At 65.4% G+C, this 55,052-nt stretch carries 61 protein-coding genes, 3 tRNA genes and 2 pseudogenes (1 of these 66 running past the window's edge); 28 read left to right on the top strand and 38 right to left on the bottom strand.

Annotation, left to right across the window (positions count from 1 at the left end; genetic code table 11):
• Positions 1-864: the 3' portion of an ammonium transporter gene (locus OXU50_07685; protein ID MDD9869750.1), read on the top strand. Its footprint begins 417 nt before the window's first position; only the last 864 of its 1,281 coding nucleotides appear in the window; its start codon lies beyond the left edge, outside the window; it ends in the stop codon at positions 862-864.
• A 121-nt stretch (positions 865-985) separates the two neighbouring features.
• The gene (locus OXU50_07680; GenBank protein MDD9869749.1) at positions 986-3,178 is read left to right on the top strand and encodes a multicopper oxidase domain-containing protein; all 2,193 of its coding nucleotides are present in this window, start codon (positions 986-988) and stop codon (positions 3,176-3,178) included.
• A 24-nt stretch (positions 3,179-3,202) separates the two neighbouring features.
• Here OXU50_07680 and OXU50_07675 read toward each other — a convergent pair whose 3' ends face one another.
• Positions 3,203-3,544 (bottom strand): hypothetical protein, encoded by a 342-nt coding sequence (locus OXU50_07675; protein ID MDD9869748.1) that lies wholly within the window; start codon positions 3,542-3,544, stop codon positions 3,203-3,205.
• Between the two features lie 49 nt (positions 3,545-3,593).
• Positions 3,594-3,686 (bottom strand) — tRNA-Ser (locus OXU50_07670).
• A gap of 133 nt (positions 3,687-3,819) precedes the next feature.
• Here OXU50_07670 and rplM point away from each other — a divergent pair.
• Positions 3,820-4,254, top strand: coding sequence for a 50S ribosomal protein L13 (gene rplM / locus OXU50_07665; protein MDD9869747.1), 435 nt, complete (start codon positions 3,820-3,822; stop codon positions 4,252-4,254).
• Complete coding sequence (rpsI, locus tag OXU50_07660) at positions 4,254-4,652, top strand: 30S ribosomal protein S9 (protein ID MDD9869746.1); 399 nt, start codon at positions 4,254-4,256, stop codon at positions 4,650-4,652. Before rplM ends, rpsI begins: the two co-directional genes overlap by 1 nt.
• A 26-nt stretch (positions 4,653-4,678) precedes the next feature.
• Here the strand turns inward: rpsI and OXU50_07655 are convergent.
• Positions 4,679-4,885, bottom strand: a pseudogene (locus OXU50_07655) (FMN-binding glutamate synthase family protein).
• Between the two features lie 137 nt (positions 4,886-5,022).
• Here OXU50_07655 and OXU50_07650 point away from each other — a divergent pair.
• Complete coding sequence (locus OXU50_07650; GenBank protein ID MDD9869745.1) at positions 5,023-5,892, top strand: outer membrane beta-barrel protein; 870 nt, start codon at positions 5,023-5,025, stop codon at positions 5,890-5,892.
• Positions 5,893-5,917: 25 nt separating this feature from the next.
• On the opposite strand, the gene OXU50_07645 is transcribed toward OXU50_07650, so the two are convergent.
• The 15 genes from OXU50_07645 to OXU50_07575 form a co-directional block, all read right to left on the bottom strand.
• Complete coding sequence (locus OXU50_07645; protein MDD9869744.1) at positions 5,918-7,135, bottom strand: YeeE/YedE family protein; 1,218 nt, start codon at positions 7,133-7,135, stop codon at positions 5,918-5,920.
• Between the two features lie 52 nt (positions 7,136-7,187).
• Positions 7,188-7,889, bottom strand: a complete 702-nt coding sequence (gene queC / locus OXU50_07640; protein MDD9869743.1) for a 7-cyano-7-deazaguanine synthase QueC — start codon at positions 7,887-7,889, stop codon at positions 7,188-7,190.
• Positions 7,886-8,512 carry a 7-carboxy-7-deazaguanine synthase QueE gene (queE, locus tag OXU50_07635; protein MDD9869742.1) on the bottom strand — a complete coding sequence of 209 codons (627 nt, stop codon included), beginning with the start codon at positions 8,510-8,512 and terminating at the stop codon, positions 7,886-7,888. Before queE ends, queC begins: the two co-directional genes overlap by 4 nt.
• A gap of 167 nt (positions 8,513-8,679) precedes the next feature.
• Entirely contained in the window at positions 8,680-9,570 is an 891-nt protein-coding gene (locus tag OXU50_07630; protein ID MDD9869741.1) for a tetratricopeptide repeat protein, read from the bottom strand.
• A 1-nt stretch (position 9,571) separates the two neighbouring features.
• On the bottom strand, positions 9,572-10,855 hold the full coding sequence (gene tolB / locus OXU50_07625) for a Tol-Pal system beta propeller repeat protein TolB (GenBank protein MDD9869740.1): 1,284 nt from the start codon (positions 10,853-10,855) through the stop codon (positions 9,572-9,574).
• Positions 10,856-10,868: 13 nt separating this feature from the next.
• The gene (locus tag OXU50_07620; protein MDD9869739.1) at positions 10,869-11,750 is read right to left on the bottom strand and encodes a cell envelope integrity protein TolA; all 882 of its coding nucleotides are present in this window, start codon (positions 11,748-11,750) and stop codon (positions 10,869-10,871) included.
• An 8-nt stretch (positions 11,751-11,758) separates the two neighbouring features.
• A complete protein-coding gene (tolR, locus tag OXU50_07615; protein MDD9869738.1) occupies positions 11,759-12,193 on the bottom strand; it encodes a protein TolR in 435 nt (144 codons plus the stop codon).
• Positions 12,186-12,890, bottom strand: coding sequence for a protein TolQ (tolQ, locus tag OXU50_07610; protein MDD9869737.1), 705 nt, complete (start codon positions 12,888-12,890; stop codon positions 12,186-12,188). The genes tolR and tolQ overlap by 8 nt, the downstream gene beginning before the upstream one ends.
• 131 nt (positions 12,891-13,021) lie before the next feature.
• On the bottom strand, positions 13,022-14,062 hold the full coding sequence (gene ruvB, locus OXU50_07605) for a Holliday junction branch migration DNA helicase RuvB (protein ID MDD9869736.1): 1,041 nt from the start codon (positions 14,060-14,062) through the stop codon (positions 13,022-13,024).
• 92 nt (positions 14,063-14,154) lie between these two features.
• Positions 14,155-14,715: a hypothetical protein gene (locus tag OXU50_07600; GenBank protein ID MDD9869735.1), complete on the bottom strand. Its 561-nt coding sequence runs from the start codon at positions 14,713-14,715 to the stop codon at positions 14,155-14,157.
• A 294-nt stretch (positions 14,716-15,009) separates the two neighbouring features.
• A complete protein-coding gene (gene ruvA, locus OXU50_07595) occupies positions 15,010-15,591 on the bottom strand; it encodes a Holliday junction branch migration protein RuvA (GenBank protein MDD9869734.1) in 582 nt (193 codons plus the stop codon).
• Positions 15,588-16,133 carry a crossover junction endodeoxyribonuclease RuvC gene (gene ruvC, locus OXU50_07590; protein MDD9869733.1) on the bottom strand — a complete coding sequence of 182 codons (546 nt, stop codon included), beginning with the start codon at positions 16,131-16,133 and terminating at the stop codon, positions 15,588-15,590. The genes ruvA and ruvC overlap by 4 nt, the downstream gene beginning before the upstream one ends.
• 45 nt (positions 16,134-16,178) lie before the next feature.
• A complete protein-coding gene (locus OXU50_07585) occupies positions 16,179-16,910 on the bottom strand; it encodes a YebC/PmpR family DNA-binding transcriptional regulator (GenBank protein MDD9869732.1) in 732 nt (243 codons plus the stop codon).
• Positions 16,897-17,358, bottom strand: coding sequence for a dihydroneopterin triphosphate diphosphatase (gene nudB / locus OXU50_07580; GenBank protein MDD9869731.1), 462 nt, complete (start codon positions 17,356-17,358; stop codon positions 16,897-16,899). The genes OXU50_07585 and nudB overlap by 14 nt, the downstream gene beginning before the upstream one ends.
• Positions 17,359-17,463: 105 nt before the next feature.
• A tRNA-Ser gene (locus OXU50_07575) sits at positions 17,464-17,549 on the bottom strand.
• Positions 17,550-17,632: 83 nt separating this feature from the next.
• On the opposite strand from OXU50_07575, the gene OXU50_07570 reads away from it, so the two are divergent.
• Positions 17,633-18,487 carry a glycosyltransferase family A protein gene (locus OXU50_07570; protein MDD9869730.1) on the top strand — a complete coding sequence of 285 codons (855 nt, stop codon included), beginning with the start codon at positions 17,633-17,635 and terminating at the stop codon, positions 18,485-18,487.
• Here the strand turns inward: OXU50_07570 and OXU50_07565 are convergent.
• From OXU50_07565 to OXU50_07555, 3 genes are read right to left on the bottom strand one after another with little or no spacing between them, the layout of a single operon-like run.
• Positions 18,475-19,605, bottom strand: a complete 1,131-nt coding sequence (locus tag OXU50_07565; GenBank protein MDD9869729.1) for a glycosyltransferase — start codon at positions 19,603-19,605, stop codon at positions 18,475-18,477. The genes OXU50_07570 and OXU50_07565 overlap by 13 nt on opposite strands.
• A gap of 2 nt (positions 19,606-19,607) precedes the next feature.
• Positions 19,608-21,377, bottom strand: a complete 1,770-nt coding sequence (aspS, locus tag OXU50_07560) for an aspartate--tRNA ligase (protein MDD9869728.1) — start codon at positions 21,375-21,377, stop codon at positions 19,608-19,610.
• Positions 21,378-21,399: 22 nt separating this feature from the next.
• A complete protein-coding gene (locus tag OXU50_07555; protein ID MDD9869727.1) occupies positions 21,400-21,786 on the bottom strand; it encodes a zinc ribbon domain-containing protein in 387 nt (128 codons plus the stop codon).
• 79 nt (positions 21,787-21,865) lie between these two features.
• On the opposite strand from OXU50_07555, the gene wrbA reads away from it, so the two are divergent.
• Positions 21,866-22,477, top strand: a complete 612-nt coding sequence (wrbA, locus tag OXU50_07550; protein ID MDD9869726.1) for an NAD(P)H:quinone oxidoreductase — start codon at positions 21,866-21,868, stop codon at positions 22,475-22,477.
• Between the two features lie 11 nt (positions 22,478-22,488).
• On the opposite strand, the gene hda is transcribed toward wrbA, so the two are convergent.
• On the bottom strand, positions 22,489-23,190 hold the full coding sequence (gene hda / locus OXU50_07545; GenBank protein MDD9869725.1) for a DnaA regulatory inactivator Hda: 702 nt from the start codon (positions 23,188-23,190) through the stop codon (positions 22,489-22,491).
• Positions 23,190-23,747: a CDP-alcohol phosphatidyltransferase family protein gene (locus tag OXU50_07540; GenBank protein MDD9869724.1), complete on the bottom strand. Its 558-nt coding sequence runs from the start codon at positions 23,745-23,747 to the stop codon at positions 23,190-23,192. The genes hda and OXU50_07540 overlap by 1 nt, the downstream gene beginning before the upstream one ends.
• Before the next feature lie 86 nt (positions 23,748-23,833).
• Between OXU50_07540 and purM the strand changes: the two genes are divergently transcribed.
• Positions 23,834-24,892 (top strand): phosphoribosylformylglycinamidine cyclo-ligase, encoded by a 1,059-nt coding sequence (gene purM, locus OXU50_07535; protein MDD9869723.1) that lies wholly within the window; start codon positions 23,834-23,836, stop codon positions 24,890-24,892.
• Positions 24,885-25,538, top strand: a complete 654-nt coding sequence (gene purN, locus OXU50_07530) for a phosphoribosylglycinamide formyltransferase (GenBank protein MDD9869722.1) — start codon at positions 24,885-24,887, stop codon at positions 25,536-25,538. The genes purM and purN overlap by 8 nt, the downstream gene beginning before the upstream one ends.
• A 111-nt stretch (positions 25,539-25,649) precedes the next feature.
• On the opposite strand, the gene OXU50_07525 is transcribed toward purN, so the two are convergent.
• Together OXU50_07525 and OXU50_07520 are read right to left on the bottom strand one after the other, a co-directional pair.
• Positions 25,650-26,177, bottom strand: a complete 528-nt coding sequence (locus tag OXU50_07525) for a class IIb bacteriocin, lactobin A/cerein 7B family (protein ID MDD9869721.1) — start codon at positions 26,175-26,177, stop codon at positions 25,650-25,652.
• 240 nt (positions 26,178-26,417) lie between these two features.
• Positions 26,418-27,704: an MFS transporter gene (locus OXU50_07520; protein ID MDD9869720.1), complete on the bottom strand. Its 1,287-nt coding sequence runs from the start codon at positions 27,702-27,704 to the stop codon at positions 26,418-26,420.
• Here OXU50_07520 and OXU50_07515 point away from each other — a divergent pair.
• Both OXU50_07515 and OXU50_07510 read left to right on the top strand, forming a co-directional pair.
• The gene (locus OXU50_07515) at positions 27,703-28,869 is read left to right on the top strand and encodes an HRDC domain-containing protein (protein ID MDD9869719.1); all 1,167 of its coding nucleotides are present in this window, start codon (positions 27,703-27,705) and stop codon (positions 28,867-28,869) included. The genes OXU50_07520 and OXU50_07515 overlap by 2 nt on opposite strands.
• A gap of 60 nt (positions 28,870-28,929) precedes the next feature.
• Complete coding sequence (locus OXU50_07510) at positions 28,930-29,427, top strand: DUF6231 family protein (protein MDD9869718.1); 498 nt, start codon at positions 28,930-28,932, stop codon at positions 29,425-29,427.
• Between the two features lie 100 nt (positions 29,428-29,527).
• On the opposite strand, the gene OXU50_07505 is transcribed toward OXU50_07510, so the two are convergent.
• The 4 genes from OXU50_07505 to apbC all read right to left on the bottom strand — a co-directional run bounded on the left by OXU50_07505 (position 29,528) and on the right by apbC (position 32,290).
• Complete coding sequence (locus OXU50_07505) at positions 29,528-30,103, bottom strand: hypothetical protein (GenBank protein ID MDD9869717.1); 576 nt, start codon at positions 30,101-30,103, stop codon at positions 29,528-29,530.
• Positions 30,104-30,276: 173 nt separating this feature from the next.
• Positions 30,277-30,615: a P-II family nitrogen regulator gene (locus tag OXU50_07500; GenBank protein ID MDD9869716.1), complete on the bottom strand. Its 339-nt coding sequence runs from the start codon at positions 30,613-30,615 to the stop codon at positions 30,277-30,279.
• 11 nt (positions 30,616-30,626) lie between these two features.
• Positions 30,627-31,193, bottom strand: coding sequence for a dCTP deaminase (dcd, locus tag OXU50_07495; protein MDD9869715.1), 567 nt, complete (start codon positions 31,191-31,193; stop codon positions 30,627-30,629).
• Positions 31,194-31,198: 5 nt separating this feature from the next.
• The gene (apbC, locus tag OXU50_07490) at positions 31,199-32,290 is read right to left on the bottom strand and encodes an iron-sulfur cluster carrier protein ApbC (GenBank protein MDD9869714.1); all 1,092 of its coding nucleotides are present in this window, start codon (positions 32,288-32,290) and stop codon (positions 31,199-31,201) included.
• Between the two features lie 163 nt (positions 32,291-32,453).
• On the opposite strand from apbC, the gene metG reads away from it, so the two are divergent.
• The 4 genes from metG (at position 32,454) to OXU50_07470 (ending at position 37,133) form a co-directional block, all read left to right on the top strand.
• Positions 32,454-34,613, top strand: coding sequence for a methionine--tRNA ligase (gene metG / locus OXU50_07485; protein MDD9869713.1), 2,160 nt, complete (start codon positions 32,454-32,456; stop codon positions 34,611-34,613).
• Entirely contained in the window at positions 34,610-35,047 is a 438-nt protein-coding gene (locus OXU50_07480) for an RnfABCDGE type electron transport complex subunit B (protein ID MDD9869712.1), read from the top strand. Before metG ends, OXU50_07480 begins: the two co-directional genes overlap by 4 nt.
• A 4-nt stretch (positions 35,048-35,051) precedes the next feature.
• On the top strand, positions 35,052-35,711 hold the full coding sequence (gene nth, locus OXU50_07475) for an endonuclease III (GenBank protein MDD9869711.1): 660 nt from the start codon (positions 35,052-35,054) through the stop codon (positions 35,709-35,711).
• A gap of 63 nt (positions 35,712-35,774) precedes the next feature.
• Entirely contained in the window at positions 35,775-37,133 is a 1,359-nt protein-coding gene (locus tag OXU50_07470) for a sodium:alanine symporter family protein (protein MDD9869710.1), read from the top strand.
• Here the strand turns inward: OXU50_07470 and lipA are convergent.
• Positions 37,099-38,100 carry a lipoyl synthase gene (lipA, locus tag OXU50_07465; GenBank protein ID MDD9869709.1) on the bottom strand — a complete coding sequence of 334 codons (1,002 nt, stop codon included), beginning with the start codon at positions 38,098-38,100 and terminating at the stop codon, positions 37,099-37,101. The two genes, OXU50_07470 and lipA, sit on opposite strands and share 35 nt — an antisense overlap.
• Before the next feature lie 103 nt (positions 38,101-38,203).
• Positions 38,204-38,905, bottom strand: coding sequence for a lipoyl(octanoyl) transferase LipB (gene lipB, locus OXU50_07460; GenBank protein ID MDD9869708.1), 702 nt, complete (start codon positions 38,903-38,905; stop codon positions 38,204-38,206).
• Positions 38,906-38,931: 26 nt separating this feature from the next.
• Between lipB and pip the strand changes: the two genes are divergently transcribed.
• The 7 genes from pip (at position 38,932) to OXU50_07425 (ending at position 43,828) form a co-directional block, all read left to right on the top strand.
• Positions 38,932-39,888 (top strand): prolyl aminopeptidase, encoded by a 957-nt coding sequence (gene pip, locus OXU50_07455; GenBank protein ID MDD9869707.1) that lies wholly within the window; start codon positions 38,932-38,934, stop codon positions 39,886-39,888.
• Between the two features lie 100 nt (positions 39,889-39,988).
• Positions 39,989-40,582 carry an imidazoleglycerol-phosphate dehydratase HisB gene (gene hisB / locus OXU50_07450; GenBank protein MDD9869706.1) on the top strand — a complete coding sequence of 198 codons (594 nt, stop codon included), beginning with the start codon at positions 39,989-39,991 and terminating at the stop codon, positions 40,580-40,582.
• Positions 40,583-40,623: 41 nt separating this feature from the next.
• A complete protein-coding gene (gene hisH, locus OXU50_07445) occupies positions 40,624-41,265 on the top strand; it encodes an imidazole glycerol phosphate synthase subunit HisH (GenBank protein MDD9869705.1) in 642 nt (213 codons plus the stop codon).
• Positions 41,266-41,316: 51 nt separating this feature from the next.
• Positions 41,317-42,069, top strand: a complete 753-nt coding sequence (hisA, locus tag OXU50_07440) for a 1-(5-phosphoribosyl)-5-[(5-phosphoribosylamino)methylideneamino]imidazole-4-carboxamide isomerase (GenBank protein ID MDD9869704.1) — start codon at positions 41,317-41,319, stop codon at positions 42,067-42,069.
• Between the two features lie 81 nt (positions 42,070-42,150).
• Complete coding sequence (hisF, locus tag OXU50_07435) at positions 42,151-42,909, top strand: imidazole glycerol phosphate synthase subunit HisF (GenBank protein MDD9869703.1); 759 nt, start codon at positions 42,151-42,153, stop codon at positions 42,907-42,909.
• Between the two features lie 81 nt (positions 42,910-42,990).
• Positions 42,991-43,365, top strand: a complete 375-nt coding sequence (locus OXU50_07430) for a phosphoribosyl-ATP diphosphatase (GenBank protein MDD9869702.1) — start codon at positions 42,991-42,993, stop codon at positions 43,363-43,365.
• On the top strand, positions 43,355-43,828 hold the full coding sequence (locus OXU50_07425; GenBank protein MDD9869701.1) for a hypothetical protein: 474 nt from the start codon (positions 43,355-43,357) through the stop codon (positions 43,826-43,828). Before OXU50_07430 ends, OXU50_07425 begins: the two co-directional genes overlap by 11 nt.
• A gap of 74 nt (positions 43,829-43,902) precedes the next feature.
• Here the strand turns inward: OXU50_07425 and OXU50_07420 are convergent, their stop codons facing one another.
• Positions 43,903-45,390: a DUF2779 domain-containing protein gene (locus OXU50_07420; protein ID MDD9869700.1), complete on the bottom strand. Its 1,488-nt coding sequence runs from the start codon at positions 45,388-45,390 to the stop codon at positions 43,903-43,905.
• 209 nt (positions 45,391-45,599) lie between these two features.
• Here OXU50_07420 and OXU50_07415 point away from each other — a divergent pair, with 209 nt between their 5' ends.
• The 5 genes and pseudogenes from OXU50_07415 (at position 45,600) to gpmI (ending at position 49,376) form a co-directional block, all read left to right on the top strand.
• On the top strand, positions 45,600-45,803 hold the full coding sequence (locus tag OXU50_07415; protein ID MDD9869699.1) for a hypothetical protein: 204 nt from the start codon (positions 45,600-45,602) through the stop codon (positions 45,801-45,803).
• Between the two features lie 335 nt (positions 45,804-46,138).
• Positions 46,139-46,339, top strand: a complete 201-nt coding sequence (gene tatA, locus OXU50_07410; protein MDD9869698.1) for a twin-arginine translocase TatA/TatE family subunit — start codon at positions 46,139-46,141, stop codon at positions 46,337-46,339.
• Positions 46,340-46,348: 9 nt separating this feature from the next.
• A complete protein-coding gene (tatB, locus tag OXU50_07405) occupies positions 46,349-46,930 on the top strand; it encodes a Sec-independent protein translocase protein TatB (GenBank protein MDD9869697.1) in 582 nt (193 codons plus the stop codon).
• Positions 46,884-47,654 (top strand): annotated as a pseudogene (tatC, locus tag OXU50_07400) (twin-arginine translocase subunit TatC). The gene tatB and the pseudogene tatC overlap by 47 nt, the downstream one beginning before the upstream one ends.
• A 186-nt stretch (positions 47,655-47,840) precedes the next feature.
• Complete coding sequence (gene gpmI, locus OXU50_07395; protein MDD9869696.1) at positions 47,841-49,376, top strand: 2,3-bisphosphoglycerate-independent phosphoglycerate mutase; 1,536 nt, start codon at positions 47,841-47,843, stop codon at positions 49,374-49,376.
• 37 nt (positions 49,377-49,413) lie between these two features.
• Here gpmI and OXU50_07390 read toward each other — a convergent pair whose 3' ends face one another.
• The 4 genes from OXU50_07390 to OXU50_07375 form a co-directional block, all read right to left on the bottom strand.
• Complete coding sequence (locus OXU50_07390; GenBank protein MDD9869695.1) at positions 49,414-50,088, bottom strand: hypothetical protein; 675 nt, start codon at positions 50,086-50,088, stop codon at positions 49,414-49,416.
• A gap of 27 nt (positions 50,089-50,115) precedes the next feature.
• Positions 50,116-50,192: transfer RNA gene (locus OXU50_07385), tRNA-Pro, on the bottom strand.
• 116 nt (positions 50,193-50,308) lie between these two features.
• Positions 50,309-51,067 (bottom strand): lysophospholipid acyltransferase family protein, encoded by a 759-nt coding sequence (locus OXU50_07380; protein ID MDD9869694.1) that lies wholly within the window; start codon positions 51,065-51,067, stop codon positions 50,309-50,311.
• The gene (locus OXU50_07375; protein MDD9869693.1) at positions 51,064-53,139 is read right to left on the bottom strand and encodes a thioredoxin domain-containing protein; all 2,076 of its coding nucleotides are present in this window, start codon (positions 53,137-53,139) and stop codon (positions 51,064-51,066) included. Before OXU50_07375 ends, OXU50_07380 begins: the two co-directional genes overlap by 4 nt.
• Before the next feature lie 83 nt (positions 53,140-53,222).
• Between OXU50_07375 and lgt the strand changes: the two genes are divergently transcribed.
• Positions 53,223-54,014 carry a prolipoprotein diacylglyceryl transferase gene (lgt, locus tag OXU50_07370; protein MDD9869692.1) on the top strand — a complete coding sequence of 264 codons (792 nt, stop codon included), beginning with the start codon at positions 53,223-53,225 and terminating at the stop codon, positions 54,012-54,014.
• Between the two features lie 186 nt (positions 54,015-54,200).
• Here lgt and OXU50_07365 read toward each other — a convergent pair whose 3' ends face one another.
• Both OXU50_07365 and OXU50_07360 read right to left on the bottom strand, forming a co-directional pair.
• Positions 54,201-54,701, bottom strand: coding sequence for a hypothetical protein (locus tag OXU50_07365; GenBank protein ID MDD9869691.1), 501 nt, complete (start codon positions 54,699-54,701; stop codon positions 54,201-54,203).
• A gap of 152 nt (positions 54,702-54,853) precedes the next feature.
• On the bottom strand, positions 54,854-55,052 hold a 199-nt coding region (locus OXU50_07360; protein ID MDD9869690.1), incomplete at its 5' end, for a hypothetical protein.

Here is a 55,052-nt window from a genome sequence, read left to right as displayed (position 1 = left end):
GCCGAGCGCATCAAGTATTCCTCGATGCTGCTGTTCAGCCTGCTGTGGCTGACGGTGGTTTATTTTCCGGTGTGCCACTGGGTGTGGGGCGGCGGCTGGCTCGGCGAGGCCGGCCTGCTTGATTTTGCCGGCGGCACCGTCGTTCACATCACCGCCGGCGTCGCCGCGCTGGTGGCGGCGCTGGTGCTGAAGGAGAGAAAGGGCTTTCCCGGCACGCCGATGCCGCCGCACAACCTGACGCTGACGGTGGCGGGCGCCGGCATGCTGTGGGTCGGCTGGTTCGGCTTCAACGCCGGCAGCGCGGTCGCCTCCAACGGCGACGCCGGCATGGCGATGCTGGTCACGCACATCAGCGCCGCGGCGGCGTCGCTGACCTGGGCCGCGCTGGAGTGGGTGCGCCACGGCAAGCCGAGCGTGCTCGGCATCGTGACCGGCATGGTCGCGGGCCTCGGCACCATCACCCCGGCGTCGGGCTTTGTCGGCCCGCTGGGCGCGTTGATTATCGGCGTCAGCGCCGGCACGCTGTGCTTCATCGCGACCAACATGATCAAGCGCACCTTCAAGATTGACGACTCGCTCGATGTGTTCCCGGTGCACGGCGTCGGCGGCGCGCTCGGCACGATACTGTGCGGCGTGTTCGTCGCCGAAAGCTGGGGCGGCGCCGGTTACGCCGAAGGCATGACGATGGGCGGCCAACTCGGCGTCCAGTTCATGGGCGTGGCCGCGGTTCTCGTGTGGACGGCGGTCGCCACCTGGATTGTGCTGAAGATCGTGCAGATGCTGGTGGGCCTGCGCGTGGACGAGGACGAAGAGACCGAGGGCCTCGACATCAACCAGTACGACGAGAAGGGCTACAACCTCTGACGCCAACGCGAAAACCCGCGCGCCGGGATCGGCGCGCGGGTTTTCATTGACCTCCCCCCGCCCGAAAACGGGCGGCGCGGCCCCGCAATCGCCGCTGCAACGGCGTTATAATCCAGGGGCCATGAAAACATTCCGCACGATGGCTGCGGCGGCGCTGTTGGCGGCGCTGTCGGCGAACGGCGCACGGGCGGCGCTGGTCGAGTATGCCTTTGACATCGACACCATCACCGTGCATTTCACCGGCAAACCGGCGCAGGCAATCGCCATCGGCGGCCAAATTCCGGCGCCGACCATCGAGGCCGCCGTCGGCGACACGCTGCGCGTCACTTTCCGCAACCGGCTGGACGAGGAGAGTTCGGTGCACTGGCACGGCATTCTGCTGCCCAACGACCAGGACGGCGTGCCGTGGCTGACGACGCAGCCGATCGCCCCCGGCGCGTCGTTCACCTACCAGTACAAAGTGACCCACGCCGGCACCTACTGGTACCACTCGCACAGCGGCCTGCAGGAACAACGCGGCATTTACGGCGCGCTGATTTTTCACCCCGAGAAGGAAACCGTCGCCGCCGAACGCGATTACGCCGTGGTGCTGTCGGACTGGACCGACGAGGCGCCGGCGCGGGTTCTTCGCAACCTGAAAAAAGACGGCGACTATTACGCGCGCAAGAAAAACACCGTGCAGTCATGGGCCGGGGTCGCGGCGCGCGGCTGGCCGGCGGTCAAAAACCGCCTGCACGGGGCGTGGATACGCATGGGGCCGATGGACCCGTCCGATGTCGGCTACGACCTGTTCCTCGCCAACGGCAAGCGTGAGCAGACGCTGGCGGCGGACGCCGGCGAGCGCGTCCGGCTGCGGCTGATCAACGCCGCCGCATCGAGTTACTTTGATGTCGAGTTCGCCGGCGGGCCGATGACCGTCGTCGCCGCCGACGGCGTTGATGTCGAGCCGCGGAAGGTGCAACGCCTGCGCATCGCGATTGCCGAGACCTGGGATGTGGTGGTCGAAATACCGCAGCGCCGCGCCTACGCGCTGCGCGCGACTTCGGTGGACGGCGCCGGTTACAGCAACACCTTCATCGGCGCCGGCGAACGGGTGCAGGCGCCGGATATCCCGATGCCCGACTGGTACCGGATGAGCCACGCGCACCATGGCGCACACGATATGCACGACATGCACGGCGCACATGACATGCAAGACGCGCACGAGGCGCATGACACGCACGGAGCACAAAACATGCAAGAGGCGCACGGAGCGCACGACATGCACGAGGCACACGACATGCCGGACACGCACAAAATGCAAGACGAGCACGACGAACACGACATGCACGCGCACCACCGGCGGCCTGACAGCGGCGGCGCGGTCGTCGCGCACCTCACCGACTACTCGGCGCTGCGCGCGAAAAACCGGACAACGCTGCCCGCCGGCGCGCCCGAAAGAGAGGTGCGCCTGCAACTGACCGGCAACATGGAGCGCTATGTGTGGGCGTTCAACGACAAGACGCTTTCAGAATCCGACAGCATCCGCATCCGCAAGGGCGAAAACACCCGCCTTGTGCTTGAGAACGAGACGATGATGAACCACCCCCTGCACCTGCACGGGCATTTCTTCCGGGTTCTGAACGGACAGGGCGAATACAGCCCGCTGAAACACACCGTCAATGTGCCGCCGATGGGCACAACCGTCATTGAGTTCGAGGCGAAGGAAGACAAGGACTGGTTCTTCCACTGCCACAACCTCTACCACATGCACACAGGCATGGCGCGCGTCATCAGTTACGAGGGTTCATCGTCGTTCAACGACGGCACGAGGGAGAAAATCGCGCACGACAACGCCTGGCATTTCGCCGGCCACGCCGCCGTGCTCGGCCAGATGGCGGCCGGGCGCCTGCGCGCCTCCAACCTGCGCAACGCCTTCGTCGTCCACTACGATTACGATTACGACAAGGCCTACGACGCCGACTTTCTCTACCGGAGAAACTTCAGCCGCTTCCTCGACGGCTACATCGGCGCCACCCTTGAACGCGAAGACAGCCACGAAGACCCGGAAAAGCACGCCGTCATCGGCCTGCACTACACGCTGCCGCTGCTGATAGACGCCGACCTGCGGCTCGACTCCGGCAACGAAGCCAGCCTTGAACTGAAATCCGCGCTGCAACTGACATCGCGGCTGATGCTGGAATGGCACTACGAACTCAAGGACGACGACGAGTACCGCGTCGGCCTGTCGTGGGAACTCAACAAAAACCTGTCGCTGACCGCGCTCTACGACTCCGACTACAAAGGCGGCGCGGGCCTGAAGTGGATGTTCTGAGCCGCGCCGCAACGCCGCAGGCGCCTACCGCATCAGCATCCAGTCCGCGTCCGCCGTTTCCCGGTTGAAGGTGAACGTCTGCGCCTGCCCGTCTCCGGAAATCATGCATTGGATTTGCAGCGGATAGCCGACATCGTCTTTTTCCGAGAAGTCTATCTGCTCCGTCGCAAACTCCAGCGCGCGGTTTTCACCGCCGGCAATGCCGGGCAGTTCGCCGTTTTTCTGCATCGCCATGCAGACATCCATCATGCCCTGCATCTCCGCCGCGTAGCGGCTTTTGGAGAATTCATCCTCATATGAGCCGCACCCCGCCGCTGCCACAGCGGCAAGCGCCACAGCCAGTTTCTTCATCGTGTTTTTCATCATGACCTCCTCAGGCGTTCAATGGCGGCTTCCCGACCAGCCGCAGAAAATTTGGCGGAGAGGGTGGGATTCGAACCCACGTGCCGGCAAAAACCGACCATCTGATTTCGAGTCAGCGCCGTTATGACCACTTCGGTACCTCTCCACGGCGGTAGTATAGGGGAAGACGGCCCCGGCCTGCCGGAAAACCCGCCATCCGGCCCGCCCGCCGGCCCCTTGCCGATTGGCGGCGGTTCGGCTATCATGGGCGCCCCCTGAACAGCGGGGGCTGACCTTTTATGAAGACTTACAGCGCCAAACCCGGCGAAGTCGAGCGCAAGTGGTATCTGATTGACGCCACCGGCAAACCGCTCGGCCGGCTCGCCAGCGAGATTGCAAAGCGGCTTCGCGGCAAGCACAAGCCGCAGTTCACGCCGCATATAGACACCGGCGACCACATCGTCGTCATCAACGCCGGGCGCGTCGCCGTCACCGGCGACAAGAAAAACGCCAAGTTCTACCACCGCCACAGCGGCCACATCGGCAACCTGAAAAAAACATCGCTGAAAGAAATGCTGGAACAACACCCCGAACGCGCCATTGAATACGCCGTCAAGGGCATGCTGCCGAGAAACCGGCTGGGGCGCGCGATGCTCCGCAAACTGCGCGTCTATGCCGGCGAACAGCACGGCCACGAGGCGCAGCAGCCGGCCACGCTGGAGATACTGAACTGATGGCCGAAGGCAGCCGGCAGTATTACGGAACCGGGCGCCGCAAATGCTCGGTGGCGCGCGTCTTCATGCGCCCGGGCTCCGGCAAGATTCGCGTCAACCAGCGCAAGTTCAGCGAATACTTTCCGCGCGAAACCCTGTGCATGCTCGTCGAGCAGCCGCTCGCGGCGGTGTCGGCGGTGAAGAAATTCGACTTCGACATCACCGTCAAAGGCGGCGGCCCGAGCGGCCAGGCCGGCGCCATCCGCCTCGGCATCGCCCGCGCGCTTTTGCAGTCCGACGCGGATTTGCGCGCGCCGCTGCGCCAGGGCGGTTTTCTGACGCGCGACGCGCGCATCGTCGAGCGCAAGAAAGTCGGCCTGCGCAAGGCGCGCAAAGACATCCAGTACTCGAAGCGCTGAGCGCCCCTTTCAGCCCCTTTCAGCGGGGCGCGGTTGAACGGCAGTTCCTCGCGGTCCATCGCGAAGAAATACTGCCTGAAGAATTCCCCCAGGTGCTCGAACAGTTCCCTGAAGTGGCCGATGACCGGATAGTTGCGGTGAATCGCGTTCTTCATCTGCACCACATCCACGATGTAGAGGACGGCGACGGTGACGAGGGCCAGCAGCAGCAGCGCAAAAAACGCAATCAGCAGATAAACCGCCGCCGACAGCACCAACTGCTCAATGCTTTCGAGAAAAGAGATGGATTCAGTCACGGTCGCGTAGTATCATTGGCTGCGGCGATTCGCCTGATGCGAATTATAACCGACCCAACACAAAGGAAACCTTCATGACATATTGCAACATTTCATTTCGCGGCACGGCGGCGCTGCTGCTTGCCGGGCTGCTGGCCTGCGCGGCGGCGCCCGCAAGCGGGCAGGCGGCGCGTTCGGGATTTTATGTCGGCGGCGACGCCGGCCTCGTCTGGCGGGCGGATTTCCGCCAGCAGGGGCGCAACCAGGAAATGAGTTGTTATTTCACCGGCTGCGAAACGGGCTTCCCGGGCGGCGAACCCGGCTACCGCTGGGAATACGAGGTGGACACCGACACCGGGCTGCAATTCGGCCTGTCCGCCGGCTGGATGTGGAATCAATTCCGGCTGGAGATCAACGCCAACCACGCCCGCAACGACGCCACGCACCGTTTCAGGAGCTCTTCGCTGAGCGACGGTTCGCCGGCGTGCTTTCTGGGCACCGACTGCCGGCTGCCCAGTTCGGCGCAGGAATCCGAGACCAGCGGCGTCGGCAGGATAGAAACCCGCTCGCTGTTCGCCAATGTCTATTACGACTTCCCCGGTTACGGCGACTTCATTCCCTATGTCGGGGCCGGCATCGGCAGGGCCGATGTCAAGGTGACGGATGTGCGCTACATCTCGGTCTTTGTTGACAGTCACCGCCCGACAAACCGCCGCCGGGTTGTGCAGGACACGGACATGGAAGACACGGTGTACGCGTGGCAGTTGCACGCCGGCGCGGACTACCGCGTCAACCGCAGGTTTCTGGTCGGCCTGAAGGTCTCGTACACCGACCTCGACGACTTCTCGGACACCAACCGCTACGACGAACACACTGACGAGCCGAACCTGACCAACCGCACGAAGTTCGCCGGCATCGACTACTGGTCGGCGCTGTTCACCGTCAAATACCTGTTCGGGCAGTAGCCGCGCGCGGGCGGCGCGGCGCGCCTCAGACGCGGTCGAGTTTGCGCCAGGCGGCGGGCGCCAGGCGCAAGTCGGCCAGCGACGCGACCAGCGCGCCGGCAAAAGTCGCGTCGTCCTCGTACACCATCTTGTAGTACTGCACCTTCATCGTCAGCGCCGCGCCCAGCACAATCGCGGCGAAGGTGATGAAGGAGCCGAGCGCCAGCGTCGAGGCGCCGGTAATCGCCTGGCCGAAGGTGCAGCCGAGCGACAGCACGCCACCGACGCCCATCAGAAAGCCGCCAATCAGGTGGCGCGCGAGGTCGCCGCCGCCGGCGAACCACTCGATGCGGAAGTTGCCGGAAACCACCGAGTAGAGAAACGAACCCGCGACAACGCCGAACGCGGCGACCAGCGCGAAGGTCAGCAGGTTGGACGCAAAGCCCTCCTGAATGTAGTAATACAGATGGGCGCTCGGCTTGACGAAGGTGAAAGACTGGGCGCCGGCGTCGTACGGAATTTCGTCGAGAAACGCGATTTCATCGAGCAGGCTGCGGCCCGCCGGCCCCGCCGTCAGGTACCACGCGCCGACCACCGCCGCGCCGACGACAAAGCCGCCCAGTTGATTGTCAAGGCTGGCGCGGAAGTCGCGCGACCGGAAAACCCACGCCAGCACCGCGGCGCCGATGATCAGCGCCGTTATCCGGCTCCACGCCGGGCCGGCGATGCCGAGCGGATGCCCGACCAGTTCATCCACGCCCTGGCTGGCGAGGCCCCAGGCGGAGAAGTCCAGCGACGGCATCCACCGCAAAAACAGGTGGTAGCCGAAGTTGGTGTAGATCATCAGGTAGGCGCCGGCGCCCATCACCAGAAAAACGACGACCGACTTCAGGTTGCCGCCGCCGATTCGCACCAGCGTCTTGTTGCCGCAGCCCGAGGCCAGCGTCATGCCGACGCCGAACAGCAGGCCGCCGAGAATGTAGCGCGGCCAGACGAACACCGGCGTGCCGTACGGCGGCTTGCCGGTGGCGCCGTCGTCGGCGAGCGACAGGTCGGCGCCGGCAAAGCCGTCAATCAGCGCGACGCCGATGACCGCCGTCGCCATCGCGCACAGCCACGCGCGCATGCGCCCGCTGTCGCCGATGTTGACGATGTCCGACACCGCACCCATCGTGCAGAAACTGGTCTTGCAGGTCACCGCGCCCAGCACCAGCGCGATGACAAAGCCCGCCAGCAAAATTTGTTGAAGAAGCAATAATTCCATGTTTGCACCCGCCTTGCGAAATCTGAAAAACCGGAAACCCGGAAGTACGCGGTCAATTATAAACGCTGCCGGGGCGGTAGGCGGTCGGGTCGGGCACACCGGCCTCCTCGAAGCCGCGGCGGCGGAAACGGCAGGCGTCGCATTCGCCGCAGGCGCGGCCCCGTTCGTCGGCGCGGTAGCACGAAACCGTCAGCGAGTAATCCAGCCCGAGGGCAACGCCGCGCGATATGATGCCGGCCTTGGTCAGCGCAATCAGCGGCGTTACGATGCGAAAACCGCCGCCCTCGACGCCGGCGCGCGTCGCCAGGTTGGCGGTTTTCTCGAAGGATTCAATGAAGCGCGGCCTGCAATCGGGGTAGCCCGGGTAATCCACCGCGTTGACGCCGAGATAAATGCTGCGCGCGCCCAGCGTTTCCGCCCACGCCAGCGCCAGCGCCAGAAACACCGTGTTGCGCGCCGGCACATAGGTCGGCGGAATGCCGCCGCCGCCGTTTGCCGGCAGCGGCGCCGACGGGTCGGTCAGCGCCGAGTCGGCGATGGCGGCGAGGTCGAGCGTGAAGCAGCGGTGTTCGGCGGCGCCGACGGCGGCGGCGACGCGGCGCGCCGCGCCAATCTCGGCGGCGTTGCGCTGGCCGTAGGCGAAACTCAGCGCGAAACAGCGGCAGCCGTCGCGCGCGGCGATGGCGAGCGTCGTCGCCGAATCCAGCCCGCCCGACAGCAGCACCACCGCGCGGCGTTCGGCGGCGCCGGTCAACGCCCGCGCTCCCCGCCCCACAGTATCTTGTGGAGTTGCAGTTGCAGGCGCACGCGCAGGCGGTCTTGCAGTATCCAGCCGGCCAGTTCGGCGGCGTCCTGCTCGCCGCAACTCGGCGAAAACAGCACGCAGCAGCGTTCGTCCAGGCGGTGCTCGTCCAGTTTGCGCTTCGCCCATTCGTAGTCGGCGCGGTCGCAGATGACGAACTTGACCTGGTCGCCGCCGCGCAGACGCGCGATGTTGCCGTAGCGGTTGCGCCCGTCCTCGCCGGAACCAGGCGTCTTGATGTCCATGACAATGACGACGCGCGGGTCCACGACGGCGATGTCGTGCGCGCCCGCGGTCTCGAGCGAAACCCGGTAACCGGCGTCGCACAGCGCGGCCAGCAACCGCGGGCAGCGCTTCTGCGCGAGCGGCTCGCCGCCGGTCACCGTCACATAATCGGCGCCGTGGCGCCCGACCTGTTCGAGGATGTCGGCGATGTCCATCCAGTGGCCGCCGCTGAAGGCGTAGGCCGTGTCGCAATAATGACAGCGCAGCGGGCAGCCGGTCAGGCGCACAAAAACGGTCGGCACGCCGGCCGTCAGCGATTCACCCTGCAGCGAGTGAAACAATTCGGTGATTCTGAGTGCGTTGCGCCTGTCCGCCGGCGGCGTGTCCGGGGGCCTGTTCGGGGCTTTGTCCGGCGTTGTGTCCGGGACTGCATTTGAGGCCGTGTCCGGAGGCGTGTTTGAAGGCGCGTTCGGGGCCGCCTCCGGGGTTGCGGCGGAGCCGCCCGGCGGCGTCGGCGTCATCGCTTTTTCAGCAGTTTGAGTTTCTTGCGCGCCAAATCGCGGACGGACCTCTGCGTCGCGGATTCGGCGAGGCTGTCGAGAATTTCGCGGGCGGCGTCGTGCTCGCCGCGCTCCATCCGGATGATCGCAATCTTGACCGAGGCGTCCTCGCTTTTCTGGTGGTCGGCGTGCTCTTCGACGACGCGCCTGAAAGCGGTCTCGGCCTTGCCGAAATCGCGCTGCGCGTACCACGATTCGCCGATCCAGTACTTCGCGCTGGCCGCGTATTTGCCGTGCGGATAGCGCTCCAGGAATTCACCGAAGCCCTCGCGCAGGCGCACATAATCCTTGTCGTTCAGCGCGCTCCACGCGGCGCGATACCTGCGGTACTCCTCCTCGCCGTGCACCGGCGGCTGATCCCGGCGCACGGGCGGCGACGGCGCGGCGTCCGATGGCGTGGTGTCCGATGGCGTGGTGTCCGGCGGCGGCGCGGCGCGTTGCGGCGGCGCGGTATCCGGTGATGGCGCGGCGTCCGGTGGCGATGCAGTGTCAGGCGGCGCGACATCCGGCGGCGGCGCAATGCCCGGCGGGGCAGTGTCCGGCGACACAGCGCCCGGCGGCGTAGCCCGTTGCGGCGACGCAGTGTCCAGCGGCGCGGCGTCCGGCGATGGCGCCGCGTCCGGCGCGCCGGTTTCCGGCGCAGGCGCGGCGGCGCCGTTGAATTCCCTCTTCAATTTCTCCAGTTCGTGTTGCAGGCGGTCGTTGCGGTCGCGCAACTCGTTCAACTCGGTCTGCAAGCGCTCGACCTTGTCGAGCAACTCAATCAGCAACTGGTTTTCCGGGGTGTCGCGCTGCGCCGCCGCCGGAAGCACCGCGAACAAGATGACCGCCGCAACAAACCGCCGCATGTCAGCGCACCAGCGGCGACCAGGCGACGCCGCGGATTTTGCCGGCGTCCACCAGAATCAGTTTGCCGAACACGCCGTCCACCGTCAGCAGGCCGAGCGCCGCGTGCCCGCCCTGGTTGGTCAAGTAGCTCAGCAACTGTCCGTTCGGGGCGAAACGCGGCCTCTCGTCAATCAGGCCGAGGCTCAATTCCAGTTCGTCGCCGTCGGGCCAGTCGCGCACGACGACCGAGAAACCCTGCGGACGCTGGCTGACCCAGGCAATCTTGTCGCCGCGCGGGGAAACATCCGCGTCCGAGTTGTAACCGCCCTTGAAGGTCAGGCGCACCGGGTCGCGGCCATGCGCGTCCAGCCGGTACACCTGCGGCGAGCCGCTGCGGTCGGAAGTGAACAGCAGCGAGCCGTCCGGCGCCCACGCCGGCTCGGTGTCAATCGCCAGGTTCTCGGTGATGCGCTCAATCCGGTTGCCGTTGAAGTGATAGACATACACCTCCGGGTTGCCGTCGCGCGACGACACAAAGGCGAGCCGCCCGCCGTCGTCCGACCAGTCGGGCGAATTGCCCCGGCCAATGGCGGCGGACAGGTTGGTGCGCTGGCCGCTGCCGAGCACCTGGATGAAAATCTCCGGCACGCCGTTTTCGTACGACACATAGGCGAGGCGCCGGTAGTCCGGCGACCAGCACGGCGACATGATGGGTTCGGAGGAAGTGAAAATCTGCACGCTGTTGCCGCCGTCGGCGTCGGCCACGGTCAGGTGGAAGCGCCGCGACCGGATGCCGGCCTTCTCGGAACTGACAAACGCCAGGCGGGTGCTGAAGATTCCGGGCACGCCGGTCAGTTCCTCGTAGATCAGGTCGCTGGCGTAATGCGCGACATCGCTCGGCTTGCGCGACGCGACCGGAAACTCCAGTTCAACCAGTTTGCGCCTCTTTACAATGTCAAACAGCGCGATTTGCAAATCGCCGCCGCTCATCACCCTGCCGACGACCATCTTCTCGACGCCGGCACCGGCCCAGCCGCGGTAATGTTCGGCGTCCGTCGGGCGGCGCACCAGCGAGGCCACTTCCTCCGCCGGCAGCAGGCTGAACAGGCCGCTGTAAGCGAGGTCGGACGCGATGATCGTGCTGTAGGTGCGCTTGATGTCGCGCGGTTCGTTGTCGAAGGGCAGCACCGCCATCGGGATGCCGCCCTCGACGCCGCCGGTAATCTCGACCTTCAGTTCGGCCTGCGCGGCGGCGGGCAGCAGCGCAAGCAGCAGCGCGCCCGCCAGGGGGGCCTTTCCTGTCATGCGTTTCCTGTCATCAGTATTTCTGCCGAAAAGTCAGTTCCACATCGGCGTCGAACACATCCGGCGACGGCGGCGGCGGCAGCGGACTCGCCTTCCACACCGCCTCCTCGACCGAGCGCATGAACAGCCGGTCGCCGTCGCAACTGACGATGTTCAAATCCAGCACTTCGCCGGCGGGGCTTTGGCGCACTTTCAGCACGCAGTCGCCGCCCTTGACGCTGCTCGGCGGCTTCTTCCACTGGCGCTCGATGCTGTCGCGCAGCAGGCCGACATACTGGCGCGTCCACAGCGCGCGCTGGCGCTTTCGCATTTTCAGTTGCCGATCCTCTTCGGCCAGGCGCTTCGCCTCTTCCGCCGCGCGCTTGCGCCGCTGCTCGGCTTCGCGCTCTTTTTTCAGGCGCGCTTCCTCGGCCTTGCGCTTGCGCTCGCGTTCGCGTTCCTGCTCGGCGCGCAGGCGCTGTTCGGCCTCGCGCTTTTTGCGCTCGGCTTCCTGGCGCCGGAGTTTCTCTTTCAGGCGGCGCGCTTCCTCTGCCTTGCGCTCGCGCTCCTGCAAAAGCGCCTGCCGGCGCTCCTGCCGGGCTTTTTCAAGTTGCAGCGATTCCCGCTTCTTTTTCCTGAGGGCGTCGGCGCGGCTGCGCTCGGCCTCCATCTGTTTCCGCTGCGCGCGTTTTTCGCGCTCAAGCGCCTGCCGCCGCTCCAGGCTGCGGCGCTCGTAGTATTGCTCGATTTCCTTCGGATGGACCGCGGTCGCCTCGATGATTTGCGGCTGCGCCTCGCGGCCCTGCAAGACCGGCCCGGTGCACGACGCGAAACCGAACGCGGTCAGCGAGAAAACCAGCACGTGCAGCGCGCAGGAAATGACCGCCGATGACTTCAGCCGGGAACGCGCGTCCACCGGGAAACCTACCTGCCGGGCGGCTGCGTCACCAGGCCGATCTGGCCGGCGCCGGCGCGTTGCAGCAGGATCATCGCCGTCATCACATGACCGTAATCGGTGTTGCGGTCGCCGCGCACATAAACCGGCGAACCGGCCGTCGCCGCGACGATGATCTGAATCTGCTGCGTCAGCACGGCGGCGGAAATCGGGCGGTTGGCGTATTCGCCGCGGTTGATGAAAAACCGCCCGTGCCGGTCCACCGAGACAATCAGCGGCTCGGTCTCGGGGTGGTCGGCGAGCGCCTCGGCGGAGGCCTCCGGCAGGTCAATCTCGACGCCCTGCTGAATCAGCGGCACCGTCACCATGAAGATGACCAGCAGCACCAGCATCACATCCACATAGGGCACGATGTTGATTTCGGACATCGGCTTGAAGCGCTGCGCGCCCGGATAGTCAATCATCGCCGACACCCCCCTCGGACGGGCCGCCGCTGCGGTGGACCTGCTTGTGCAGGATGGCCGTGAATTCCTCGATGAAGTTGTCGTAGCGCATCAACTGCCGGTTGGTGCTGTCGCTGAAACGATTGAAGGCGATGGTCGCCGGAATCGCGGCAAACAGCCCCATCGCCGTCGCCACCAGCGCCTCGGCGATGCCGGGCGCGACCAGCGACAGCGTCGCCTGCTGCACATCGCGCAGCGCCAGAAAGGCGTGCATGATGCCCCACACCGTTCCGAAAAGACCGACATACGGCGATGTCGAGCCGATGACGGCGAGAAAGTTCAGGTGCTTGCCGAGACTGTCCACTTCCCTCGACAGCGCCACCTTCATCGAGCGCACCGCGGTGTCGGCAATCGCCGCCGGCGACAGCGCGCCCTGCTTGTGCAGGCGCGCGTATTCCTTGAAGCCGCTCTGAAAAATCGCCGCCATGCCGCTTTGCCGCCCCTCCCCCAGTTCGGCGTACAACTGCGACAAATCCACGCCCGACCAGAAGCGCTCCTCGAAGTCATCGGCGCGGCGCCGCACCTGCTTGAATTCGCGCCACTTGCCGATGATGTGCGTCCAACTCATCACCGAGGCGGCCACCAGCAGCAGCATGACCATCTGCACGACAAAGGTCGCCTCGACGACCAGCGAGAAAAAGTTGAAATCGGATCCCATCCTGTGCTCCCTCTAAAGCCGCAATTCTAACGCATATTGCACAGATGGGCATAGATGGGAACATACTGCGGGGCATGCCGGGAGACGCACCGGGGCACGCACCGCCGTGACACGCCGCCGGGAAAAGACGCTCAAGACAGCAAGTCCGGCGCGGCGGCGCGGCCCGCGCCGGAAGGCTCCAGCCCGAAGTGCCGGTACGCCGCCGCCGTCGCCAGGCGCCCGCGCGCCGTCCTCGTCAGAAACCCGCTCTGAATCAGGAACGGCTCGATGACATCCTCGATGGTGCCGCGCTCCTCGCCGACCGCCGCCGCCAGGCTGTCAATGCCGACCGGGCCGCCGCCGAATTTCTCGATCAGCGCCAGCAGCAGTTTGCGGTCCATCACATCAAAGCCGTGCGCGTCCACCTCGAGCAGGTCGAGCGCGCGGTCGGCGACTTCGCGGCTGACGGCGCCGTCGGACCTGACCTGCGCGTAATCGCGCACCCGCCGCAGCAGGCGGTTGGCGACGCGCGGCGTGCCGCGCGAGCGGCGCGCAATCTCGAGCGCGCCGTCGTCCGCCGCCGAAACGCCGAGAATGCCGGCGCTGCGCGAGACGATGGCGGCCAGTTCCTGCGTGCTGTAAAACTCAAGGCGCTGCACGATGCCGAAACGGTCGCGCAGCGGCGATGTCAGCAGGCCGGCGCGCGTCGTCGCGCCGACCAGCGTGAACGGCGGCAAATCCAGTTTGATCGAGCGCGCCGCCGGCCCCTCGCCGAGCACGATGTCGAGCTGGAAGTCCTCCATCGCCGGGTAGAGTATCTCCTCGACCGCCGGCGGCAGCCGGTGTATCTCGTCAATGAACAGCACATCGCGCGGTTCGAGGTTGGTCAGCATCGCCGCGAGGTCGCCGGCCTTCTCGAGTATCGGCCCGGCGGTCTGGCGCATTTCAACGCCCATCTCGTTGGCGACGATGTGCGCCAGCGTCGTCTTGCCGAGGCCGGGCGGGCCGAATATCAGCACATGGTCGAGCGCGTCGCCGCGTTCGCGCGCGGCGGTGATGAAAATCTCCATCTGCTCCTTGACCGCGGCCTGGCCGATGTAATCGCCGAGCCTGCGCGGGCGAATCTCGCCGTCGAGGGAAACCTCTTCGGCAACTCGCTCGGCGTCGAGCAGGGGGTTGGCTGGCGGGGACATAAGCCCCCTATTATATGCCCGGCACGATGCGCCCGGCGGCGGCAGGCGGGAGGCGGCTTGCGGCCTCCCGCCCGAAAGAAGGTTGGCCGAACCTAACTGGCGTGTCCGACGCTGACAGGCCCGGAGTTGAAGGCGCCCGCGCCGGCGGCGATGCCGAGACCGACTGCGGTCGAAACCACCGCGGCGGCCACGATGCCGGCGCCGGCGGCCAGGCCGACGGCAGCGGCGCCCGCCGCAACAGCGGCTGCATTCACTCCGATGACAGTGCCAAAAAGCATGACGCTCGCGACCGAGCCGGTGGCGCCGACAGCGGTCACGCCGCCCGCGCCAATCAGCATGACGCCGATGCCGCCGACGATACCGACGATACCGACGATTTCAAAAGCGCCGCCGGTTATTTTTTCTATCTGCTGCTCGGTCAACCGCTGTAATTCGCCGTCATACTGCGGAAAGCTCGGCACCACGATATTCACTTCATTCGCGGTGTTTTGCTTGTACACCACATCAACTTTCTCAAGGCGGGGCAGGCAATCTTCCAGCGCGGCCTTGAATTTCGGATCCGCCTCCGGGCTGGTCAGGCCGCAGCCGATATAAATCGCCGCGACCTCATTGAACAGCGGAATCTCGAATCCCGTTTTCGCGCCAACATCCATTTCTTTTCCTCCTTCCACTTGAATTGCGGATTAATCCGGCGCCGAAAAAAACGCTGACGCCGTCTGATTGACGATTGACACTGTGCACACCACGCACACTGCGCCCCTTCCTCCTGTATTGCCCGCAACCGCCCCGAAAAACGCACCTGCGGGCTTGTATCCGCAATCTATACCACGCCCTTTTCCCTGTCAATTCAACTATCCGTTCAACGACTTGTGGCAGTGCCATTTTGCCGCCGTGCAAGGGGCTTCGGGGTGTTCGCCGGGCGGGTTCCGGCGCTGGCCGGCGCGCCGTCAGGCCGATTTCAGCGCGTCGCGGATAATCTGCTCGGTGTCCCTGCCGGCGGTTTCGACGGCCTTGACCATGCGCTTCGCGTCGGCGGGCCGGTAGCCCAGCGCCACCAGCGCCTCGCGCGCGTCGCGCACGCCGTCGCCGCGCGCCGACGGGCCGCGCGCCGCGGCCTGCCAGAATTCGTCGTCAAAGCGGTTTTTCATCTCGACAATCAGGCGCTCGGCGGTCTTGCGCCCGATGCCGGGCAGCCGCGCCAGCGCCTCGGCGTCGCCGGCCTCGACGCACTCGCGGAAGGCGCCGGGCTCCATGCCCGACAGAATCGCCAGCGCGGTCTTGGCGCCGATGCCGCTGACCTTCAGCACCTCGCGGAACAGCGCGCGGTCGTATTCGCCGGCGAAGGCGTAGAGGATGTGGGCGTCGTCGCGCACCAGCAGGTGCGTCAGCACGGTCACCTCGGCGCCGGCCTCGGGCAGCGCGTAGAAGGTGCACATCGGCGCCTGCAATTCGTAGCCGACGCCGCCGACATCAATCAGCAGGTGCGGCGGCCTTTTGACAATCAGCGTGCCGCACAGGCGCGCGATCATTGCACGGCCTCCGCGGCGGGCCGCCGGACATGCGACACAAAGGCGTGGCACAGCGCCGCGGCCAGCGCGTCCGACTCGTCGGAACGCTCGCGTTCGGCGATGCCGAGCAGGCGGCAGACCATGTACTGAACCTGGCGCTTGTCCGCCGCGCCGCCGCCGGTCACCGCCTTCTTGATGAATTTCGCGCTGTACTCGTGCACCGGCAGCCCGGCCTTGACCGCCGCGCAAATCGCGGCGCCGCGCGCCTGGCCGAGTTTCAGCGCGACGGCGGCGTTCTTCGCCAGAAAGACTTCCTCCACCGCCGTCTCGCGCGGCTTGTGCGTCTCGATGACCCGGAGCACGCCGTCGAAGATGGCGCCGAGCCGCTCGTGCGGCGGCAAGTCGGAGATGTTGATGACGCCGCCGGCGATGTGGCGGTGCGCGCGGCCGTTGCTTTCAATGACGGAATAACCGGTGTGGCGAAAACCGGGGTCTATGCCGAGTATGCGCTTCATCGCGCGCCGTGCGGCGGGAAAGCGGTTGGCGTGTTGGCTGGCATCCACATGGGCCGCCGCATTATACCCGGCGGCGCGCAGAAAGGCCGCGCATTACAGGCATTCGTCGGGGAAATCGGCGTTGCAATAGACATTTTGCACATCATCGAGCGCGTCGAGCGCGTCCAGCAGGCGCAGCAGTTTGTCGGCGTCGCCGCGCGCGGGCGACACAAAACTGGCGGGCGTCATCTCGATGCCGCTGTCATGCGGCGCAAGCCCGGCGCGCCGCATCGCCTCGCGCGCATCGAGCAGGCGTTTCGGGTCCACCGTCAGCCGCAGGCCGCCGGCGTCCGACTCGGCGTCCTCGACGCCGGCCTCGATGCCGGCCTCGATGATGGCGTCCTCGTCGCAGCCCGGCGCCCACGACAGCACGCCCTTCTGCTCGAACAGCCACGCGACCGAACCCGCGGTGCCGAGGTTGCCGCCGTGGCGCCCGAAGGTGTGGCGAACTTCGGCGACGGTGCGGTTGCGGTTGTCGGTCGCGCACTCGACGAGCACGGCGGCGCCGCCGGCGCCGTAACCCTCGTAGGTGATGTTTTCATAGACCGCGCCCTCGATCTCGCCGGTGCCGCGCTGAATCGAGCGGCGCACATTGTCCTTGCCGATGTTGGCGGCGACGGCCTTGTCAACGGCGAGGCGCAGGCGCGGGTTGGCGGCGGGGTCGCCGCCGCCGAGGCGCGCGGCGACGGTGATCTCGCGTATCAGTTTCGTGAACAGTTTGCCGCGTTTGGTGTCCTGCGCCTTCTTGCGGTGCTGTATGTTCGCCCACTTGCTATGCCCGGCCATCGCCCGCCCCGCCGCGCCGTTCGTTGACCCAGCGCTCAATCGCCGCGCGGTTCGTGTGCGAACTGACCATCGCCGCGGCGCGCGCGCCGCCGAGCCACCGGTACTCGCCGTGCTCGCGTTCGTCAAGGCGCACCTCGCACGGGCGCTCCAGTTCCAGCCGGAAGACATGCTCGGTGTTCTCGATGACGCCGGGCGCGTAGCGGTGGCGCCACAGCGGGTACAGCAGGTAGCGGTTGACGGTGCCGCAGTCCGTCAGGCCGGTTCCGGGCAGGCCGGTCTCCTCGCGCAGTTCGCGCAGCGCGCAGGGGCGCGGCTGTTCGCCCCACTCGAGGCTGCCGGCCACCGACTGCCAGAAGTGACCGGGCTTTTTCCGCCTCAGCAGCAGCACTTCGCCGGATTTTGCGTACACCAGGACGAGCACGGATTCGGGGCGCTTGTGGCGCGTCATCGCCGGCGCCGGTGGGAAAGGTTGCGCATCGCGCTATTGTCGAAAAAACGCGGCGCCAATGCAACCGCGCAACCCGCCCGGACACGGGCGCGGCGCGGGGAGCGGCGGAGAGGGAGGGATTCGAACCCCCGGACCGCAGAACGGTCAACGGTTTTCAAGACCGCCGCCTTCAGCCACTCAGCCACCTCTCCCGTCTTCGCCCGGAAACGGCTGCATCCGGTGTGGTGCAGGCGGGGCGAAGGGTTTATACTCTGCAACCCCGACTCCGCCCGCAATGAAGTTCTCCATCATTATACCCACTTGCGACCGTTACCCGATTGTCAGCGAACTCATCGCCTCGATCAACGACCTCGACTACCGGGAGCCCTTTGAAACCGTCATCGCGGATCAATCGCAGCCCAAACAGGAAATCACCCCGCCGCGCCGCGGCGGCTACCGCTACCTGCCGATGGACAGAAGGGGAGGGGCGGCGGCGCGCAACCACGCGGCCCGCAGCGCGCAGGGAGATTACCTGCTGTTTGTGGATGACGACGCCACACTGGAGAAAGACAGCCTTTCCATCGCCGATGAACTCACCCGGCGCCACCCCGACCATGCCTGCATCTGCGGCATGATGGCGTTCCAGGACGGCAAGCGGCCTTATTCAAGGTACATGGGCGCGACGGAAAGACCGGTCACCTTCCGCTACTTCGACTGCTGCCTGCTGGCGTCCATGATCGTCCGGCGCAAAGACATGCTGGAAGTGGGGCTGCTTGATGAACAACTGGGGGTCGGGGCAAAATACGGCGGCAGCGAAGACAGCGACCTGGTGCTGCAACTGCTCAAACGAAACAAGCAGGTTCTCTACAGCCCGGCTTTCCGGGTGCGCCACCCGGAGGTGGACGCCCGCAAGGCGCCGCTCAAACAGTGGGCGCGCAAACACTACGCTTACGGCGTCGGGCGCGGCGCGATGCTCAGGAAACACGGGCGCGCAAAGCCGTGGTGGGCGCTGTATTATTCCGTGCTGTCGCTGCTGCGCCCGATGGCGGGGCTGGTTGCGGAACTGCTGCGGCTCAGGCCGAGGAGCGCGCTGCGTTACGCGGCGGCCATCGCCGGCAGAATCAAGGGGTTTATTTCCTACAAGCCCTGAGGCCGGCCACCACCCCCGCCCCGGAGAACCGTCACTTCCCGAAAGAGGAATTCGGCGATGTCTTCCAGCCGGAACACCAGCGAATCGGGGAACCAGCGCGGGAACATCATCAGGCACCAGGAGCGCAGCCCGAGCCTGCCGTTGTAGGCCAACTGCCTGTGGAAATACCTCGCCCGGTCGAGTCCGTGGATATAGGCGATCTCGACAACCACCCTGTTCAGAAAAACGGCAAGGGCGGGGCGCACCGCTTCGCGCGACTTCTCCGGCAGGTGTTCCAGCAGCGCAATCAATTCATTGGACAGCCGGGCGGCTTCGTCCAGCGCCGCGGTACTTTCATCATCCCGCAGCAGATTGAGGAAAACGCCGTTGGCAACGGCGACATCCGGCCATTCATCGGCGATGTTTTTCTCGACGAGGTCGGCAATGTCCAGCATCTGCCGGTCGCGCCGGCTGCGGCAGATGCCCTCCCGGTGATCGCGCCACGCCACCAGGTAATCGTCCAGCACGGTGCAGGCATGGCGCCTCGAGATGCGCCCCCACAGCGCAAAGTCCTCGGCGCACGAGTAGCGCGCATCGTATTGGAAACCCTCGGCGCGCAGGCGGCCAAGGTCCAGGAACGCGCTGGAATGAACGAACGGCGTCGAAAAACAGCAGAACCGGCGGAAATCGTCCGGCCCCTGAATCGGAACGCCCCACTTCTTGATCAGGCGGCCGCTGCGGTTGACGATGAAGGAATTGCTTCCGCACAGAATGTATTGCGGGTGGGCGCGCATGAAGTCATACTGCCGCCGCAGGCGCGCGGGCAAACTGATGTCGTCGCAGTCCATGCGCGCGAGGTAGGCGCCGCGCGCCAGGCCGAGGCCCTCGTTCAGCGTCGCGACCAGCCCCCTGTTTTCCCTTGAAACCACGCGGATGCGCCGGTCGCGCGCCGCGTATTCCCCGATCACGGCCAACGAGTCGTCGGTCGAGCCGTCGTTGATGACGAGCAACTCGAAATCGGTGAAAGTCTGGCCGAGGATGGATTCAATCGCCTCGCCGATGAAACGCCCGCCGTTGAACACCGGCATCAGCACGGTGATTGCCGGAGCGGCGCCGGGGGGTGCGCTGTCTGCGGCCATCTTCAGGTCTGCCGGTCGAGTTTCAGGCGCAACTCGCCCAACTGCCCCGGCGACGCCGGCGACGGCGCCCCGGTCAGCGGGCACGAAGCGGTCTGCGTTTTCGGAAAAGCCATCACATCGCGGATGGATTCGCCGTCCGTCATCAGCATCACCATCCGGTCGAAGCCGAAGGCGATGCCGCCGTGCGGCGGGCAGCCGTATTCCAGCGCGCGCAGGAAAAACCCGAACTTTTCCCCGGCTTCGCGCCGCGTGATGCCCAGCACCTCGAAAACGGCCTGCTGCATTTCCCGTTTGTGGATGCGAATCGAGCCGCCGCCCAACTCGACGCCGTTGACAACGACATCATAGGCGCGCGACAGGCAGCCGCCCGGGTCATCCAGCAGTTGCGCCGGGTCGTCGGTGCGCGGCGCCGTGAACGGATGGTGCGGCGACAGCCAGCGCTTGTCGCGCCGGTCCCATTCAAACATCGGGAAATCCACGACCCACACCGGCCGCCAGCCCGCCGCCGCAAGGCCGAGGTCGCGGCCCACGCGCACGCGCAGCGCCGCCAGCGTATCGTTGACGATGTCGCGCCGCCCGGCGCCGAAGAACAGCAAATCACCCCCGGCGGCGCCGGTTTTTTCCGTCACGCCGGCGATGACATCGTCGGGCAGAAACTTCAGAATCGGCGACTGCAATCCGTCGCGCCCGCGCGCCGGTTCCGCGCACTTGATCCAGGCAAGCCCCTTCGCGCCGTAGCGCCCGACATAATCGGTGTAGTCGTCAATCTCCTTGCGCGTCAGGCGCGCGCCGCCCGGCACGCGCAGCGCCGCGACCCGGCCGTCGGCGTCGTTGGCGGGGCCTGCGAACACCTTGAACTCGACGCCGCGCATCAGTTCGGTCAACTCCGTCAACTCCAGCGGAATACGCAGATCGGGGCGGTCGGTGCCGTAACGCGCCAGCGCCTCGGCGCAGGTGATGCGCGGAAAAGGGTCGGGCAATTCGGCGCCGAGAATCTTCCGGAACAACTGTCTCAGCATCTCCTCCATCAGCGCGGTGACGCCGGCCTCGTCCATGAACGAGGTCTCGATGTCCAGCTGGGTGAACTCCGGCTGGCGGTCGGCGCGCAGGTCTTCGTCGCGGAAGCACCGCGTAATCTGGTAGTAGCGGTCGAGGCCGCCCATCATCAGCAACTGCTTGAACAACTGCGGCGACTGCGGCAGCGCAAAGAACGCATGCGGCTGCGTGCGGCTCGGCACCAGGTAATCGCGCGCGCCCTCAGGCGTGGCGCGCGTCAGCATCGGCGTCTCGGTCTCGATAAAGCCGCCGGCGTCGAGAAATTCGCGCAGCGCGCGGGCGACGGCGGCGCGCGTCGTCAGGCGCGACAGCATCCGCGGCTTGCGCAGGTCCACATAGCGGTAGCGCAGCCGAATCTCCTCGTTGACATCGTCCTCGTCCATCTGAAACGGCGGCGTCGCCGACTCGTTCAGCACCTCCAGCGTCTCGCAGACGACCTCGACCCGCCCGGTGGCGAGATCCGGATTGGCGGTTTCCTCCGGGCGCAAGCGCACCTGCCCGGTCACTTTCAGCACGAACTCGTTGCGCACGCGCTCGGCCAGCGCAAACACCTGCGGGCGTTCCGGGTCGGCGACGACTTGCAGCAGCCCGGCGCGGTCGCGCAAGTCAATGAAGATAACGCCGCCGTGGTCGCGGCGGCGGTTGGCCCAGCCGCAGACCACCACGCGCTGGCCGACGAGCGCCTCGTCCACCTCGCCGCAATAATGGGTTCGCATGGGCAGTGAAACGCCGCGCAGGTCAGCCGTCGCCGCCGGACGATGGCTGCGCGCCCGCCGGCTTCGCCCCTTTGTCAGCCGTGCCAGCCGTGCCAACCTTGCCGGCCTTGCCCGGCGCGGCGGGCTTGCCCGACTGGCCCGGCGCGGCGCCGTCCTTGCCGGCGCCCGCCGGTTTGGCCGCGCCGTCGGCGCCGGAAGAGGCGTCCGCCGCCAGATTGCGCTTGCTGCCGGTCTTGAAGTCGGTCTCGTACCAGCCGCCGCCGGACAGCCTGAAACCGGCGGCGGACATCAGTTTCTTCAGCCCGGCGCGGCGGCAGGAGGGGCAATCCGTCAGCAACGGCTCGCTGATTCCCTGCAACACTTCCAGCCGGTGCCCACAAAGGCTACACTCGTATTCGTAGATTGGCACGATTCAATTCCGAAATCCTCAACTGCCGTCGAACCGCCCCGCCGGGAACGGGATGGCCGGCACAACGCTGAATATTACCATGCCCGACAACAACATATTGATTCTCTATTACAGTTCCACCGGCGCTGTCGCCGAAATGGCGCGCATCATCGCGCGCGGCGCCGATGCTGTGGAGGGCTGTGAAAGCCGCCTGCGGACGGTGCCGCCGCTGCCGGCGCCCGCGCCCGCGCAAATATCAGATGGCGGGCCGGACGACGGGCCGCCGTATGCGACACTGGCCGACCTGGAAAACTGCGATGCGCTGATACTCGGCAGTCCGACCCACTTCGGCAACATGGCGGCGCCGCTGAAGCACTTCCTCGACCAGACCTCGGCGCTGTGGTTCAGCGGCGCGCTGAGCGGCAAGCCGGCGGCGGTGTTCACTTCCACCGCCAGTTTGCACGGCGGCCAGGAGACGACGCTGCTGTCCATGATGCTGCCGCTGTTCCACCACGGCATGATCATCTGCGGGCTGCCGCGTACCGAGGCGGCGCTTGAAACCACGCGCGGCGGCGGCACGCCGTACGGCCCGAGCCACTTCGCGGGCTTTGACCACCTGCCGCTGAGCGGCGACGAGGCCGATTTGTGCAAGGCGCTCGGCAGGCGCGTCGCAACGCTCACGGCAAAACTGAACGCCGCCGGGCGGCGCTGAGGCGCGCTTGTTCAGGCGCCGCCGGTCAGCACCGCGCGTGCGAACGGCACGGTGATGCGGCGCTGGTCGCGCAGGCTGGCGTGGTCGAGGCGCTGGACGGCGTCCGCCAGGTAGCCCATGTTGCGCGGATGATGGTGCAGCAGGTAGCGGATGACATCGTCCGGCACGGTGCAGCCGCGCTCGCGGGCGTGGAGTTTCAGCGCCTGCGGCTTGTCGGCGTCGCTCAGCGGCGACAGCCGATAGACGCCGCCCCACACCAGGCGCGACGACAAATCCTTCAGCACAAACGGCAGGCGCGTCGGGTTGCCGCGCGCGGCGAACACCATGCGGCAGTTGCGCGCGCGCGCGCGGTTGATCAAATCAAACAGCGCCTCTTCGCGGGCGGCGTCGCCGGCGGCGGCGTCCGTGTCGTCAACGCAAATCATCTCGACATTTTCAAGGCCGGTGAGCACGCCGGCGTCCTCGCCGGGCAGCGTCTTCAGCGGCACGAAAACGCCGCGCCGCCCGCGCTGCGCGGTGCGCCGGCACACGGCTTGCAGCAGGTGGCTCTTGCCGGTGAACGCCTGGCCCCACAGAAAGACCTGCTCGGCGCCGCCGGCGTCGCACAGGCGCTTCAGGCGGTCCACCGCGGCGGCGTTGTCGCCGGTGTGGAAGTTGCCGAAGGTTCTGTCCTTGCCGACGCTCAGGCGTATCGGCAGTTGTTCGGCTTGCATCAACCGCCGGCGGCGCGCCGCGCATCCCTCGCCGACACCCCCCAGACGACGATATAGGCGATGCCGCTCCACAGCGTCGTAACCGCCACCACGCTGATCAGCCCCGGCGTTGCGAACGCCGGCAGCGCGCCGAATTGCCCGAAAACAACGGCGCCAATCAGCACCAGTTGCAAAAATGTGTTGATCTTGCTGACATACGAAGGCCGCGCGTTGAAGCGCCCGATGCAGAAATGGTAGGCGACGCCGCCCGCGACGATGACCGCGTCGCGCCCCAGCACCAGCGCCGTCAGCCACGCCGGCAGCAGGCCGACCCACCACAGCGACACAAAGGCGCCGACCAGCATCAGTTTGTCGGCCAGCGGGTCAATGAACTCGCCGATGCGGCTCTGCCAGCCGAGGCGTTTCGCCAGAAACCCGTCGAGCGCGTCGGAAAAGGCCATCAGCAGCAGCAGGCCGAACGCCGGGCGAAAATGCCCGTTCAGCAGCAGCAGCACCAGCACCGGCGTCAGCGCGAGGCGCAGGCCGGTAATCAAATTGGGGATGGTTTTGGCTTGCATAACAAGTGCCGGAAGTGTAAAACGGCAGTTTGGCCCCGCCGACAACGCGACATGGACATTTTAGCGCAAACGCAAAACCCGGCGAAATGACCGGCAAAAAACCCTCCGCCGGCGCGCGCAAAATGAACTACCGCGACGCCGGCGTCAACCTCGACGCCGCCGACGCGCTGGTGCGGGCCATCCGCCCGCTGTGCGAAAGCACGCGCCGCGACGGCGTCGTCGGCGGCGTCGGCGGCTTCGCCGGCCTGTTTGAACTGCCGCCGGCGCGCTACCGCGAGCCGCTGCTGCTGACGGCGACCGACGGCGTCGGCACCAAACTGAAACTGGCGCAACGCCTGGGCCGCCACGACACCGTCGGCGTGGACCTGGTGGCGATGTGCGTCAACGACATCCTCGCGCAGGGCGGCGAACCCGTCGTGTTCCTCGACTACTTCGCGTGCGGCGCGCTTGAGGTGGAAACGGCGACCGCCGTCATCGCCGGCGTCGCCGACGGCTGCCGCCGGGCCGGCGCCGCGCTGGCCGGCGGCGAGACCGCCGAGATGCCGGGCTGCTACGGCGGCGGCGAATACGACCTTGCCGGCTTCGCCGTCGGCCTCGCCGAAAAGGGCCGCCTGCCGGGCGCCGCCAATGTGGCCGCGGGCCAGGCCGTCATCGGCGTCTCGTCCAGCGGCGTCCACTCCAACGGCTACTCGCTGGTGCACAAGATACTCGAGAACAACGGCGCGCGCCTCGACATGCGTTTCGGCGGCGCGACGCTCGGCGAGACGCTGCTGACGCCGACGCAAATCTATGTCAAGGCGCTGCTGCCGCTGATTGAACAGAGCCGCGTGCGCGCGCTCGCCCACATCACCGGCGGCGGCATCACCGGCAACCTGCCGCGCGCGCTGCCGCCGTTTCACCGCGCGCGCATCCACATCAGGCGGTGGCCGCGCCCGGAAATTTTCGACTACTTGCAGCGCGAGGGGCGGATTGACGACGACGAGATGCTGCGGGTTTTCAACTGCGGCATCGGCATGGCGCTGATGGCCGACGCCGCCGACTGCGACGGCATCGTGCGCGATGTCCGCGCGCACGGGCTAAAAGCGCACCTCATCGGCGAGATCGAGCGGCAGGCCGCGGAAGAGCCGTGCGTGGTCTATGACTGAGCCGCGCGCGGCGCGCATCGCAATCCTGATTTCGGGCCGGGGCAGCAACGCATGCGCGCTGATGGACGCCGCCGCAGGCGGCGCGATTGCCGGGCGCGTCGGTCGCGTCATCAGCAGTCGTGAAGACGCGCCCGGCCTCGGCGAGGCGCGGCGTCGCGGCGTCGCCGCCGAAGTCGTCGCGGTGCGCGAATTCAACTCGCGCGCGGACTACGGCGAGGCGCTGGCGGCGCGCCTCGACGGCGCCGACCTGGTCGCGCTGGCGGGGTTTATGCAGGTGCTGGACGCCGCGTTCATCCGCCGCTTTGCCGGGCGCATCCTGAACATTCACCCGTCGCTGCTGCCGGCCTACAAGGGGCTGGACACGCACCGCCGCGTCATTGAAGCCGGCGAGACGCGCCACGGTTGCAGCGTGCATTTCGTCACCGAAGAACTGGATGCCGGGCCGCTGATTATGCAGGCCGAAGTCGCGGTCGCGCCGGACGACACGCCTGCGGCGCTGGCCGCGCGCGTGCTGCGCGAGGAACACCGCATCTATCCGCAGGCGGTTGCGCTGGTTTGCGACGGGCGAATTGAAATGCGCGACGGGCGATGCCTGCTGGATGGCCGCGTGCTGCAACAGCCGCTGACGCCCGATGCGCCGTTGTGAACAGGCGGCGGGCGGCCTGACGCCGCTGCTGCGGCCCTGAACCGGCGAGGCGGATGCGGAAGGGGCTGTCCTGACCGGGCAGCCGCCGCCCGGCGTTGCTATCCCCGGCCCTTAACTGGCAAGGCCGACATTGACATTCTGATCCTGGCCGGCCAGATGCAGGTGGACACCCACGCCGATTCCGATGGCCGCCGAACCGGCCAATGTGGCGGCGACGCCAATCAACACACCCGCGCCGACGGCCGTCAGCACAGTCGCGGAAGTGATGACGGCTGCCTCGCCGAAGAGAAAACCGAGGGTCACGGATACGCCAACCCCTATCACGGTGCAAACCGCGACAACCTCAAAGGCCCCCCCCGAGATTTTCTGCAACTGCTCATCCGTCATTTCCATCCATGCCTCGTCGAGCGCCTCGTAGCAAGGCAGGGCGATATGGACGGTGTCGGCGGTGTTGTGCACCGTCCGCACCGCAATGTTGTTCTTTTCCAGCACGGCGGCGCCCTCTCCGCCGATGATGGCCGCCATATTGCCGGCCTCCAGATTCTCCCTGAACTTTTCGTCTTTCAGGCAGCCTCTGGCCAGCGCAGCCGAGACGATTTCATTCATCAACGGAATGTTGTTGGAACTGATATCCGGCATGTTGATTCCTCCTCCCCTTGCAAAGGGTTTGTCTTGCAGATTACTCCTCTTTGTCTCCCCCCGTCAACAGTGCCAAAGGTTTCTGAGCGGCTGCCCCGCCGAAAGCCTTGAATGGCGCGGCTTTTCGGCAATGCCCGCCGCCGCCGCGCGCCGGCACAACCACACCGCGCCCGCCGCAAAAGCGCCCGCCGCCGCGCCGCAAGCGCCGCCCGCCGCCTACGCCCCCGCCTACGCCCCCGCCTACGACACTTTGTCGCGCGGCACGCGGGTTATCAGCACCGCCAGCCCGGCGATGAACAGCACGCCGACCGACAGCAGCCCCAGCCGCGGGCTGCCGGTGACGCTGCCGACGACGCCCAGAATCAGCGGCCCGACCAGCGCCGCGAACTTGCCGAGCAGGTTATAGACGCCGAACAGTTGCGCCGAATGCTCCGGCGGCACAAGGCGCGCGTAGAACGAGCGGCTCTGCGCCTGAATGCCGCCCTGCGTCAGGCCAATCAGCACAACCAGCGCATAAAAGCCGGCGGCGGTCTGAAGCAGCGCCCCCCACACGCAAATCACCAGGTACACCAGCACGCCGGCGATGATCAGGCGGCGCGCGCCGAAACGCTCGGCCAGCCGGCCATATACCAGCGTCGCCGGAAAGCCGATGAACTGCACCAGCAGCAGCGCCGCCATCAGGTCGTGGACGCCGAAGCCGAGCACCTGCCCGTAGTTGGCGGCCATGCGGATGACCGTGTCCACGCCGTCAATGTACAGCCAGTAGGCCAGCAGAAACCACGCCAGCGACGGATGCCGCCGCAGCAGCCGCAGCGTCTCGAGAAAACGCCCGACGCCGGCGCGCACGCCGCCGCGCACGCCGCCGCGCTCGCGCACCCGCAGCAGCAGCGGCACGCTGAAAACCACCCACCACACGCCGACCAGCACGAAACTCGCGCGGATCGCGCCGCTCTCGTCGCTGAAACCGAAGTCGCCGGCGCGCACGATCATCCACGCGCAAAACGCCAGCGCGATGCCGCCGCCGAGATAGCCCAGCGCGAAACCGAGCGACGACACGCGGTCGAAGTAGCGCGGTTCGGTCACATCCACCAGCAGCGCGTCGTAAAAGACATTGCCGAGCATGAACAGAAAGACGCCCAACACATAAAACGCCGCGGCGCCGACCCACGCGCCCTGCGCGACGAACGCGAAGCCGGCGGTGGCCAGCGCCGACAGCACCGCGCAGCCCATCAGCAGGCGTTTGCGCACGCCGACGGCGTCGGCGATCGCGCCCAGCAGCGGCGCCGACACAATCAGCAGCAGGCTTGACAGCGAATTGGCGACGCCGAGCGACAGCGTGATTTCATCGTCGGGCAGCCCGCGCGCCCAGTAATCGCGGTAGAATATCGGGAAAATGCCGGCGATGACGACGACCGCGAACGCCGAATTGGCCCAGTCGTAGAGCGCCCACGACAATGTGGTTTTCGACAGCCCGCGCGGTCGCCCGAAGCGTGCCGACACCGACGATGGAATAGAACTTTTGCCCATGCAAGTCACCTTTGTGGAAAACGACGCCGCATTATCGCAAATCTGCGGCCTCGCCGCGCGCGCGAAATATCTGGCGCTGGACACCGAGTGCATCCGCGAGAAAACCTACTACCCGCGCCCGGCGCTGGTGCAAATCGCCGTGGATGACGAAGTCGCGCTGATTGACCCGACGGCGGCGGCGGACCTCGCGCCGCTGCGCCGCCTGCTCGCCGACCCCGAAGTGCTGAAGATCATCCACTGCGCGCAGCAGGATTTCGAGGTGCTGGAACGCATCAACTGCCCGCTGCGGGCGCCGGTGTTCGACACGCAACTGGCCGCCGCCTTCGTCGGCCTCGGCCACCAGACCGGCTACAAGCAACTGGTGATGCAATGCCTCGGCGCCGAACTGGAGAAAGACTGTTCGCGCTCCGACTGGCTTCAGCGCCCGCTGTCGGAAAAGCAGAAACGCTACGCCGTCAACGATGTCATTCATCTGCGCCCGCTGCACGAAACGCTGCTCGGCAAACTGCGCCGCCAGCAAAAGGAGTTGTGGTTTGCCGAGGAAAGCGAACGCTACCTGCAAATGTCGGGCCGGCGCGGCAACGACGACGCCTGGCGCCGCGTCGGCGGCAGCGGCAAGCTGAGGCGCGGCGCGCAAAAACGCCGCCTGGAACTGCTGGCCGAATGGCGCGACCGGAAAGCGCGCGCGGCGGACCTGCCGCGGCGGTGGCTGCTCGGCGACGACTGCCTGGTCGCCATCGCGCTGCTGCAAACGCCGACGGCGGCGGCCATCGAAAAACTCAAGGTCTGCCGCAGCAGGCGCATCGGCAAATGGGCGCGCGAGATGGAGACGCTGCTGGCGCCGGTGCGCGACGACGACGGCGATGGCGGCGACGGCAACGGCGGCGGCGCGGCGGCGCGCGGCGGCGACCGGGCGGGCGACGCGGCGCGGCAGCAACTGATGAAAGACCTGCTGGAACTGGTGCGCGAAACCGCCCACAACCACGGCATTGAACCGGCGCTGCTGGCGACGCGCAAACAACTGACGCAACTGGTCAGAACAGCAAGGGCCGGAACAACCGGGGGCGAGACAACCGGCGGTGCGCGCGAAACCACGCCGCTGCTGAACGGCTGGAGAGGCCGTTTGTTCGCAGGCCGCATCGAGGCGCTGCTCGACAAGCCATGAAACACCCGCCGGAGAACGGCCACCATCCTGGCCGGGCATCGAGACGCTGACTGACAAGCCATGCAACGCCGCGTGCGCGAAGACTTGCGGAGAATCCTCGCCGGTGCGCCCGGCGGCGACGGCGGCGCGCTGCTGCTGAGTCCGCGCGGCGACCTGGCCGAACACCTCGCCGCAGGCGCCGCGCCGGGCCGCGAGACGCTCAGCGGCGATGTCGCCAACTATTGCGAAACGCCGCGTTTGCGGCGCCGGTTTGCCGTCGGCATCGTCGTTTGCGCGGCGGCGGACATGGCGAACACGCCGTTTGAACACCTGATTTCACGCCTGCGCGACCAGGACTGCGAACGGGTTTATCTCTACCGTCCCGGCGAGGCGGCGGCGCGGGACGACAACTTTCTGCGCGCGCTCGGGCTGCGCCTGATGCGCGCCTACGCCGGTGAAGACGGCGACGCGGGCGGGCGCCTTTATTACTTTGATATCTTCGACTACAAGGACGCGCCCGACTGGCTCAACAGCCGCTTCTGGGCCAATCCGCAGATGTGGGACAAGGCGCGGTGGTGATGCGCCGGTGCGCCTATCGGGTGTGCTTATGATGTGCTGATGCAGGGGGGGCTGGCCGCCGGCGACAGCGCGGCGGCCAGCTGCGGCTTATGCCGCAAAATCAACTGCCGAGGACGACATTGACGGGGCCGGCGCCGGGGTCGAAAGCGCCGGCACCGGCGGCGATGCCGACTCCGACTGCCGCCGTGACGCCTGCAATGCCCAATGCGGCGCCCGCAGCCACCGCGACCGACACACCAATACCGATGCCAATCGCCACCGACTTGACGACCATGCCCAACCCGATTTTTGCGGCGACTATGGCTCCGATGGTCATGAAGAAAAGCGTCAGCAGAGCCACAATCTCTCCGCCGGAAACCATTGCCAGCTCTTCATCGCTTAGCGCCGACTCTTCATGGTATTTGTCAAACTCCGGGAAACAGGGCAAAGCGATATTGACTTCATCCGCAGTGTTCTGCTTATAGACGATATCCACGCCCTCGTATCTGCCGAGAAAATCCTTCAATGAGTTTTTGCTGGAAACGGGCACTTCAGGCGAGGTCAGGCCGGAACCTATCAGCACCGCCATCATTTCGTTGCACGGCGGCAACTGAGGATGGGTGTGCACGCCGACGCCCAGCCCTCTGTCACGCACTGCTGCTACCGTTGCATTTTTGGTTGCGTTTTTGATTGTCATGGTTCAATCCTCTTGCTAAAATTACAGTTCAGCCGAGACGACTGCACCACTGCGAATGGAGCACATCTCAGGCCACGGATGAGGCAAAAATATACCACACCGGACCTGTGAAAAGCAAGACTGCCAAAGGTTTCTGAACGGTGCGGGCCGGTCGGCGCGCGGTGCGCCGACTGTCAGATGGCGGTGTCGCCGGACTCGCCGGTGCGGATGCGAACCGCCTGCTCCAGGTCGAGCACGAAGATCTTGCCGTCGCCTATCTTGCCGCTGTTGGCGGTGGCGGCGATGGCCTTGACGACGGCGTCGGCCTGGGCGTCGGTCACCGCCGTCTCCAGTTTCAACTTGGGCAGAAAGTCAACCACATACTCGGCGCCGCGGTAGAGTTCGGTGTGGCCCTTCTGGCGCCCGAAACCCTTGACCTCGGTGACGGTCATGCCGGTTACATTGACCCGCGACAGCGCCTCGCGCACATCGTCGAGTTTGAACGGCTTGATGATGGCCACGACCAGTTTCACGACACGCCCCCTCAGGCGACCGGCAGGGTGACCCCGGTCTGCTTCTGGTATTTGCCGTTGCGGTCCTTGTAGGAAGTCTCGCAGATGTCGTCGGATTCAAGAAACAGCAGTTGCGCGACGCCCTCGTTGGCGTAGATTTTCGCCGGCAGCGGCGTCGTGTTCGAGAATTCCAGCGTGATGTGCCCCTCCCACTCCGGCTCCAGCGGCGTTACATTGACGATGATGCCGCAGCGCGCGTAGGTGGACTTGCCGACGCAGATTGTCAGCACCGAGCGCGGGATGCGAAAATACTCCACCGTGCTCGCCAGCGCGAACGAGTTGGGCGGGATGATGCAGACATCGGCGTCCATCGCCACGAAACTGTTCTCGTCGAACGCCTTCGGGTCCACAATCGCCGAATTGATGTTCGTGAACACCTTGAAATGGCTGCTGCAACGGACATCGTAGCCGTAACTCGAGGTGCCGTAGGAGATGACGCGGGCGTCGTCCAGGCGCGAAATCTGGCGCGGCGCGAACGGCTCTATCATGCGCCTTTCGCGCGCCATCTCGCGGATCCAGGTGTCGGCCTTGATGGGCATGGCGGTCAATCGTTCTGAATGACGATTTTCGGAAACTTCGCCGAGTAGTCCTTGGCGCGCACCGCAAGGCGCGCCGCCGTTTTTCTCGCGGTTTCAAGATAGACGCCGGCGAGGCGCCCGTGCGGCTCGGCGACGACCGTCGGTTTGCCGCCGTCGGTCTGCTCGCGGATGGCCTTGTCGAGCGGCAAACGCCCCAGCACCTCAACGCCGTAGTCGCGCGCAATCCGGTCGCCGCCGCCGGCGCCGAAGATGTGCTCTTCGTGGCCGCACTGGCTGCAAATGTGGGTGCTCATGTTCTCGATGATGCCGAGGATGGGCACATCCACCTTCTCGAACATCTTGATGCCCTTGCGCGCGTCGAGCAGCGCGATGTCCTGCGGCGTCGTCACAATGACCGCGCCGCTGACCGGGATTTTCTGCGCCAGCGTCAGTTGCACATCGCCGGTTCCGGGCGGCAGGTCCACCACCAGGTAATCGAGGCCGCGCCAGTTGGTGTTGTTCAGCAGTTGTTCCAGCGCCTGCGTCACCATCGGCCCGCGCCAGATCATCGGCGTTTCCTCGTCAATCAGGAAACCGATGGACATCGCCTGCACGCCGAACGAGTCGAGCGGCTCGAGCGTCTCGCCGTCCTTGGTGTCGGGCTGGCCGCGGATGCCGAGCATCGTCGGCTGGCTGGGGCCGTAGATGTCGGCGTCGAGCAGGCCGACGGCGGCGCCTTCCGCCGCCAGCGCCAGCGCCAGGTTGACCGCCGTCGTGGACTTGCCGACACCGCCCTTGCCGGACGCCACGGCGATGACATTGCGGATGTTGGCGAGCGGCTTCAGGCTTTTCTGCACCGAATGCGACTGAATCTCCCAGCTGGCGTCCACCTCGACGCGCTCAACGCCCTCCAGCGCCTTGACCTTGTCCTCGACCATGCCCGCCAGTTCGGCGACAAAACTCCGCGCCGGATAGCCGAGACACAGCCGGGCGCGCACCGTGGCGCCCTCGACGGCAATGTCGGCCACCGCCCCGGACGCGACCAGGTCTTTCCCGGTGTTGGGGTCTATCGTCTCTTTCAGGGCCTGTTCGACCGCCTGGCTGTTCAGTTGTGACATGGTTTTGCGCCGGCTGAAACACCGGCTGTTCCGCGATTATATCCGCCATTATATCAAAGGCGGCGCATGTATAATTGCAGGCACGCAAACGACAGACCGGCGCGACGGCAACGACCGTCGGCGACCGAAAAGCCGCAGACACCGCCGCCCGCCGACTCCGCAGATGACCGAAAAACGCGAAATTCTGGTTACCAACGCCCTGCCCTACGCCAACGGGCCGATTCATCTGGGGCATTTGCTGGAATACATCCAGGCCGACATCTGGGTGCGCTTTCAGCGGCTGCGCGGCAACGACTGCCATTACATCTGCGCCGACGACGCGCACGGCACGCCGATCATGATCAAGGCGCAGGAAGAGGGCGTCGCCCCGGAGCAACTGATTGCGCGCATGCACAAGGAGCACCTGGAAGACTTCAAGGCGTTTCTGGTGCGCTTTGACAACTACCACACAACCCACTCCGATGAAAACCGCGAACTGTCGAACCTGGTGTACCGCCGCCTTCGCGACGGCGGCCACATCGTGCGCCGCAGCATCACCCAGGCGTTTGACGAGCAGGCCGGCATGTTCCTGCCCGACCGCTACATCCGCGGCGAATGCCCGCGCTGCGGCGCCGCCGAGCAATACGGCGACTGCTGCGAGGTGTGCGGCTCGACCTACGCCGCGTCGGAACTGGTGAACCCGGTTTCGGTGCTGAGCCGCAACAAGCCGGTTGAGCGCGAATCGGAGCACTACTTCTTCCGGCTGGGCGACTTTGCCGGGCAACTGAAGGCGTGGACGCAGGGCCGCCATGTGCAGCCCGAAATCAGCAACAAACTCAGCGAGTGGTTCGAGGCCGGGCTGCAAGACTGGGACATCTCGCGCGACGCGCCCTACTTCGGCTTTGAGATACCCGACCACCCGGGCAAGTATTTCTATGTGTGGCTCGACGCGCCCATCGGCTACATGGCGAGTTTCCGCAACTACTGCGAACGCGGCGGCGCCGACTTCAACCGCTTCTGGCAGGAAGGCGGCGACACCGAACTGCACCACTTCATCGGCAAGGACATCGCCTACTTCCACACGCTGTTCTGGCCGGCGATGCTGGCGGGCGCCGGTTTCCGCCAGCCGACGGCGGTGCACTGCCACGGATTTGTGACCATCAACGGGCAGAAAATGTCGAAATCGCGCGGCACCTTCATCACCGCCAAAACCTATTTGCGACACCTGCCGCCGGAATACCTGCGCTATTACTTCGCGACGAAACTCGGCAACCACATCGGCGACGCCGACCTGAACCTTGACGACTTCGTGCAGCGGGTCAACAGCGACCTGGTCGGCAAGATTGTCAACATCGCCAGCCGCTGCGCGAGTTTCATCCACAAGCACTTTGACGACCTCGTGCTGTGCACCGACGACACCGCCGGCCACGAACTCTACCGCGAATTCACCGACGCCGGCGGCGGCATCGCGCACGATTACGAAAACCTTGAATACGCCGCCGCGATGCGCTCCATCATGGTGCTGGCCGACAAGGCCAACCAGTACATTGACCGCCGCAAGCCGTGGGACATCGCCAAACGCGACGGCGCGAGCGCCGAACTGCATATTGTTTGCAGCCTCGGCCTGCTGCTGTTCAGCCGCCTCGCGCTGTATCTGCGCCCGGTGCTGCCCGACACCTGTGCAAAAGCCGCGGCGTTTCTGAACTGCGCGCTCGACTGCTGGCAAGACGACCCGTTCGCCGACAAGCAGCGCCGCGGCGAACAACACCACAAGATCAACCGCTTCCAGCCGCTGCTGACGCGCATTGAACGCACCGCCGTCCGGCAACTGGTCGCGGCGCCGGGACAGGCCGATAGCAAGGCCGGCAGTAAAACCAAAGGCAAAGCCGGCGGCAAAACCAGCGGCGAGGCCGACGACAGAACCGGCGGCAAGACTGCCACAAGCGGCGCAACAGCGAAAGCAACGCAGAAGACCGGCGGCAAAACCGGCGCAACCGACGCGGCGAAAAAAACAACGCAGATTGAATACGCCGACTTTCAGAAACTTGACCTTCGCGTCGGCAAAATCATCGGCGCCGAGACCGTTGACGGCGCCGACAAACTGCTGCGCCTTGAAGTGGACATCGGCGAGGCCAACCCCCGCAGCATCCTCGCCGGCATCCGCCAGGCATACAAACCGGAACAACTGCGCGGGCGCCTTGTGGTCGTCGTCGCCAACCTGGCGCCGAAGAAAATGCGCTTCGGCGTTTCCGAAGGCATGGTGCTGGCCGCCGGCCCCGGCGGCGGTGACCTGTTTCTGGTGGCGGCGGACGACGGCGCCGAGGCCGGCATGGAAGTCAAGTGAGCCGCGCCGCAACGGAAACCGCCGGTGGCGCGGCGCTGAAATTCACGCGCGCCGTCGCCCGCATTGACGAGGACGAATGCATCGGCTGCGCGCTGTGCCTGGCGGCGTGCCCGGTGGACGCCATCGTCGGCGCGTCGCAATGGATGCACGGCGTTCTCGATGAACTGTGCATCGGTTGCGAACTGTGCGTGCCGGTGTGCCCGGTGGACTGCATCACGATGAAACCGCTGCCGGCGGCGCGGCAGACGCCGCAACAGCGCAAACAACACGAACAGCGCCGCGCACGCGAGGCCGGACTGCGAATCAAGGCGCGCAAGGCGCGGCTGGCGCGCGAGACCGAACGCCGCGACAACGCAAGACTGGCGGCGAAGGAAACATTCCAAAAACAACTCGCGGCGCGCACGCGAAGCAGCGCGAAACAAACCGGGGAATAACCAAATGCTGCCGCAGGCGTCGGTCCGCAAACTGTTCGCGCGCCTGAAAAAGCGCAACCCGGAGCCGCGCAGCGAACTGGTCTATCGCTCGCACTTTGAACTGCTGGTGGCGGTGATGCTGTCGGCGCAGGCGACCGATGTCAGCGTCAACAAGGCGACGCGAACGCTGTTCAAGGAGGCCAACACGCCCGCGAAGATGCTGAAACTCGGCAAGCGCAAACTGAAAAGCCACATCAAGACCATCGGCCTGTTCAACGCCAAGGCCGACAACATTCTCGCCACCTGCAAAATCCTGCTGGACGAACACCGCGGGCGCGTGCCGGACAGCCGCGACGCGCTCACCCGCCTGCCCGGCGTTGGCCGCAAGACCGCCAATGTCATCCTGAACAACGCCTTCGGCCAGCCGACCATCGCCGTGGACACGCACATCTTCCGCGTCAGCAACCGCACCGGCCTGGCGCCCGGCAAGACGCCCGACGCCGTTGAACAGGCGCTGCTGCGGGCCGTGCCCGACTCGTTCAAGCGCCACGCCCACCACTGGCTGATTCTGCACGGGCGCTACACCTGCAAGGCGCGCAAGCCCGAATGCGGCGCCTGCGTTATCGCCGATTTGTGCAAGTGGCCGGACAAGGATACAATGACGCCTGCGGGACGGATTGATTAATCACAGGAGGGCGTCATGCAGGCAATCACCGATTTCGTCAACACCATCAGCGGCATCGTCCAGATGCAGGCAATCACCGATTTTGTCGAAACCATCAGCGCCATCGTCTGGGGGCCGCCGATGGTCGTCGCCATTCTCGGCGTCGGCATTTTTCTGATGTTTCGCCTGGCGTGGATGCCGGTCAGAAAAATCGCCTACGGCTTCGCGCTGCTGTGGAAGGGCAGGAAGCCGCAGGGCGCCGGCGACATCAACCCGTTCAGCGCGCTGATGACATCGCTTTCGGCGACCATCGGCACCGGCAACATCGTCGGCGTCGCCACCGCCATCGCGCTCGGCGGGCCGGGCGCGCTGTTCTGGATGTGGATGACGGCGCTCGTCGGCATGGCCACCAAATACGCCGAGGCGGTGCTCGCCGTGCACTACCGCGAGACCGACGCCTCGGGCAAGCACATCGGCGGGCCGATGTATTACATCCGGAACGGGCTGGGCAAGAAGTGGACCTGGCTGGCCGTCGCCTTCGCGTTTTTCGGCACCATCACCGCCTTCGGCATCGGCAACATGGTGCAGTCCAACGCCATCGCCGACGCGCTCGACGACAAGGGCGTGCGCCCGCTTTACAGCGCCATCGTGCTGACGGTGGTGACCGGCATCGTGCTGCTCGGCGGCATCACCCGCATCGCCAAATGGGCGACCAGCCTGGTGCCGACAATGGCGGTGCTGTATGTGGTTGCCGGGCTGGTGGTGCTGGCGGCGCACATCACCGAAATTCCGGCGGCTTTCGCAACCATCGTCACCACCGCCTTCACCGGCACCGCGGCCAGCGGCGGTTTTGCCGGCGCTGCGGTGTGGCTCGCGATTCGCTTCGGCGTTGCGCGCGGCATCTTCTCGAACGAGGCCGGGCTTGGCAGCGCGCCCATCGCGCACGCCGCCGCCAAAACCGACAACCCGGTGCGCCAGGGCCACATTGCGATGCTCGGAACTTTTATTGACACGCTCATCGTCTGCTCCATCACCGGCCTTGCCATCGTCGTTACCGGCGTGTGGACCAGCGGCGAGACCGGCGCCGACCTGACGACGATGGCTTTCGCGGCGACGCTGCCCGGCAGCGAATACATCCTGATTGCCGGGCTGATTGTGTTCGGCTTCACGACGATACTCGGGTGGAGTTATTACGGCGAGAAATGCTGGCAGCACCTGTTCGGCCTGCGCGCCATCACCGCCTACCGCCTGCTGTACCTGGCCACGGTGTTTCTCGGCCCGATGGCGCTGCTGTGGAAAGGCGGCGCCGAAGCCGGCATCAACCTGATCTGGCTGGTGTCGGATGTCTTCAACGCGCTGATGGCGCTGCCGAACCTCGTCGCGCTGGTGCTGCTGTCACCGGTGATTGTCAGACTGACGCGGGAGTATTACGAGCGGAAGTAACAACCGCCGCCGCCTGCACATCGGCGTGGTACGATGACCTGACCAAAGGCCCGGCGGCGATGTGTGCGAAGCCCATTGCGCGGCCCGTTGCGGCGAGGCGCCTGAATTCGGCGGGGCTGGCGTAGCGGCGCACCGGCCAGTAGCCCGGCGCCGGGCGCAGATACTGGCCGATGGTCAGCAAATCCACGCGGTGGCGGCGCAGGTCGTGCATCACCGCCTCAATCTCCTGCGGCGTCTCGCCCAGCCCCAGCATCAGCCCCGATTTGGTCGGTATCGCCGGGAAACGGCGCTTGTGTTCCAGCAGCAGTTCCAGCGACGCGCGGTAATCGGCGCCGGCGCGGACTTCGCGGTACAGCGACGGCGCCGTTTCAATGTTGTGGCCGAACACATCGCACGGCGCGTGTTGCAGCGCGTCCAGCGCGCGTGTCATTCGTTTGCGGAAATCCGGCGTCAGGATTTCAATGCGCGTCGCCGGTGACATCTCGCGCAGCGCGCCGATGCAGGCGGCAAAATGGGCGGCGCCGCCGTCGGCAAGGTCGTCGCGGTCCACCGATGTGATGACGACATATTCGAGTTGCAGGCGCGCTATCAGACGCGCCAGACGGCGCGGCTCCAGCGGGTCGGGCGGCGGCGGGCGTCCGTGCGCGACATCGCAGAACGCACAGCGGCGCGTGCAGCGGTCGCCCAATATCATGAAGGTCGCGGTGCCGCGCGAGAAACACTCGTTGAGGTTCGGGCATTTCGCCTCTTCGCAGACGGTGTGCAGGCGGCTTTCGCGCAGACGCTGCCGCAATTCCCGCACACGCGGATTGGCAACAGGCTTGATACGCAGCCAGCGCGGTTTGGCAAGGCGCTCATCGCGCGCGGCAACGGCGGCGGCGCTTCTCGCGCGTATCAGTTTGTCCGCGCCGCGCCGGTGGCTTGCGGGGGTTGTGCGCGATGCCGCGCCGTGCTCAACGCCGCTCACAGCCGCACCATCAGGGTTGCACGCAACGCCGCGCTGACTTTGCCCGCGCCGCGCCGATGGCTTGCGAAGTTTGCGCGCGGCGCCGCGCCGGCTTCAACGCCGCTCACAGCCGCACCGCCAGGTTGCGCGCGACGCCCGCGCCGGCGCTTTCAACATCCATCGCCACACCGCAGTCCGCCAGTTGCGTCGCCTCGACGCCGCGCTGGCCGCACGCGACGATGCCGGCGAAAGGCGACAAGTCCATGCACACATTCAGCGCCACGCCGTGATAACAGCGCCCGTTGAAAACGCTGAGGCCGAGCGACGCAATCTTGCGCCCTTCCACATACACGCCGGGGGCGCCCGGCAGACGGCGCGCGCGAACGCCGCAACCGCCGAGAAAGGCGATGACGGCCTCTTCCAGCAGGCCGACATAACACCGCACGCCAAGACCGCGGCGTTTGAGGTCAAGCAATGTGTACAGCACGGCCTGGCCGGGGCCGTGGTAAGTCGCCTGACCGCCGCGGTCGGTGTGCACAACCGGAATGGCGTTGCCCGCGACCTGGCGGCGGCGTGCTGATGCTGTCGCACGGTCGGTGTGCACAACCGGAATGGCGCCGCCGGCAACCGGCGCGGCGCGACGCCCCAGCGTATAGACCGGCCAGTGTTCCAGCAGCCACAGTTGATCCTCGTCATCGCCGCCGCGCGCGCGCGTGTAATGGCGCATCGCGGCGAACTCGCCGGCGTAGTCGCGCCGCCCGCGGCAGTGCAGCGGCAGCGCCGCGCCGTGCGTTGTGTGCAGCAGCGTGTCCATCACCGTGTCCATCAGTGGGTAGTGTACACTTGCCGCCCATGCGCGCGCTTTACCCGGAAATCAGCGAAAACCATTCGTTTTTCCTGCCGGTGGACGAATTGCACACGCTCTATGTGGAAGAGTGCGGCAATCCCGACGGGCTGCCGGCGCTGTTTCTGCACGGCGGGCCGGGCGCCGGGTGCGAGAACAACCACCGCCGCTTCTTCAATCCCGGCGCCTGGCGCATCGTGCTGTTTGACCAGCGCGGCAGCGGGCGCTCGACGCCGCACGCCGAACTGAAAGACAACACCACGCAGCACCTGATCGCCGACATTGAAAAAATACGCGCGCATCTCGGCATTGAACGCTGGGTTGTGTTCGGCGGCTCGTGGGGTTCGACGCTGGCGCTCGCCTACGCCGCGGCGCACCCGCAGCGCTGCCTGTCGCTGATTCTGCGCGGCGTGTTTCTGTGCCGCCGCCGCGATTTGCTGTGGTTTTACCAGGACGGCGCGCGCTTTCTTTTTCCGGACTGGTGGCGCTCGTTCGAGGAGGTCATCGCGCCCGAAGAGCGCGGCGACATGATCGGCGCCTATTACCGCCGCCTGACCGGCGACGACGAACAGGCGCGGCTGAAGGCTGCCATCGCGTGGTCGGTGTGGGAAGGCCGCACCGCGACGCTGCGGCCCAAGCCTGCCGTTGTCGAGTTCTTCAGCAACCCGCATGTCGCGCTGAGCCTGGCGCGCATTGAATGCCATTACTTTATCAACCGCATCTTCCTGGACGAGGGGCAACTGCTGGACGACGCCGCCAAAATCGCCGATATTCCGGGCGTGATTGTGCACGGGCGCTACGACGCGGTGTGCCCGCTGGAGCAGGCGTGGCTGCTGCACCGGCACTGGCCGCGGGCACAACTGCAAATCGCCGACGGCGCCGGGCATTCGGCGTTTGAGCCGGCCATCATCCACCGCCTGGTCGAGGCCACCGACGCGGCGGCGCGGCAATTCGCCGGACGGTGATTGCGAGGCGGCGGCGCGCCGCCCGCGCCGCCCGCGCCGGGGGGCGGCGTTTTCCGGCTGTATCGGTTATAATCGTCTCCCCACACGGAAGTTCCGCAGCATGACCGCGCGCACCAGCAGCGTCCGGCGCCACACCGCCGAGACACAGATAGACATTGAACTGAATCTGGACGGTTCCGGAAAGAGCCGCATTGAAATCGGCATTCCGTTTCTTGAACACATGCTCGACCAGTTCCGCAAGCACGGCTGTTTTGATCTGGACCTGCGGGCCTCCGGCGACCTTGAAGTGGACGACCACCACACCGTCGAGGACGCCGGCATCACGCTCGGCCAGGCCTTTACCAGGGCGCTCGGCGACAAGAAAGGCATTCGCCGCTACGGCCACGCCTATGTGCCGCTGGACGAGGCGCTGTCGCGCGTGGTGGTTGATTTTTCCGGGCGTCCGGGGCTGGACTATCATGTGCGCTACCCGCGCGCGCGCATCGGCGAGTTTGATGTGGACTTGATTCACGAGTTTTTCCAGGGCTTTGTCAACCACGCGCAGGCGACGCTGCACATTGACAACCTGCGCGGCGACAACAGCCACCACATCGCCGAGACCGTGTTCAAGGCGTTCGCCAGGGCGTGCCGCATGGCGGTGGAGCCGGATTCGCGCATGGCCGCCGGCCTGCCCTCTACCAAGGGCGTGCTTTGACGCTTTGAACCGCCCGCCGCGGCGCCGCCGCGGCCCGCACAATGACCACCATCACCATTGTGGATTACGGCATGGGCAACCTGCGCTCGGTCGAGAAGGCGTTGCACTGCGTCAGCCCCGAACGCACGCGCATCGTGACCGGCGGCGACGCCGGGCTGATTGACGACGCCGACAAGGTTGTCTTTCCCGGCCAGGGCGCCGCCGGCGACTGCATGGGCGCGATTCACGCGCGCGGCCTTGCCGGGCCGCTGGCGCGCGCCGCCGCCGAAAAACCGTTTCTCGGAATCTGCATGGGGCTGCAAGTGCTGCTTGAACACAGCGATGAAAACGGCGGCACCGACTGCCTCGGCGTGTTCGCGGGCCGCGCCCGCCACCTGGCCGAACACGCCGGCGCGGCGCCGGGCCGCAAGATACCGCACATGGGCTGGAACCGGGTGCGGCAGACGCGGCGCCATCCGCTGTGGGACGGCATCGCCGACAACGAGCATTTTTATTTTGTGCACAGTTACCATGTGGAACCCGCCGACGGCGCGCTGGTGGCCGGGTGCACCGAATACGGCGCGGAATTCACCTGCGCCGTCGCCTCCGGCCTTGTGTTCGCGGTGCAGTTCCACCCCGAGAAAAGCGCCGCCAACGGCCTGCGCCTGCTGGAGAATTTTGTGCGCTGGGACGGCGCGTCTTGAGCGCCTTGAGCGCGGGTGCGTTATACTGACAGGCCCCGACCGGCAACCGCTATGCTTCTGATTCCCGCCATTGACCTGAAAGACGGCAACTGCGTGCGCCTGCGCCAGGGCCGGCGCGACGAGACCACCGTGTTTTCCGACGACCCGGTCGCCACCGCCGAGCGCTGGGCCGAGGCCGGCGCCGAGCGCCTGCACATCATTGACCTTGACGGCGCCGCCAGCGGCAAGCCCGAAAACATGCAGTGGGTTGAGCGCATCACCAAACACCTGCCGGACTGCGAGGTGCAGGTCGGCGGCGGCATCCGCGACGAGGAAACGGTGCAGGCCTATCTGGACATCGGCGTGCAGTATGTGATTCTCGGCACGCGCGCGGCGAGCCAGCCGCACTTCATCAACGACCTGTGCCTGGAGTTTCCGGGGCACATCATCGTCGGCATTGACATCAAGGACGGCAAGATTGCCATTTCGGGCTGGTCGAAACTGCTGCACCACGACCCGGTTGACCTGGTGCAGCACTTTGAGAGCGACGGCGTCGCCGCGATTATCCACACCGATGTCAGCCGCGACGGCATGATGAGCGGGCCGAACATCGAGAGCACGGTGGCGCTTGCGGCCTCGATTCACATTCCGGTCATCGCCGCCGGCGGTTTCACGACGCTGAAAAACATCGAGGCGCTGTGCGCGACCGACGAGGAGGGCATACACGGCGTGGTGCTGGGGCGCGCGCTGTACGAGGGCACGCTGGACCTCGCCGAAACCCGCGAACTCGTCAACCGGCTGCGCCCGCCGCCGGAACGGGGGTGAGGGTGCCGCTGGCGGGGCGTGTCATTCGCCTGGTGCGCCGGCTGGCGCGGCGGACGGCACTGGGGCATTGAGGGGCTGACGATGCCGCTGGCGAGGCGTGTCATTCCCTGTCTTGATGTCAACCGGGGCCGCGTTGTCAAGGGCGTGAACTTTGTCAACATCACCGACGCCGGCGACCCGGTGGAAATCGCCAGGCGCTACAACGACGAAGGCGCCGATGAAATCACCTTTCTCGACATCACCGCCAGTTCCGACGGGCGCGACATCATGCTCGGCATTGTCGAGCGCGTTGCGGGCGAGGTCTTCATGCCGCTGACCGTCGGCGGCGGCGTCCGCGATGTTGAGGACATCCGGCGGCTGCACCGCGCCGGCGCCGACAAGATTGCAATCAACACCGCCGCCGTGCACGACCCGGATCTGGTGCGCCGCGCCGTTGCAAAGGTGGGGACGCAGTGCATCGTCGTCGCGATTGACGCGAAGAAAAACAACGGCCACTGGGAAATCCACACGCACGGCGGGCGCACGCCGACGGGCATAGACGCCGTGCAGTGGGCGCGGCGGATGGAGTCCTGCGGCTGCGGCGAAATCCTGCTGACCAGCATGGACCGCGACGGCACGCGCGAGGGCTTTGACCTGGCGCTGACGCGGCGCATCAGCGAGAGCGTGAACATACCGGTCATCGCCTCCGGCGGTGTGGGTTGTCTGGAGCATCTGGTGGAGGGCGTTACCGAGGGGCTGGCCGATGCGGTGCTGGCGGCGAGTATTTTTCATTATCGTGAGCATACGATACGCGAGGCAAAGGAGTATATGCGGGGGCGTGGGGTGGAGGTGCGGCTTTGAATTGTTTGGACGGGGCGGGGGTTGTCGGGCGCGTTGCCGGCGTGCCGGAAAGCGTTTAGGCCAAAGGCGGGGAGAAGCAGAATGGCGGACATCATCAAGCGCATTGCCGATGTGCTGGAGCAGCGCAAGAGCGCCGGCGCCGGGGAATCGTACAGCGCCTCTCTCTACCGCAAGGGCGACGACGCCATTCTTGAGAAAATCGCCGAGGAAGCGGGGGAGTTGATTGAGGCGGCGGGCGAGGCGGCTGGAACAGCGGGCGATGCGGCGGCAAGGACAACGGACGAGGCGGCGCGCGAGGAGCAGCGACAACGCATCCTCCACGAAATGGCCGACCTGTGGTTTCACTGCCAGGTGCTGCTCGCACACAAGAACATCACAGTAGAAGAACTGCTGGCGGAACTGGAACGACGCTTCGGCACTTCCGGCCATGAGGAAAAGCGGCGCCGTGGAGGGTGAAACGGCGAATGATGCGGTCGGCGGGGCGGGCGGCGCAGCGTGGCCGGACTTCAATTTGATGCAGAAAACAAAAAAATGTACCGTTCGTCGGGTATTTAATACCGCTCATTCCAACACTTACACTTTTTTACACTGCCAAATGCCAAAAAGGCTGCCAAAGGAGGTGGCCTCACATGGCAAAATATACAAAACCGCTGGAAGAAGCGGGCAAGGGTTTGATAGCCCTCGGGAACCTCGGGGCGGGATTGCTTTTTGTTCAATCGTTTTGGGAAATGAACAAGTTGTCTGGTCTTGTTGTGAGTATAATCTGGCTGATTGGCTTTTACATCGTCGGCACGGCGTTAATGAGCATGAGCTACAAAAGGAGAACAAAATGAGTTTCTACGAAAAAGCGGGAGCCATTATTGGTTTGGTAATGCTTGCGCTGGGGATTTTTCTCCATTACAAATACGGACGGGACTGAAAAGCCCGTCGCACTGCGGGCGGTGATTGCAGGATGACATCACCGCCCCGCCCTGAAGCGTATATTGCTTCAGCCTAATCTGAAGCTGCCGCCTCGCGTACCTTCTCCAGTATTCTGACCATCGCCAGAGTGTCCTGTTTGCAGTATTCCAGCAGGGCACGGCGGAGTTTCTCGCGCTCGATTGGGTCGCCGGTTTCCCGCAACACGGCAAAAGCATACATCGCGGCGTTGCCGTCGGCGACTTCCCCCTCGTATTGCATGCCCGGCACCAGAGCAGGCAACACATACTTGATGGAATACCTGCCTTTCATGGGAGGTGTGTAGTAATCCTTGTCACAAAAGGGCCTCATCAAATCTCGTATGTTGTCGCGGATGGTTGCGACAGCATCTGCATAATCAGGGCATGCCTGTTCCAGCGCGTTCAGCACCCTGATTTCAAAGTTTTTGTTATAGACCAGAATACAAGAGTCATCCGGTATCTGCCCAACCAGCCGCCTTGTGAGTTGCGCTCTCGGATCGTCCCGTCCATCGGCCAGATATTCATAATGACGCAATTTGCCTTCCTCACTATTCAGAACATGCAGGGAATATTGAGTGGGAATCAGCCCGTATGGTTTGGCGTTGTCGAAAGGAGGAACGGCAGGCCCCCAGGTTTCAAAATCCAGAAAGCAAAGCGGATACCGCAGTGTGTTCAGAAAACGGGACAGGGCATCCTTGTTCACAACTCTTTTGCCGGTTTTTACCCCTTCAACCTGAATTTGCTGTTCCCTGGTCAATGAAAGATCATCGGGCAAATCGGCAATAGCCACGACTCTTTTTTCGCACAAACCAAATCTTTCCTCTTTGCCGCGCCCGGTAATATCAAGAACAGAATTCTCCGGAACATGCTTCCAGCAATATTCGCGGAAGTCGCACTTGTAAGGTTTCTCACAATGCAAACCGATGGCGATATCCGGCTCTCCATCTTGCAAGGTTTTCTGCATCTCTTCCAGTTCGCCGGGAATTTCTGTTTGCAGATTCATCATCTCATCTGAAACGTCCGCCATGGTGAACAACTGCCGGATATCCAGCTCGCCCTGGCGCACATATTCGTTGTTTATGTGCACAATGAACACGCCGGAAATTTCCAGACCGGCCTTTTTGAGCGCATAGTATTGAATTGCCGCATCATGGCAGTGATGAGATTTCACTTCGGTGGAGCCTTTCACCTCGTATATTTCCCACCCCTTTTCCGTCGGCACAAGAATATCCACCATCACAAAAACACCGGCGGCGGATATCGTGGCTTCGTAGATAGGGGCATCACCGGCCTCAATATACTTGTCGGTCAGGTCCAGCAGTTCGTTGAAGTCCGTATTGTCCCAATCATCTGTCGGAACTTCATAGCCGCCGGGAAACAAACCACAGGCGAGTTTCCCAATAGCGGTGCCTTCATACTTCCTCGCATCACGCGACACGGATTCCTGCGGCGCCAATTCAGGGCGGTGTTTGTGCAACCACAATGCCTTGTGACATTGGCGGCCCCGCATAAAAGAAGATTTTGAGATGTTGATTTTCTTCATGACCGAAATATTTTACAGGCCCGCCAATGTTTCAGGTGTGAAAACTCCACCTTACATCGCCCTCCCCCAACCGGCGTTCCCCGGCAAAATGACAGCGAATCCGAAAAAATTAGCTACCGTTCGTCGGGTATTTAATACCGCTCATTCCAACACTTACACTTTTTTACACTGCCAAATGCCAAAAAGGCTGCCAAAGGAGGTGGCCTCACATGGCAAAATATACAAAACCGCTGGAAGAAGCGGGCAAGGGTTTTATAGCCCTCGGGAACCTCGGGGCGGGATTGCTCTTTTTCCAATCCTTCTGGTTGACAGAAAAGTTGTCCAGCCTCGTGGCAAGTATAGCGTGGTTAATTAGCTTCTATGCCATTGGCATGGCGTTAATAAGCAGAAAAACGAGAAGGAGAAAAAAATGAATTTCTATGTAAAATCGGCGCTCATCATCAGTGCGGTGGTGTTTGCTATCGCGGTTTTTATTCATTTCAAGTACAACAGGTAAAGGGAAAGAAATGAATTTCTACGAAAAAGCAGGAACCATCATTGGCCTGGTGGTGCTTGCTATCGCGATTTTTCTCCATTACAAGTACAGCCGGGACTGAAAAGCCCGCCGCACTGCGGGCGGTGATGACAGGATGGCATCACCGCCCCGCCTTTCGCCCCGCCCCTCACCCCGCCTCCCGCCGCCCACAGACTGCAAAAAAGTGCTACCATATACGCAACCGCACGCGCGCAACCAAACAGGGAGTGAAGTATGAGTTGGGGACCCTTGCAGATATTGCTGATTCTGGTGATAGTCCTGCTTTTGTTCGGCACCAAGAAGCTCAGGGGACTGGGCTCCGATCTGGGCAACGCCATCAAAGGTTTCAAGAAATCCATGGGCGACGAGGAAGAACCCGCCGCCGACAAGCAGCAGAAAGTCACCGGGGAACAAGCCTCCGACAAGAAAGAGTAAGTCGCGGCGATGTCCGACTTTGGCTTCTGGGAACTGGCGCTGATTCTTTTCGTCGCGCTGCTGGTCGTCGGCCCCGACCGGCTGCCGGCGCTCGCCGCGACGCTGGGGCGGTGGGTCGGGCGCGCCAGAAACATCGCCGCCCAGTTCAAGGCCGACTTCATGAACGAGACGCACGCCGACGACCTGAAAAGCATCATGGGCGAGACGCGCGACGCCTTTGACGCCGCGCAGCACTCCATCGGCGAAGCCGGCGCCGGGGTCAACCGCGCGCTGCGCAACACCGACCCGCTGGTCCAATCCATTGAAAACCAGATAGAAAGCGGCCGCTTCACCGGCGACACCGCCGACGACACCGCCGATGACAGGGCGCCCGGCGCCACACCGCCACCCGCTGGCGGCCACCACACCGGCGACACCGACACCACCGGCAACACAGCGCCCGACGCCCGGCCCGCCGCCGCCCGCACCGCCCCGCGCACCGGCGACATCAACACCACCGCCAACACCACGCCCGCCACCGAAGACGAAAACACCGCGCCGCAGCATGGAACCGACGCCCGACGGCAAGACCCGCCCGTCCGCCGAGACTGACACCGACCGGCCCATCGTCTCGCACCTGGCCGAATTGCGCCAGCGGCTGCTGAGAATATTCATCGGCTTCGGCGCGGTCTTCCTGGCGCTGTTCCCGTTCGCCAACCCGATTTACAACTACCTGTCGGCGCCGCTGGTCGCGTACCTGCCGCAGGGAAGTTCAATGGTCGCCATCGAGGTCGCGTCGCCCTTCCTGACGCCGTTCAAGATGACGATGCTGCTGGCGCTGGTCATCTCGCTGCCGCTGATCTTCCACCAACTGTGGGGCTTTGTCGCGCCGGGCCTCTACCGCAACGAAAAGCGCGTCGCCTTCCCGCTGCTGGTTTCCAGCACACTGCTGTTCTACGCCGGCATGGCGTTCGCCTACTTCGTCGTCTTCCCGCTGATGTTCGCGTTCTTCACCGGCATCGCGCCGCAGGGGGTGACGGTGATGACGGACATTGGCCGCTACCTCGACTTTGTCGTCAAGATTTTCTTCGCGTTCGGCGCCGCCTTCGAGGTGCCCGTGGTCACGCTGGTGCTGGTCAAGGCCGGCACGACGACGGTCGCGAACCTGTCGCGCAAACGCCCCTACATCATCGTCGGCGCCTTCGTCGTCGGCATGATGCTGACGCCGCCCGATGTCATCTCGCAGGTGCTGCTGGCGGTGCCCATCTGGCTTTTGTTTGAACTCGGCCTGCTGCTCGCGCGCCTGCTGGAGCGCGGCGAGGAAAAGCCGGCAGGCGGCGCGCCGCCGCTGAACGAAGGAAAGCCTTGAACCGCGCCCGCGTCTCCGCTACATTATCCCGCGCCAGCACCCGCAACCCGACACCCACAGCCCGACACGCAACCTGCACACAGCCCGACACCCGCAGCCCCGCCCGCACCGACACCCGCCGCCGCCCCACCCCGAAAGCCCGCCCAGCCGTTCATGCCCGCAAAACCGCAGTCCGCCGTCAACAGAACGCTGCTGATCATCATTGACGGCTTCGGCATCAGCCCGGGCAAGACCAACAACGCCATCTACCTCGCCAACACGCCGCGTCTCGACCGCTTTTTCTCCGACTACCCGCACACGCTGCTCGAAGCCTCCGGGCCTTCGGTCGGCCTGCCGCCGGGGCAAATCGGCAATTCCGAGGTCGGCCACATCACGATGGGCTGCGGCTGCGTCGTGCCGCAGGACCTGGTGCGAATCAACAACGCCATCAAAGACGGCAGTTTCTTCGACAACCCGTCGCTGGTCTTCATGATGAAGAAGGCGAAGGGCGCGAACCGCCCGATTCACCTGCTCGGCCTGGTCTCCGACGGCGGCGTGCACTCGCATGTCAACCACCTGCTGGCGCTGATTAAACTGGCGCGCGAGCAGGGTTGCCGGCCAATGGTGCATGTCATCACCGACGGGCGCGACACGCTGCCGCGCTGCGCGCACAAGTTCATCGACAAGATAAAAGAGCCGCTGCAACAGGCCGGCGGCGTCATCGCAACCATCATGGGCCGTTATTACGCGATGGACAGGGACAACCGCTGGGAGCGCACCGGGAAAGCGTGGCGCGCGCTGGCGCTGAACGAAGGCGCGCACGCAAACAGCGCCGAAGACGCCATTACCGAGGCCCACCGCGCCGGCATCGGCGACGAGTTCATCGAGCCGGCGGTGCTGCCGGGCGCGCAGCCGATTGCCGGCGAAAACGCCATCCTGTTCAACTTCCGCAACGACCGCCCGCGGCAACTGGTCAAGGCGCTGGCCATCGCCGACTTCAACACCTTCGACCGCGGCGGCGCCGAACTGGCCGACATCGCGACGATGACCGAGATTGACCAGTCTTTCCCGTGCCTGATTGCGTTCTCGCCCATCCGCCCCGGCGCGACGCTTGCGCGCGTCATCAGCGACGCCGGCCTGAAGCAGTTCCATTGCGCCGAGACCGAGAAATACCCGCATGTCACCTTCTTCTTCAACGGCGGCGTCGAGCAGCCGCTGCCGGGCGAGGAGCGCGCACTGATTGATTCGCCCAAAGTCGCCACCTACGACATTCAGCCGGAGATGAGCGCGCGCGAAGTCGCCGACGCCACCATCGCCGTGCTGAAAAAACGCGAACATGTCTTCGCCGTCGTCAACTTCGCCAACGCCGACATGGTCGGCCACACCGCGACGCCCGCGCCGATTATCAAGGCGGTGGAAACAGTGGACCGCGAGGCCGGGCGCCTGGTGGACACGGCGCTTGAACACGGCTGGACAACGCTGATTACCGCCGACCACGGCAACTGCGACGAGATGCTCGACACCGCGACCAAGCAGCCGAACACCCAGCACACGACCAACCCGGTGCCGTGCCTGATCATCGGCAAAGGCAAGATGCCCGACCACCTGGCGAGCGGTTGCAGCATCAGCAGCATCGCGCCGACGGTGCTCGACCTGATGGGGCTTGAAATTCCCGACGAGATGGAAGCCCCGTCGGTCATCGTGGACTGACGGCGCGGCGCGCGCGGCGCGCGAGGCGGGCGCGGTCTCAGGAAGCGGCGCGCGAGGCGCGCGCGGCGTAATTGCGAAGCACCTGGTACACCCGCTGCATCGGGTAGTCCTTGCGAACCGGAATCACGGTGCCGCCTTCGCGCGTGCGCGCGCGGTAGGAGCCGATTAACTGCCGGCGTATCTCCGGCTGGTATTCCTTGAAGTCGTGCAGCAGTTTGCGCTTGACCGTGCCCTCCACCTCAATCTCGCGCCGCCCCACCAGCACATATTCGCGCTGGTAGCCGCCGACCTTCAGCCCCTTGAAATAAACCCGGTAGCGCACTTCCGGGCACACCTTCACGCGCGCCGCGACTTCGGGGCTGCCGCCGGCGCCGAGGCACAGTTTGCGGGTGTAGGTCAGGTGTTTCGGCGTGACGGCGACATCCCACGCGCTGACCGCCGCCTCCAGCAGCGAGACATCTTCGCGGTGTTCGCGCTGCATCGCCTCGCTGCGGCTTTGCCGTTCGCGGCTTTCCTCAAAGCCCTCGTATTCGTCCGCCGAGGGCGCGGCGCGGCGCGTGCGCGCGGGCGCATCGCCGCAAATCGCGGCGACCTGGCCGCGGCTGAAACCTTTTTCAAGGAAATAGTTCACATCATCGCGCGAACACTCCGCGCACGCGCCGCCGCCGGCCAGCAGGCAGGCCGCAAAAGCAATGGTTTTTTTCGTGTTCAACGGCGTATGATTCCTGTCGCTTGCGCGTGGTCGGAGTGAGAGGATTTGAACCTCCGGCCCCTGCCTCCCGAAGGCAGTGCTCTACCAGGCTGAGCTACACTCCGAGCGCCACAGGCGCGGATAATAGCACAACGCCGCCGCGCCGCCGCCGCCCATCCCGCGCCGCCCATTCCGCGCCGGAGCGTTGACGCCGCCGCGCAGGCCCGGTGCGAACGCTGCATCAACACGGCGGCGCGGCGGCGATGCTCTCAAACTCGCGGACGATGGCGGCGCGCGACTGCTCGGCGAGGCGGCGGCGGTCGGATTCGCGCGGATCAATCGGCGGCGTGAAACCGACGACGGCCTCGACGGACTTTTCCCTCAACAGCGGCATCAGATGCTGAAACAGCGGCTGATTCCTGACAAAGGGCACCAGCGCGTTGACGCCGCCGTCGGCGCCGGGATAGCGCAGCGCCACCGGCTGCACCGGCACGCCGGCGTCAATCGCGGCGGCCAGCATCCGCGGGTAGAACGGCCTGATGGCCGTGCCGTCGGTCGTGGTGCCTTCGGGAAACACCGCGACCGCCATGCCCTGCGACAGGCGCGCGTTGATCGCATCCAGCGCGTTGCCGGCGCCGCTGCCGCGGCGCATGAAGACGGTGCCGAAGCGCGCGGCGAGAAAGCCGAACGCAAACCAGCGCCGCACCTCGGACTTCGACAGAAAACACGCCGGGCTGACGCTGCCGATGACGAGGATGTCGAGCCACGAAACATGGTTGGAGACAATCAGCCGCGCGCCTGCGGACGGTTCGCCGCGCACGCGCACATGCACATGCAGCAGGCGCAGGCAGCGGCCCATCAGCCAGCGCATCAGATTGCGCTGGAAGCGGCTGAAACCGGCGTCCGCACGACCGGGCAGCAGGACGAGCGACAGCACCACCGCCAGCAGCACATGCGACCCGGCCAGCACGATGCGGGTTGCGAACCGCAGCGTTCTCATTCGGCGAGTTTCGCGGCGCCGGCGCGCAGGTGCTCCGCCAGCGCATCAAAGTCGCGCAGCGGCGCGTCGCAGACGGTGCCGCGGCACGGATACGCGATCGCCGCGCCCGCCGCGCGCTTGTCGGCGAACGCCGGCGGCAGGTTTTGCGCGTGCGCCGGAATGGCGAAGCACAGCCGCGCCGGATGGTAATGGCGCGCCGTCTCCGCCAGCCATTGCCGCAGCGTGTCGTCGTCGCCCCTCAAGATGATGATTTCGGGCGGATCGCACTGCTCGGCGTGCGCCTTCAGCAGCGTCGTGTGGTGTTCCGGCGCGCGCTGCATCGCCGGCGCCGCCTGTTCCAGCGCGCGCGCCGCCGCGCGCAGATAGCGCTCCTCGCCCAACATCATGCCGAGTCGCCCAAGCGCGACGGCGGCGGTGCCGTAGCCGGACGGCGTCGCCTCGTCGGCCAGCACGCGCGGGCGCTGAATCAAACTCTCGTGGTCGTGCGGCGTGAAATAAAAGCCGCCGCGCCCGGTGTCTTCGTACTGTTCCAGCAGCGTGTCGGCGAGGCGCACGGCGAACAGGAAGTCGTCGCCGTCCCAGCGCGCCTGGCTCAGGCACAGAATCGCGTCCATCAGAAAAGCGTAATCGTCGAGGTAGGCGTTGAGGCGCGCGTGACCGTCGCGGCAGGTTGCAAGCAGGCGCCCGTCGCGCCACATCACCCGCCGGATGAACGCCAGCGCGCGCCGCGCCGAGGCTTCGTATTCGGGTTCGCCGAAGCGGTAGGCGGCCTCGGCCATGCCCTTGATCATCAGCGCGTTCCAGCCGGTCAGTATCTTGTCGTCGCGCGCCGGCGGCGTGCGTTCAAGGCGGCGCTGGAACAGCGTCTCGCGCGCGCGTTGCAGCAAACCGCGCACCTCGCCGGGGGCGCGCTTCAGGTGTTGCGCCGCCTGCTCCGCATCGCGCCATTCGGCCAGATGCCAGCGGCCCCCGAAATTGGCGCGCCGCTCCAGCCCGTAGCAATGCCTGACAACCTGCCGCTCGTCCTGCGGCAGTTCGTCAATCTCGCGCTCGCTCCACACATAGTAGGCGCCCTCGCCTTCCGCCGAATCGGCGTCCAGCGTTGAGCAGTAGCCGCCTTCGGGCAACTGCATCTCGCGCATGACCCAGCCCGCGGTCTCGCGCGCCTTGTCGCAAAACATCGCGCCGCCGCCGACGCTCCACGCCCGCGCCAGCAGCCCGAGCAGCGGGCCGTTGTCGTACAGCATCTTCTCGAAATGCGGAATCTCCCAGCGTTCGTCCACCGAGTAGCGGTAAAAGCCGCCGCCAATCTGGTCGTACACGCCGCCGCGGCTCATCCGCTCAAGCGTGAACAGCGCGATGTGCGCGCTGCGCGCGCGCGCGGCGGGCGGCGCGCCCCGCGCCCAGTAATCCAGCGCCCATTCAATGCAGGCGCATTGCGGGAACTTCGGCTCGCCGCCGAGGCCGCCGTGTTCCGGGTCAAACAGGCCGTCGAGCGCGCGCGCGGCGGCGTCCTGCCACTGTATCTGCGGCGACGCCGCGCCGTCGTCCGGCCCGTAGATTTTGCCGAGGGCGGCGCGCACGGCGGCGGCGTTGTCGCGGATTTCGGCGCGGTGGTTGCGGTAGTAGTCGTGGGCGAGGCGCAACACCTCCTTGAACGCGGGCAGGCCGTGGCGCGCCTCCTTCGGGAAATAGGTGCCGCCGAAAAAAGGCGACTGGTCGTCGGCGGCGAGGAACATCGTCAGCGGCCAGCCGCCGGTGCGCTGCGTCAGCAGCAGTTGCGCGGTCTGGTATATCTTGTCAATGTCGGGGCGCTCCTCGCGGTCCACCTTGATATTGACGAACAGGTCGTTCATCAGCGCGGCGGTCTCGGCGTCCTCGAACGATTCGTGCGCCATCACATGGCACCAGTGGCAGGCCGAATAACCGATGGACAGCAACACCGGCTTGTCCTCGGCGCGCGCCTTGTCAAGCGCCTCGCCGCCCCACGCAAACCAGTCCACCGGGTTGTCGGCGTGCTGCTGCAAATACGGACTGGTTTCCTCCGCGAGACGGTTTTTTCTGTGAGACATGGTAAGGCGCCTTGCCGGGCCGCCCTATCTTACCCGACATCGGCGGCGGCGGCGCGGCGAGTGAATAAGTTACCATAGCGCCCATGCTCGTCTTTCCCGAATTCGACCCCGTCGCCGTTTCTGTCGGCCCGCTGCAGGTGCGGTGGTACGGCCTGATGTATCTCGCCGGCTTCATCGCCTTCTACCTGCTGGGCACGCGGCGCGCGCGCGCGGCGTGGCGGAAGGTGCAGGCCGCGCAGGTCGGCGACCTGCTGTTCTACGGCGTTGTCGGCGTCATCGTCGGCGGGCGCGTCGGCTATGTGCTGTTTTACCACTTCGCCGCGTTCGCCGCCGACCCGCTGATGCTGTTCCGCGTCTGGGAAGGCGGCATGAGTTTTCACGGCGGCCTGCTGGGTGCCGCCGGCGCGATGCTGTTCTTCGCGCGCAAGAACAACCTGCGGTTTCTCGAGGTCGCCGACTTCGCCGCGCCGCTGGTGCCCGTCGGCCTCGGCACCGGTCGCATCGGCAACTTCATCAACGGCGAACTGTGGGGGCGCGCGACCGACCTGCCGTGGGGCATGGTTTTTCCGATGGCGGGCGATGTCGCGCGCCACCCGTCGCAGTTGTACGAACTGTTGCTGGAGGGCGTTGTGTTGTTCGCGGTTTTGTGGGTTTATTCGGCGAAGCCGCGCGGCGTCGGCGCCGTCAGCGGCCTGTTCGCGCTGCTCTACGGCGTGATGCGCTTTGCCGCCGAATTCTTCCGCGAGCCGGACGCCCACATCGGCTTCATCGCCTGGGACTGGCTGACGATGGGGCAGTTGCTGTCGCTGCCGCTGATTGCCGTCGGCGCCGCACTGATGGTGATGGGCGGGCGGGCTGCGGCGAACCCGCGCTGAATGGGTGGTGCGCCGCGCAACCGGGCGGCTGCGACAAACCCGCGTTGAATGGGCCGTGTGCCGGGCAGCCGGTCAGCGGTGTCCGGGGCCGCCGACCGGCGTTATCGTGCTCTCCTGAGTGGCATGACCGACATTGACACCGCTGTCCATCCGGCCGCGCCAGTGCAACAGCGCCTTCTTCAGCCGCTAACTGGCGTGGCTGATGTTGACATCGTTGTCCGAGAAAGCACCGACTCCGGCCGCGATGCCAACCCCGACTCCGGTGACCGCACCGGCGACAGCCAGGGCGGAGACCGCGATGACCGTTACGCCAATCGCGACAGCTGCGGTGCCCCCGACCGTCGCCCCGAAAATACCGGCGACGCCCGCGCCTATCGCGCCCAACCCGAGGAGAATAATCGCAAGGGCGCCTTCACCGCCGACCACTTGCTCCAGTTCCTCCTCGCTCAGGTGCATTTGCCGCAGCGCCTTGTCAAACTCCGGGAATTCCGGCACGACAATGTTCACTTCATTGGCGGTGTTCTGCGGATAAACCACATTGACTTTCTCGAACCGGTCCATCAGTTCTTTCAGTGCGGCCTTGTCTTTCGCCAGCACGCTCTTGTCCGTCATGTCGGCGCCAATCAGGACCGCCACCAGTTCATTGACCGGGGTCAATCGTATGTTCCCCTGTGTTTTCAGACTCATTGTTTCTTTCTCCTCTTCTGGTTGATTCTGCGCTTGCGCACACACCCCGCTTGCGGGCGCACACTGCCGCCGACACCGGCGGGCAAGCCGTACTGTAGCACCTGCACCCCGCCCGGCGGCTCAACAACCTGTGGCACCGGCAACCCGCGCCGCTATCCCGTTGATATTGCGGGAAACGGCGAAATCTGAGCGCCGGGGAAACGACGGCGGCGGCGCAATGCCGACAGCAGCAACAGCGCAGCGGAGCGGAGCCGGGCGGGGGGGGGCGAAGGCGGCGGCGCGGACAGCGGCGTTGCGTACGCCGTTCGTCGGAAGAGATTGATTGCCGCTTCATACACTTGGCTGTTTTTT

The sequence above is a fragment of the Gammaproteobacteria bacterium genome (assembly GCA_028817225.1).
Taxonomy (GTDB): Bacteria; Pseudomonadota; Gammaproteobacteria; order Poriferisulfidales; family Oxydemutatoraceae; genus Oxydemutator.
The sequence above is the reverse complement of the archived record's forward strand: the minus strand, read 5'-3'. Positions and strand labels throughout refer to the sequence as shown.

Excerpts from the sequence above, each read along its gene's own strand:
- OXU50_07680 (MDD9869749.1), top strand. The coding sequence starts at position 986 with ATGAAAACATTCCGCACGATGGCTGCGGCGGCGCTGTTGGCGGCGCTG.
- OXU50_07675 (MDD9869748.1), bottom strand. The coding sequence starts at position 3,544 with ATGATGAAAAACACGATGAAGAAACTGGCTGTGGCGCTTGCCGCTGTG.
- rplM (MDD9869747.1), top strand. The coding sequence starts at position 3,820 with ATGAAGACTTACAGCGCCAAACCCGGCGAAGTCGAGCGCAAGTGGTAT.
- rpsI (MDD9869746.1), top strand. The coding sequence starts at position 4,254 with ATGGCCGAAGGCAGCCGGCAGTATTACGGAACCGGGCGCCGCAAATGC.
- OXU50_07650 (MDD9869745.1), top strand. The coding sequence starts at position 5,023 with ATGACATATTGCAACATTTCATTTCGCGGCACGGCGGCGCTGCTGCTT.
- OXU50_07645 (MDD9869744.1), bottom strand. The coding sequence starts at position 7,135 with ATGGAATTATTGCTTCTTCAACAAATTTTGCTGGCGGGCTTTGTCATC.
- OXU50_07630 (MDD9869741.1), bottom strand. The coding sequence starts at position 9,570 with ATGCGGCGGTTTGTTGCGGCGGTCATCTTGTTCGCGGTGCTTCCGGCG.
- tolB (MDD9869740.1), bottom strand. The coding sequence starts at position 10,855 with ATGACAGGAAAGGCCCCCCTGGCGGGCGCGCTGCTGCTTGCGCTGCTG.
- tolR (MDD9869738.1), bottom strand. The coding sequence starts at position 12,193 with ATGATTGACTATCCGGGCGCGCAGCGCTTCAAGCCGATGTCCGAAATC.
- tolQ (MDD9869737.1), bottom strand. The coding sequence starts at position 12,890 with ATGGGATCCGATTTCAACTTTTTCTCGCTGGTCGTCGAGGCGACCTTT.
- ruvB (MDD9869736.1), bottom strand. The coding sequence starts at position 14,062 with ATGTCCCCGCCAGCCAACCCCCTGCTCGACGCCGAGCGAGTTGCCGAA.
- OXU50_07600 (MDD9869735.1), bottom strand. The coding sequence starts at position 14,715 with ATGGATGTTGGCGCGAAAACGGGATTCGAGATTCCGCTGTTCAATGAG.
- ruvA (MDD9869734.1), bottom strand. The coding sequence starts at position 15,591 with ATGATCGCGCGCCTGTGCGGCACGCTGATTGTCAAAAGGCCGCCGCAC.
- OXU50_07585 (MDD9869732.1), bottom strand. The coding sequence starts at position 16,910 with ATGGCCGGGCATAGCAAGTGGGCGAACATACAGCACCGCAAGAAGGCG.
- nudB (MDD9869731.1), bottom strand. The coding sequence starts at position 17,358 with ATGACGCGCCACAAGCGCCCCGAATCCGTGCTCGTCCTGGTGTACGCA.
- OXU50_07570 (MDD9869730.1), top strand. The coding sequence starts at position 17,633 with ATGAAGTTCTCCATCATTATACCCACTTGCGACCGTTACCCGATTGTC.
- OXU50_07565 (MDD9869729.1), bottom strand. The coding sequence starts at position 19,605 with ATGGCCGCAGACAGCGCACCCCCCGGCGCCGCTCCGGCAATCACCGTG.
- aspS (MDD9869728.1), bottom strand. The coding sequence starts at position 21,377 with ATGCGAACCCATTATTGCGGCGAGGTGGACGAGGCGCTCGTCGGCCAG.
- wrbA (MDD9869726.1), top strand. The coding sequence starts at position 21,866 with ATGCCCGACAACAACATATTGATTCTCTATTACAGTTCCACCGGCGCT.
- hda (MDD9869725.1), bottom strand. The coding sequence starts at position 23,190 with ATGCAAGCCGAACAACTGCCGATACGCCTGAGCGTCGGCAAGGACAGA.
- OXU50_07540 (MDD9869724.1), bottom strand. The coding sequence starts at position 23,747 with ATGCAAGCCAAAACCATCCCCAATTTGATTACCGGCCTGCGCCTCGCG.
- purM (MDD9869723.1), top strand. The coding sequence starts at position 23,834 with ATGACCGGCAAAAAACCCTCCGCCGGCGCGCGCAAAATGAACTACCGC.
- purN (MDD9869722.1), top strand. The coding sequence starts at position 24,885 with ATGACTGAGCCGCGCGCGGCGCGCATCGCAATCCTGATTTCGGGCCGG.
- OXU50_07525 (MDD9869721.1), bottom strand. The coding sequence starts at position 26,177 with ATGCCGGATATCAGTTCCAACAACATTCCGTTGATGAATGAAATCGTC.
- OXU50_07515 (MDD9869719.1), top strand. The coding sequence starts at position 27,703 with ATGCAAGTCACCTTTGTGGAAAACGACGCCGCATTATCGCAAATCTGC.
- OXU50_07520 (MDD9869720.1), bottom strand. The coding sequence starts at position 27,704 with ATGGGCAAAAGTTCTATTCCATCGTCGGTGTCGGCACGCTTCGGGCGA.
- OXU50_07510 (MDD9869718.1), top strand. The coding sequence starts at position 28,930 with ATGCAACGCCGCGTGCGCGAAGACTTGCGGAGAATCCTCGCCGGTGCG.
- OXU50_07505 (MDD9869717.1), bottom strand. The coding sequence starts at position 30,103 with ATGACAATCAAAAACGCAACCAAAAATGCAACGGTAGCAGCAGTGCGT.
- dcd (MDD9869715.1), bottom strand. The coding sequence starts at position 31,193 with ATGCCCATCAAGGCCGACACCTGGATCCGCGAGATGGCGCGCGAAAGG.
- apbC (MDD9869714.1), bottom strand. The coding sequence starts at position 32,290 with ATGTCACAACTGAACAGCCAGGCGGTCGAACAGGCCCTGAAAGAGACG.
- metG (MDD9869713.1), top strand. The coding sequence starts at position 32,454 with ATGACCGAAAAACGCGAAATTCTGGTTACCAACGCCCTGCCCTACGCC.
- nth (MDD9869711.1), top strand. The coding sequence starts at position 35,052 with ATGCTGCCGCAGGCGTCGGTCCGCAAACTGTTCGCGCGCCTGAAAAAG.
- OXU50_07470 (MDD9869710.1), top strand. The coding sequence starts at position 35,775 with ATGCAGGCAATCACCGATTTTGTCGAAACCATCAGCGCCATCGTCTGG.
- lipB (MDD9869708.1), bottom strand. The coding sequence starts at position 38,905 with ATGGACACGGTGATGGACACGCTGCTGCACACAACGCACGGCGCGGCG.
- pip (MDD9869707.1), top strand. The coding sequence starts at position 38,932 with ATGCGCGCGCTTTACCCGGAAATCAGCGAAAACCATTCGTTTTTCCTG.
- hisB (MDD9869706.1), top strand. The coding sequence starts at position 39,989 with ATGACCGCGCGCACCAGCAGCGTCCGGCGCCACACCGCCGAGACACAG.
- hisH (MDD9869705.1), top strand. The coding sequence starts at position 40,624 with ATGACCACCATCACCATTGTGGATTACGGCATGGGCAACCTGCGCTCG.
- hisA (MDD9869704.1), top strand. The coding sequence starts at position 41,317 with ATGCTTCTGATTCCCGCCATTGACCTGAAAGACGGCAACTGCGTGCGC.
- hisF (MDD9869703.1), top strand. The coding sequence starts at position 42,151 with ATGCCGCTGGCGAGGCGTGTCATTCCCTGTCTTGATGTCAACCGGGGC.
- OXU50_07430 (MDD9869702.1), top strand. The coding sequence starts at position 42,991 with ATGGCGGACATCATCAAGCGCATTGCCGATGTGCTGGAGCAGCGCAAG.
- OXU50_07420 (MDD9869700.1), bottom strand. The coding sequence starts at position 45,390 with ATGAAGAAAATCAACATCTCAAAATCTTCTTTTATGCGGGGCCGCCAA.
- OXU50_07415 (MDD9869699.1), top strand. The coding sequence starts at position 45,600 with ATGGCAAAATATACAAAACCGCTGGAAGAAGCGGGCAAGGGTTTTATA.
- tatA (MDD9869698.1), top strand. The coding sequence starts at position 46,139 with ATGAGTTGGGGACCCTTGCAGATATTGCTGATTCTGGTGATAGTCCTG.
- tatB (MDD9869697.1), top strand. The coding sequence starts at position 46,349 with ATGTCCGACTTTGGCTTCTGGGAACTGGCGCTGATTCTTTTCGTCGCG.
- gpmI (MDD9869696.1), top strand. The coding sequence starts at position 47,841 with ATGCCCGCAAAACCGCAGTCCGCCGTCAACAGAACGCTGCTGATCATC.
- OXU50_07380 (MDD9869694.1), bottom strand. The coding sequence starts at position 51,067 with ATGAGAACGCTGCGGTTCGCAACCCGCATCGTGCTGGCCGGGTCGCAT.
- OXU50_07375 (MDD9869693.1), bottom strand. The coding sequence starts at position 53,139 with ATGTCTCACAGAAAAAACCGTCTCGCGGAGGAAACCAGTCCGTATTTG.
- lgt (MDD9869692.1), top strand. The coding sequence starts at position 53,223 with ATGCTCGTCTTTCCCGAATTCGACCCCGTCGCCGTTTCTGTCGGCCCG.
- OXU50_07365 (MDD9869691.1), bottom strand. The coding sequence starts at position 54,701 with ATGAGTCTGAAAACACAGGGGAACATACGATTGACCCCGGTCAATGAA.